Genomic DNA, 57,671 nt, shown 5'->3' on the forward strand with positions numbered 1-57,671 from the left:
ATTATGACAGCGAGTTCCGCTATCCCGGCGAGCCTATTCCTGCAATGCTCGGCATGGTGGCTCATCCGCCGGTGGTCTATATCGGGACATTCAGCAAGACGCTGTTTCCCTCGCTGCGTATTGGCTTTATGGTCATGCCGCCTGCCCTGGCGCAGGCGGCCGCGCCGGTTATTGGTAGTTTATTGCGCGGCGGCCACCGGGCGGAGCAACTGACGCTGGCGCGTTTTATTGAAGAGGGACATTACACGCGCCATCTGGCGGCGATGCGGCGTCTCTATCGCAAGCGGCAGGCACATTTGCTGGAGGCGTTACACAGTGAAATGCGGGTTGAGCATCATATTTATGGCGGCGGAGGGGGGCTGCATTTGGCGTTGTCGATACCGGGAATTGACGATCAGGCTCTTGTGCGCGAAGCGCATAAACTCCAGCTTGCGCCGCATGCGTTAAGCCGTTTCTGGCTTAAGCAAAACGCGGCATCAAGTGGGCTGGTTCTGGGTTATGGTAATACCTCCGCCGCGCGGTTTCCGGCGGCGGTGAGTGCGCTTAACCGGCTGATTGTGCGCCAGCAGGGCGGGTAAGGGTGAAGACATCGTAAAAAGAGAGTTCGCCTTTACGCTCAACCATTTTCTGTAGCTGCACTTTGTGTTCGTCATCCACTCTCGGCGAGTGAAGAATGGCTTCAATCAAACCATCAGGCACAAAACGGGTGTTGTACCACTCGCCGTTATAACAGACGCGAAAATCGAGAACATCGATATCGTCGTAGTTGTAGCGCGGGTAAACATCGAAAAAGAAAAAGCCGTTTAGCACGATGAACAGCACAACCAGCAACCATACAGAACCGGAGAGGGTTTCGGATTGCAGCATCACGGCGAGCGTAGCCAGCCAGGCCAGATACATACCGATAAACAAGCCGGGGTGATTGCGAATAAAACTGATGCTGAAGCGCGGCCGGTTATCTCGTTTCTCGCGCTGATTTATCTCTTCAATCGTTTCGGTGAGCAGCCGCTGTATCTCTGTCATCTTACGCCTTTGTTGATACTGTTTTGCAGGTGGACAGTCTATTTTAAGTTGCCACCATGTATGAAAAAAGTAACAGTTTCACCACAAAAAACGATAACAGTTACAGCGCACTGGGGGGCAATGTCTTGATGATTTGCGCCGGGTTACCGCCGACGACCACATTAGGTGGTACATCTTTGACCACAACCGCACCGGAAGCAATGACGGCGTTATCCCCGATAGTGACGCCAGGATTAATCACCGCTCGCCCGCCAATCCAGACATTATGACCAATGGTGACGGGTTTACCATATTCAATGCCGCTTATGCGTTCCGCGGCATCAACCGGATGCGTTGCCGTGTAGATATGTACGCCAGGCGCCAGCATGCAATTGTCGCCGATATGAATAGGGCAGACATCGAGCATCACGCAATCAAAATTAGCGTAAAACGACTTACCGAGGAAAATATTGTACCCATAGTCACAGCGAAAACTGGGTTCGATATAAGCCTCTTCATTTTGACCAAGAAGATCTTTGAGGATGGCTTTGCGTTCAGCTTTTTCCTCCGGGCCTGAATGGTTATAGCGATGAAGCAACTGCCGGGCGCGCAGGCGATCGGCACGCAAGGTTTCATCCGACGGACGGTAGGGCAGGCCGGCTGTCATTTTTTGTTTTTCATCATTCATTGGGAGCGGATACACCTGTCACCAAGGTTGAACGCCATGTTGCGGTAGAAAAATCTTCGATAAACATTCAGGAGAATTAGCGCACAAACTTCCACACGGAGGAGGGGATTTTGTCATAAAGCTTATTCATGGTCAGTTCTGCCAGACGATGATCCGCTGCTGAATAAAACACCGCGAGTTCCTCGTCGGGAAGTTCGTATTTATTTTTTTCAATTACACGTTCAAGGGTATCAATTGTCTGACAGCGTCTTAAACGCATCAAATAATCAATTTTTGTTAATGGTTTTTCGGACATACCTTCACCTTAGTGTTGAAAAATTAACAAGAGTGGCTAACAGGATTAGCCTTGCTTACATTGACGAAACTGCGGAACAATTTGTTACCTGTTTTACGCCATTTCTGTAAGTCGTGTGTATTTATGCCATAGCTACTGAACAACATAAACGTATCGTCGAGGTATTCGTCTATCAGTTCAATCAGCTTATTATCTTCATTGTACTTAATTTTATAATTAAGTGCGAAAGTGGCTATGTGTTCTATCAGCTCGTTTAACTGCAAATTGATTGCTGATGTAGGATCGTTAACCCACCCATGATGGCTCTCTTCAAGATTAACGAGGCAATCATGGTACAACGTTTCGCAGAGAAATTTGAGCTGCGCGATATCATGCCTTTTCGGCGAGTATTCGTCCATAACGCATCCCCTTCTGAGTGGTAATTTTTTTACTAACCAAACGCTGTTTCTGGATGGGAAACTTCTGCTCTGACCAGAGACACAGGCTGCTTTATGATGTTGATATAACTATAAGCTAGTCTGAATAGGATTTCATGGTGCCATCATGAAAAATTACAAATAATATGTTTTCCTGTCCAAAATGGACGAAATAGCAATCAATTCAATGGAGATAAAATGTCGCGTTTATGCGATTTAATGTTCGCGCATCCTTACGATTCATTAAGTTAGCGCAGTTGAGATTATTCCTCAAATAGGAATATTTTTATACCAGGATTTTTCTGACTTAATCTGATTGTACCAGCTAATTAAGAGTATTACCTGGCGACCAAATTTTTATCACAAATACACAGTAATTATATGCCTTATATTTGCAGCATAAAATAAACAAATAGACAATAAATGCTTTTAATGGCCGTTTATGGACGGATAAGTTGATGTGAAAAAGGCCGCTACGTGCGGCCTTTTCTAATATAGAGACTGAGAAACTTAGTGGTGCTCAACCTTGTGGCTGTGTTCGATATCTTCGCTGCGGCGGCTAAAGCGGCGGCGGACCACCACAAAGAACACCGGAACGAAGAAGATAGCCAGTACGGTTGCGGTGATCATCCCACCCATTACGCCGGTACCTACAGCGTTCTGTGCGCCGGAACCTGCACCGGAGCTGATAACCAACGGCAGTACCCCGAGGATAAACGCCAGAGACGTCATCAGAATCGGGCGCAAACGCATACGTACTGCTTCGAGCGTCGCTTCTATCAGCCCTTTGCCCTCTTTATCCATCAGATCCTTGGCGAATTCGACGATAAGTATCGCGTTCTTCGCCGACAAGCCAATGGTTGTCAGCAGGCCTACCTGGAAGTACACGTCATTGGTCAGGCCACGGAAAGTCGCCGCCAGCAATGCACCAACAACCCCCAGCGGAACCACCAGCATGACCGAGAACGGAATCGACCAGCTCTCATATAGTGCCGCCAGACAGAGGAAGACCACAATCAGCGAAATGGCGTACAGCGCTGGCGCCTGGTTACCGGAGAGACGTTCCTGATAGGACATCCCCGTCCAGTCATAGCCGATACCGGTAGGCAACTTGCTGGCCAGCTCTTCCATCATGGCCATTGCTTCACCGGTACTTTTACCCGGAGCCGCCTGACCAAGAAGTTCCATTGACGGCAAACCGTTGTAACGTTCCAGACGCGGTGAACCATATTCCCAGTGCGTTGTTGAGAAGGCTGAGAACGGCACCATCTGACCATCGGTCGCACGGACGTACCAGTTACCGATGTCGCTTGGCAGCATGCGGTATTTCGCCTGCGACATCACGTACACTTTCTTCACGCGACCACGGTCGATGAAGTCGTTAACGTAGCTACCACCCCATGCTGCTCCCAGCGTGGTGTTGATATCGCTAATCGATACGCCCAGCGCCTGCGCTTTTTCCTGATCGATATCGATCTTGAATTGCGGTGTATCTTCAAGCCCGTTAGGACGCACGCCGACCAGCAGATCCGGATGCTGCGCGATTTCACCAAACAGCTGGTTACGCGCCTGCGTTAACTTCTCATGGCCGAGGTTAGCCTGGTCGATTAACTGGAAGTCAAAGCCGGTAGCCGTACCCAGCTCGACAATCGCTGGCAGGTTAAAGGCGAAGACCATCGCATCTTTAATCGACGCAAAGTGTCCGCTGGCACGGCCCGCAATCGCAGGAACCTTGTTCGCTTCACCTGGACGTTCATCCCAGTTTTTCAGCGAAACGAATGCCAGACCGGTGTTCTGACCGCGACCGGAGAAGCCGAAACCGTTAACGGTAAAGACGGAGTTAACGTTGTCTTTCTCGTTTTCCAGATAATACTTCGTCACTTCATCCAGCACTTTCTGCGTACGTTCTTGGGTTGCACCCGCAGGCAGCTGAGCCATGGTCAGAAATACACCCTGGTCTTCATCCGGCAGGAACGAACTTGGCAGACGTACAAACAGCACCGCCATGCCCGCAACGATGATGATGTAGAGCAGCAAATAACGACCGGTGCTGCGCAGGATATTGCCCACGCTGTCGGTGTAATGGTGCGTGCTCTTCTCGAACATGCGGTTGAACCAGCCGAAGAAGCCTTTTTTACCTTCGCCGTGATCGCCTTTTGCGACCGGTTTCAGCATCGTGGCGCACAGCGCTGGCGTCAGGATCAACGCCACCAGTACAGAGAGCACCATCGCAGAAACGATAGTGATCGAGAACTGGCGATAGATAGCGCCGGTAGAACCACCAAAGAAGGCCATTGGGATAAATACGGCTGACAGAACCAGTGCAATACCGACCAGCGCGCCCTGAATCTGCTCCATCGAGCGGCGTGTCGCCTCTTTCGGCGGCAAGCCTTCTTCCATCATCACACGCTCGACGTTTTCCACCACCACGATGGCGTCGTCTACGAGTAGACCTATCGCCAGCACCATACCAAACATGGTGAGGGTGTTTATCGAGTAGCCAAACGCGGCGAGTATGGCGAAAGTACCGAGCAGCACCACCGGCACCGCTATGGTTGGGATAAGCGTTGCGCGGAAGTTCTGCAGGAACAGATACATCACCAGGAACACCAGCACGATCGCTTCAACCAGCGTTTTCACCACTTCGTTAATAGAAATCTTAACGAACGGGGTGGTGTCGTACGGGTAAACCACTTTCAGACCGTGAGGGAAGAACGGTTCCAGTTTGGCGATCGTGCCGCGTACTGCCTCGGCGGTATCCAGTGCGTTCGCACCGGTCGCCAGTTTAATCCCCAGACCGGCTGCCGGTTGACCGTTGTAGCGGGCGATAACGTCATAGCTTTCGCCGCCCAGTTCGATCTTCGCGACATCGCGCAGACGAACCTGCGAGCCATCGCTGTTCACTTTCAGCAGGATTTTGCCAAACTCTTCGGTCGAGGTCAGACGGGTCTGCGCGATGATAGAGGCGTTCAACTGCTGCCCTTTCACCGGCGGTGTACCGCCTAACTGACCAGCCGCTACCTGGGCGTTCTGCGCTTTAATAGCCGTAATCACGTCAACCGGCGTCAGCTGGAAGTTATTGAGTTTGTTCGGATCCATCCAGATACGCATCGCGTACTGCGCACCGAACAGCTGAACATCACCCACGCCCGCAGTACGGCTGACCGGATCTTTAATGGTCGCGCCTACATAGTCGGCGATATCTTCCTGCGTCATTGAGCCATCAGTACTGATCATACCGAGAACCATCAGGAAGCTACTGGATGATTTCTCAACGCTAACGCCTTGCTGCTGCACTTCTTGCGGTAACAACGGCATCGCCAGTTGCAGCTTGTTCTGCACCTGAACCTGCGCGATATCCGCATCAGTACCGGAATCGAAGGTGATAGTGATCTGAACCGTACCAGAGGAATCACTGGCAGAGGACATATACAGCAGGTTATCGATACCGTTCATGTTCTGTTCGATAACCTGCGTTACGGTATCCTGCACCGTTTTCGCATCAGCACCTGGGTAGGAAGCCGTGATCTGAATTGCCGGTGGCGCAATCGTCGGATACTGCGCTACCGGCAACTTGAGGATCGAAAGCGCCCCCGCCAGCATGATGATAATCGCGATAACCCACGCAAATATGGGGCGATCGATAAAAAACTTAGCCATGTCTTAACGGCTCCTGTTTAAGTTAAGACTTCGGTTTTTCTGACTGGCCGCCGGCCTGGGCTTGCTCTTTATTGTCAGAAGTCACTTCCTGCGCTTTCACCTGCGCGCCCGGTTTGACTTTTTGTAAACCAGTAATGATCACGCGATCGCCGGTTTTCAGGCCATCCGTTACGAGCCATTTGTCGCCAATGGCCTGAGTCGCAGTGATATTACGGATTTCAACTTTGTCGCCTTCGCCCACAACCATCACTGTTGCATCGCCGCGCGGCGTACGGGCAACGCCTTGTTGCGGAACCAGCATCGCGTTCGGATTTACACCTTCTTCAAGCTTGGCGCGCACAAACATGCCCGGCAGCAGAGTGTGGTCAGGGTTCGGGAACACCGCACGCAGCGTGATAGAACCGGTGGTCTGGTCAACAGTCACGCCAGAGAACTCCAGCGTACCGGCTTGCGAATACTGAATGCCGTCATTGGTGACCAACTGCACTTTCGCTTTGCCGTTTTCCTGTTTCAGAGAACCATTTGCCATCTCTTGTTTCAGGCGCAAGAAGTCGTTGCTCGACTGGGTTACATCAACGTAGATCGGATCAAGCTGCTGCACGGTAGTCAGCGCAGTCGTTTGCCCGCTCTGCACTAACGCGCCTTCCGTCACGGTTGACGTACCGGTGCGGCCGCTAATGGGCGAGGTCACTTTGGTGTAAGCCAGATTGATGCGCGCGCTTTCAACCGCTGCTTTTGCGGCGATAACCGACGCATTAGCCTGCTGTGCATCCGCCTGGGCGGTATCGTAATCCTGTTGGCTGATGTACTTGGTGCCGATCAGTTTTTTATAACGATTCACGGTCATCTGCGCGATATTCGCGGCAGCTTGCGCTTTAGCAAGATCGCCTTTCGCGCTGTCGTAAGCTGCTTGATAAGTTGCCGGATCAATCTGATAGAGCGAGACACCTGCTTCAACGTCACTGCCTTCGGTGAAGTTGCGTTTTAAAATAATGCCGCTAACCTGCGGGCGGACTTCCGCAATGCGGTACGCACTGGTTCGGCCCGGCAGTTCTGTGGTGATTTGCAGAGGTTCAGTTTTGACCGTTACGACGCCAACTTCTGGCATCTGGCCTGCTCCCTGCTGCGCAGGTTTTTCGTCACATCCTGTAAGCGCTAAGCTGCCCGAAAGCATCAGAACGACCGCCAGAGGCGTTAACCCTCTGTTTTTGTTCATAAGTAAACCTCGAGTGTCCGATTTCAAATTGATCAATGGATCAATGGCCCAAAAACCCATTGCTGCGTTTATATTATGGTCGTGCTATGGTACAAACATTCACAAATGTATGTAAATCTGACTCCTGTAAATTCACCAACATATGGCACGAAAAACCAAACAACAGGCGCTGGAGACTCGTCAGCACATTCTTGATGTCGCCATGCGTCTGTTTTCGCAGAATGGCGTTTCTGCAACGTCGCTGGCTGAAATTGCGCAGGCGGCAGGCGTGACTCGCGGCGCGATTTACTGGCACTTCAAAAACAAGTCGGATTTGTTTAGTGAAATATGGGAGCTATCAGAGTCCAGTATTAGCGATCTTGAGACTGAGTATCGGGCAAAATTCCCCGGCGATCCACTCTCTGTATTAAGAGAAATATTGGTTTATATCCTTGAAGCAACAGTTGTTGAAGAACGGCGTCGCTTAATGATGGAGATCATTTTTCACAAATGTGAGTTTGTCGGCGAAATGGCGATTGTGCAAGAAGCGCAGCGGAATTTGTGCCTGGAAAGTTATGATCGAATCGAGCTTACACTTCGCGAATGTATGCAAGCAAAATTGCTGCCGGACAATTTACTGACCCGCCGCGTCGCAGTGCTTATACGCGCCTATGTTTCAGGCATTATGGAAAACTGGCTCTTTGCTCCGCAATCTTTTGATCTCAAAAAAGAAGCGCGTGATTACGTTTCTGTTTTGCTTGAGATGTGTCAGCTCTGCCCGACGCTACGCGCTGAGCAGCACGCGCTTAACGCATAACATTACAAGCCGCCAGGATTTCTCCTGGAGGTTTCTCACTTCGCTAGGTTGTTGCATAACAGCGTGATATTCTTGCGCGCGTGGCTATTCCGGCCGCCTTCCCGAACAGAAAACGATCGCTCAAATTATGTTGCACAACTATCGCACGCGAAACACGTTCGCCGCTTTTGCCGCCGCATTGTTTCTTGTCATTATTTGCCTTGCGAGTAACGTCGCCCGGGCGCAGACAACCAACGATTTGCCTTCCCGCACCGATGTGCAAAGCCAGCTTGACGCGTTGAATAAGCAAAAAGAGCACTCCGCGCAGGACAAATTAGTTATCCAGGATTTAACGGAGACGTTGGACACGCTCGATAAAATTGACCGGGTCAAGCAAGAAACCGCGCTGCTCAAGCAGAAAGTTGCCCAGGCGCCAGACAAACTGCGCCAGGCAACAGATGCGCTCAACGCGCTTAACGATAAAGACAACGACGACGAGACGCGTAAAACGCTGGCCTCGCTCTCCCTGCGCCAACTGGAATCCCGCGTTTCACAACTGCTGGAAGATCTGCAAACCGCGCAAAACGACTTATCCAATTACAACAGCCAACTGGTGTCCTTACAGACTCAGCCGGAGCGTGTGCAGAATTCTATGTACTCCGCTTCGCAGCAGCTGCAGCAAATTCGCAACCGTCTGAACGGCACTGCGGCGGGTGAAGGCGCTCTGCGTCCTTCGCAGCAAAATCTGTTGCAGGCACAGCAGGCATTACTCAATGCGCAGATCGAACAGCTGCGCAAAAGCCTCGAAGGCAATACGGTATTGCAAGATACGTTGCAAAAGCAGCGTGATTACGTTACTGCGAACAGTAACCGCCTTGAACACCAGCTCCAGTTATTGCAGGAAGCGGTAAACAGCAAGCGCCTGACGCTAACCGAAAAAACCGCGCAAGAAGCGGTCACGCCGGACGAAACGGCGCGCATCCAGGCGAACCCGCTGGTAAAACAAGAGCTGGATATTAACCATCAACTGAGCCAGAAATTGATTGCCGCGACAGAGAGCGGTAACGCGCTGGTGCAGCAGAACATCAAGGTGAAAAACTGGCTCGATCGTGCGTTGCAGTCTGAGCGCAATATAAAAGAACAGATTTCCGTATTGAAAGGCAGCTTGCTGTTGTCGCGTATTCTCTACCAGCAACAGCAGACCTTACCGTCGGCGGATGAACTGGAAGATATGACCAACCGCATTGCGGATCTGCGTCTTGAGCAGTTCGACATCAACCAGCAGCGTGATGCCCTGTTCCAGAGCGATAACTTTGTCGCCAAACTGGAAGAGGGGCACCAGGCCGACGTTAACGACGAGGTTCATGACGCGCTGTTGCAAGTAGTAGATATGCGCCGCGAACTGCTCGATCAACTGAACAAGCAGCTTGGTAATCAGCTGATGATGGCCATCAACTTGCAGGTGAATCAGCAGCAATTGATGAGCGTGTCGAAAAGCTTGCAAGAGATCCTGACCCAGCAAATCTTTTGGGTAAACAGTAATAAGCCGATGGACTGGGAGTGGTTCAAATCTTTCCCGAAAGCGTTACGCGACCAGGTTAAAAGCACCAAAATCACCGTTAACTGGGAAAAAGCCTGGCCAGCGGTGGCCATTGCTTTTCTGGCCGGTTTGCCATTATTGCTGATTGCCGGGGTGATTCGCTGGCGTTTGCGCTGGCTGAAAAGCTACCAGGCGAAACTCGCCGCCCAGGTCGGGCAACTGCGTAGCGACAGCCAGTTGCATACGCCGAAAGCGATTTTTATCGATCTGATTCGTGCCTTGCCGGTCTGTTTGCTAATCCTGGCGGTCGGCCTGATCCTGCTAACCATGCAGCTAAACATTAGCGAGCTGCTGTGGGCATTCAGTAAAAAACTGGCGCTGTTCTGGCTGGTATTTGGCCTGTGCTGGAAAGTGCTGGAAAAAGACGGCGTTGCGGTCAGCCACTTTAATATGCCTGCACAGCTCACCAGCCACTGGCGTCGGCAGATTGTTCGTATCAGCCTGGCATTATTGCCGTTGCATTTCTGGTCGGTGGTATCGGAACTCTCTCCGTTGCATCTGATGGACGATGTGATCGGGCAGTTTGTCATTCTGATCAACTTGTTGGTGATCACCGCGCTGGTGTGGCCGATGTTCCGCGAAAGCTGGCGTGATAAAGAGTCGCACAGCATGCGTCTGGTGACAGTTACCGTGCTGGCGATTGTACCCATTGCCTTAATGGTGCTGACGGCGACGGGTTATTTCTACACCACGCTGCGCCTCTCCGGGCGCTGGATTGAAACGGTTTACCTGGTCATTATCTGGAACCTGCTTTACCAGACGGTGCTGCGTGGCTTAAGCGTAGCGGCACGCCGTATTGCGTATCGTCGTGCGCTGGCGCGTCGGCAGAATATGGTGAAAGAGGGCGCGGAAGGGGCTGAACCGCAAGAAGAGCCGACCATTGCGCTGGAGCAGGTCAACCAGCAAACGTTGCGTATCACGATGTTGGTGATGGTGGCGCTGTTTGGCGTGGTGTTCTGGGCGATTTGGTCTGATTTGATCACCGTTTTCGCTTACCTCGACAGTATCACCTTGTGGCATTACAACGGTACTGAAGCCGGCGCGGCGGTGACGAAAAGCGTGACGCTCGGCAGCTTGTTGTTTGCGGTGATTGTCTTTGTGGTGGCATGGGCGCTGATCCGCAACTTACCGGGCTTGCTGGAAGTGCTGATCCTCTCGCGGCTGAATATGCGCCAGGGTTCGTCCTATGCCGTCACCACTATCCTTAACTACATCATCATTGCCGTTGGCGCGTTAACCGTGTTCGGCTCGCTTGGCGTCTCGTGGGATAAACTGCAATGGCTGGCAGCCGCGTTGTCGGTTGGTCTGGGGTTCGGCTTACAGGAAATTTTCGGTAACTTTGTTTCCGGCCTGATTATTCTGTTTGAACGCCCGGTGCGCATAGGTGATACGGTAACCATTGGCACCTTCTCCGGTACGGTCAGTAAAATCCGTATCCGTGCCACCACCATTACCGATTTTGACCGCAAAGAGGTCATTATCCCGAACAAAGCGTTCGTCACTGAACGTCTGATTAACTGGTCATTGTCAGATACCATTACCCGCGTGGTGATCCGCATTGGCGTGGCGTATGGTTCGGATCTCGACAAGGTGAAAAAAGTTCTGCTGAAAGCGGCGATGGAGCATCCAAAAGTGATGCACGATCCCGAACCAGCTGTCTTCTTCACTACTTTTGGCGCCAGCACGCTGGATCATGAGCTGCGTCTGTATGTGCGTGAACTGCGCGATCGCAGCTATACGGTGGATGAGCTCAACCGCACCATCGATAAACTGTGTCGCGACAATGATATTGATATCGCCTTCAATCAGCTGGAAGTGCACCTGCGTAATGATAAAGGTGATGAGCTGACCGAAGTGAAGCGTGAGCTAAAAGGTGACGATCCGACACCGTCGGTCGCGCAATAAACGCGTTCCCCTCTCTTACGGGAGAGGGGCATCCAGTTGTTTGTTTTCAAAATCTTTTTTTACAATTTCCAGCGCCTTCAGCACCAGCTCAGGCGCAATATCATGCTGCTCCAGCAACATAATCAAATCCACCGCCAGCTTGACCTCATCCGGGGCATTTTCCAGTGACATTTTCTCTCCTGGGTTAACGGGTTAAGCGCGTCAGCACGCCTTCGATCTTCTCCAGCGCATGGCGGCAGCGAGCGAGCCTGCCGGCAAACACTTCAACTTCTTTATGCAACTGTTGCTGTTCAACAAGCGTAGTGACCGAGCGCAAACGCTGTTCGCGTTCTTGTTTCATCGCCAGCAGTCGACGCTCATACTCCTGATGTTTCAGACGTCTGCGCTGCCAGCGTGCAATGCCCGGCGAAGCGTGATCCCACTCGCGTAGCGACCAGACGGCGCTTTCGCGCGTCAACGCCGCGATTTGCGCGGTCAAATGCTCCGCCAGCCAGACTACTTGTTCCAGCCGCCCATGCTCAACCGCGTGGCGCAACGCCGCCATATTCGCTGTGCTTTCATCAAGATAAGATTGCATCCGCGTACTGCGGGTTTGAAAAAGATGCCTGTCAAAACGGGCGCTTACCGTGGCGTGTTGCGCCAGCGGTGCGACCTGCTGGCGTAGCGTCGCGAGTTGTTGTTCCAGCCTCTGTAAAAGCACGGCGCTTTTCACGCGTCTTCCCCCTGTAAATCACCCTGACTGTGCTACATTAGCCGCTCATTCTGATAACGATTCGCATTATGCAACGCACTATTTTAATCATCATAGGCTGGTTGGCGGTAGCCCTTGGTACGCTCGGCGTGGTATTGCCGCTGCTCCCGACCACCCCATTTATATTGCTGGTGGCGTGGTGCTTCGCCCGCTCTTCGCCGCGTTTTCATCAGTGGTTGCTCTACCGTTCCTGGTTTGGTGGTTATCTGCGCCACTGGCAGCAGTACCGTGCAATGCCACCGGGCGCGAAGCCGCGCGCGATTGCGGTCATCCTGGTTACGTTCGCCATTTCATTATATTTCGTGAACATGCTATGGGTACGTATTCTGTTGCTGGTCGTTCTGGCCTGTCTGCTTTTCTTTATGTGGCGCATCCCGGTGATTGACGCAAAGCAACAAAAACCATAAAGCGCAGCGAAGGCAGTTGCAATTGTGGCGGACTGCCAGTAAATTCGAGCGTTTTCGAGCACGGGTGCGGCTGATTAAATGTTAATCAGTGGTTACATCAAACCTTCAACGCGCGTCACCGTGAGTAATACCGTTTCTATCAGGCAAAAATCCATGACAGCGACTGCGCAGCAGCTTGAATTTCTTAAAAACAGCATCAAAAGCATTCAGGATTACCCGAAACCGGGCATCCTGTTCCGTGATGTCACCAGTTTGCTGGAAGACCCGAAAGCGTACGCTCTCAGCATTGAACTGCTGGTTGAGCGTTATAAAAACGCCGGGATCACCAAAGTTGTCGGTACCGAAGCGCGCGGCTTCCTGTTTGGCGCGCCGGTCGCACTTGGTCTGGGCGTCGGTTTTGTACCGGTGCGTAAACCGCGTAAACTGCCGCGCGAAACCATCGCCGAAAGCTATGAGCTGGAGTACGGTACCGATCAGTTAGAGATCCACGTTGATGCGATCCAGCCCGGCGATAAAGTGCTGGTGGTGGACGATCTGCTGGCGACTGGCGGCACCATTGAGGCGACGGTAAAACTGATTCGCCGTCTGGGTGGTGAAGTGACCGACGCCGCATTTATCATTAATCTGTTCGACCTTGGCGGCGAACAGCGCCTGCAAAAACAGGGCATTACCAGCTATAGCCTGGTGCCGTTCCCGGGGCATTAATCGCGCTGTGTACGCCAATTACCTCCATTCCTCACGCCTGAGGGATGGAGTGTATTCACAGCATGGCTGTGTTAGCATTATCCCTTCGTAAATCCACCTTCCAGCGTTTCAGAGCCTGCCAATGAGTTATCAGGTCTTAGCCCGAAAATGGCGACCACAAACTTTTGCTGACGTCGTCGGCCAGGAGCATGTGCTGACCGCACTGGCGAACGGCTTATCTTCAGGACGCATCCATCATGCGTATCTGTTTTCTGGCACCCGTGGTGTCGGAAAAACCTCTATTGCCCGCTTGCTGGCGAAGGGGCTTAACTGCGAAACCGGCATTACCGCCACGCCGTGCGGCGTCTGTGATAACTGCCGCGAAATCGAGCAGGGCCGCTTTGTTGATTTAATAGAAATTGACGCCGCGTCGCGCACCAAAGTGGAAGACACGCGCGATCTGCTGGACAACGTACAGTACGCACCGGCGCGCGGGCGTTTCAAAGTTTATCTTATTGATGAAGTGCATATGCTCTCGCGTCACAGCTTTAACGCGCTGTTAAAGACGCTGGAAGAGCCGCCCGAGCATGTCAAATTCCTGCTGGCGACCACCGACCCGCAAAAACTGCCGGTGACCATTCTCTCCCGCTGCCTGCAGTTCCATCTTAAGGCGCTGGATGTCGACCAGATCCGTAACCAGCTCGAACATATTCTCGATGACGAGAAGATTGAGCACGAGCCCCGCGCGCTGCAACTTCTGGCGCGCGCCGCCGACGGCAGCCTGCGTGATGCGTTGAGTCTGACCGATCAGGCGATTGCCAGCGGCAACGGCCAGCTTTCCGCTGAAGTGGTCAGTTCAATGCTCGGCACGCTGAATGACGACCAGGCGCTTTCGCTGGTTGAAGCGGTCGTCGCCGCCAATGGCGAACGTGCAATGTCGCTGGTGAACGATGCGGCCTCGCGCGGCGTCGAGTGGGATGCGTTGCTGCTGGAAATGCAAACGTTACTGCATCGCATCGCGATGGTTCAGCTCACGCCTGCGGCGCTTGGCAGCGATATGGCGCCGGTTGAACACCGTCTGCGCGAACTGGCTCGCACTGTGCCGCCCGCCGATGTGCAGCTCTATTACCAAACGCTGCTGATTGGCCGCAAAGAGCTGCCGTTTGCGCCGGACAGGCGTATGGGCGTCGAGATGACGCTGCTGCGCGCGCTGGCTTTCCACCCGCGTATGCCGCTGGCCGCGCCGGAAGCTCCACAACAATCTTTTGCTCCCGTGGCACCCACGGCGGTAGTCTCGCCGCAGCAGGTTGCTGCCGCACCGCAAATGCCTTCGCAGATGCCACCGCCGCAAGATGCGCCGATGCCCGATGCAACCAGCCAGGTGCTGGCAGCGCGCAGACAACTGCAACGTGCGCAGGGAGCAGACAAAGCAAAAAAGAGTGAACCGGCAGCCGCAACTCGCGCGCGGCCGGTGAGTAACGCCGCGCTGGAACGACTGGCTTCGGTGACCGAGCGTGTGCAATCGCGCCCGGCTCCGTCTGCGCTCGAACAGGCTCCGGCCAAAAAAGAAGCCTACCGCTGGAAAGCGACAACGGTCGTGGAAACGGTAAAAGAAGTTGTCGCTACGCCAAAAGCGTTGAAAAAAGCGCTCGAGCATGAAAAAACGCCAGAGCTGGCGAAAAAACTGGCGGAAGAAGCGATAGAACGCGACGCCTGGGCGAAAGAAGTCAGCCAGCTCAAACTGCCGAAACTGGTCGAGCAGGTTGCGCTGAACGCCTGGAAAGAGCAGGACGGTGAGCGAATATGCCTGCATTTGCGTAGCTCTCAGCGCCATCTAAACTCGCAGGGCGCGTTGAAAACGCTGGGCGAGGCGCTGAGTGAATTACACGGCGCGGCAGTTGAACTGACTATCATTGAAGATGATAATCCGGCAGTGCGTACGCCGCTGGAGTGGCGACAGGCAATCTATGAGGAAAAACTTGCGCAGGCGCGCGAGTCGATCATTGCGGATAACAACATTCAGACGCTGCAACGATTTTTCGATGCGGATCTGGACGAAGAGAGTATTCGCCCCCTTTGACGGGCAGCCGCGGCTACCCGTTTTCAACCCTGAATGTGACTTATCACTCTGGTCAGTCACCACAGCTAAAGAGAGAAGCCTATGTTTGGAAAAGGCGGTCTGGGTAACCTGATGAAGCAGGCCCAGCAGATGCAAGAAAAAATGCAGAAAGTGCAGGAAGAGATCGCGCAGCTGGAAGTGACCGGCGAATCGGGCGCGGGTCTGGTGAAAGTGACCATCAACGGCGCGCATAACTGCCGTCGCGTGGAGATCGATCCGAGCCTGCTGGAAGACGACAAAGAAATGCTGGAAGATCTGGTTGCCGCTGCTTTTAACGATGCCGCTCGCCGCATTGACGAAACGCAGAAAGAGAAAATGGCCTCCGTCTCTTCCGGTATGTCGCTGCCGCCAGGCTTTAAGATGCCGTTCTGATGCAGACCAGCCCGCTGTTAACGCAGCTTATGGAAGCACTGCGCTGCCTGCCGGGCGTTGGCCCGAAGTCGGCGCAGCGTATGGCGTTTACGCTGTTGCAGCGCGATCGCAGCGGCGGCATGCGGCTGGCACAGGCGCTCACTCGGGCGATGTCGGAAATCGGCCACTGCGCCGATTGCCGCACGTTCACCGAGCAGGAAGTCTGCAATATTTGCAGCAACCCGCGACGCCAGGAAAACGGTCAAATCTGTGTGGTGGAAAGCCCGGCAGATATCTACGCCATTGAGCAGACCGGGCAGTTTTCCGGTCGTTACTTTGTGCTGATGGGGCATCTGTCACCGCTCGACGGCATCGGCCCGGACGACATTGGCCTTGACCGGCTGGAACAGCGTCTGGCGTCCGAGAAAATCCAGGAACTGATCCTCGCCACCAACCCGACGGTGGAAGGCGAAGCGACCGCTAACTATATTGCTGAGCTTTGCGCGCAATATGGTGTGGAAGCCAGCCGTATCGCCCACGGCGTGCCGGTGGGCGGCGAACTGGAAATGGTTGACGGGACGACGCTGTCGCACTCGCTGGCCGGCCGCCACAAGATTCGTTTTTAACCAAACGGAGGCAGAAATTTTTGCCTCCGCTTGAAATTTCCCGCCAATATCCCCACTTCTCCCTCAACGCATTTTTACCTTGTAAATGGCATTGTTGAGGTTTTCCCAATGAAAGGACAAGAAACTCGCGGTTTTCAGTCTGAAGTGAAACAGCTTCTGCACTTGATGATCCATTCTCTTTATTCGAACAAAGAAATCTTCCTGCGTGAGCTTATCTCCAACGCCTCGGATGCGGCGGACAAACTGCGTTTTCGCGCGCTGTCCAAACCGGAACTGTACGAAGGCGATGGCGATCTGCACGTGCGCGTCTCCTTTGATAAAGAGAACCGTACGCTGACCATTGCCGATAACGGCATTGGTATGACGCGTGATGAAGTGATCGACCACCTGGGGACGATTGCAAAATCGGGCACCAAGGCATTTCTGGAATCAATGGGTTCCGATCAGGCGAAAGACAGCCAGCTGATTGGTCAGTTCGGCGTCGGTTTCTATTCGGCATTTATCGTCGCCGATAAAGTGACCGTGCGCACCCGCGCGGCGGGTGAAAGCGCTGAAAACGGCGTGTTCTGGGAATCCGAAGGCGCGGGTGAATACACCGTTGCCGATATCACCAAAGCCGATCGCGGCACCGAGATCACTCTGCACCTGCGTGAAGGGGAGGATGATTTCCTCAACGACTGGCGTGTTCGCTCAATCATCAGCAAATATTCCGACCATATCGCCCTGCCGGTAGAGATCGAAAAACAGGAAGAGAAAGACGGCGAAACCGTGGTTTCCTGGGAGAAAATCAACAAAGCGCAGGCGCTGTGGACGCGTAATAAAGCAGAAATCAAAGACGACGAATACAACGAGTTCTACAAACATATCTCCCACGACTTTACCGATCCGCTGATCTGGAGCCACAACCGTGTGGAAGGTAAACAGGAGTACACCAGCCTGCTTTACATTCCGTCGCAGGCCCCGTGGGATATGTGGAACCGCGATCATAAACACGGCCTGAAACTCTACGTTCAACGCGTGTTTATCATGGATGAAGCCGAACAGTTCATGCCGAACTATCTGCGCTTTGTGCGCGGGCTGGTGGATTCTAACGACCTGCCGCTCAATGTTTCGCGTGAAATCCTGCAGGACAGCAGCGTCACACGTAGCCTGCGCACCGCGCTGACCAAACGCGTGCTGCAAATGCTGGAAAAACTGGCGAAAGATGACGCGGAGAAATACCAGACCTTCTGGCAACAGTTTGGCCTGGTGCTGAAAGAGGGCGCGGGCGAAGATCACGCGAACCTGGAAACCATCGCCAAACTGCTGCGCTTTGCCTCCACGCACAACGACTCTTCCGCACAAACTGTGTCGCTGGAAGAGTATGTGTCGCGCATGAAAGAAGGGCAGGAAAAAATCTATTTCATCACCGCCGACAGCTACGCCGCGGCGAAGAGCAGCCCGCATCTGGAGCTGCTGCGTAAGAAAGGCATCGAAGTGCTGCTGCTTTCCGATCGCATTGACGAGTGGATGATGAGCTACCTGACCGAGTTCGACGGCAAGCCGTTTCAGTCAGTTGCCAAAGCCGACGCTTCGCTGGATAAACTGGCAGACGAAGTGGATGAAAGCACAAAAGAAGCTGAAAAAGCGCTGGAGCCGTTCGTTGAGCGCGTGAAATCCCTGCTCGGTGAGCGCGTGAAAGAAGTACGTCTGACTCATCGTCTGACCGATACGCCAGCCGTTGTCGTGACCGATGCCGACGAAATGAGCACCCAGATGGCGAAACTGTTCGCCGCGGCGGGTCAGAATGCGCCGGAAGTGAAATACATTTTCGAGCTCAACCCGGATCACGCTCTGGTGAAACGCGCGGCTGATACACAAGACGAAACCCAGTTTAACGAATGGGTTGAGTTGTTACTGGATCAGGCGCTGTTCGCCGAACGCGGTACGCTGGAAGATCCGAACCAGTTTATTCGCCGGATGAACCAGTTGCTGGTTTCATAAGCAGAAACTTGTCGATCAGGGAGGCCTCAGGCCTCCCTTTTTTATCTCCACACCTCCGCATCCTGGCTCCCCCGATGTTACCGGGCACTTTCCTTTCTGAGTCTCACGCACCTTAAGAAAACGTATCATTAACCGTTTCAGCCGATCCCGCTTCCTTGAGCGCCGGTCGTTCTGGTGTTATCTTTTAGCGCTTTTTGAAAAATTGAACCAACATTTGAGGGGATTTTCGCAATGCGTATTATTCTGCTTGGCGCTCCGGGCGCGGGTAAAGGAACTCAGGCTCAGTTCATCATGGAGAAATACGGTATTCCGCAAATCTCTACCGGTGACATGCTGCGTGCCGCTGTTAAATCTGGCAGCGAACTGGGCAAACAGGCAAAAGACATCATGGACGCGGGCAAGCTGGTCACTGACGAGCTGGTAATCGCGCTGGTGAAAGAGCGTATTGCCCAGGAAGATTGCCGCAACGGTTTCCTGCTGGACGGTTTTCCGCGCACCATTCCGCAAGCGGACGCGATGAAAGAAGCCGGTATCAAGGTTGATTTCGTGCTTGAGTTCGACGTGCCGGACGAGCTGATCGTCGATCGCATTATCGGTCGCCGCGTTCACGCTGCTTCCGGTCGCGTTTACCACATCAAATTCAACCCGCCGAAAGTCGAAGGCAAAGACGACGTGACCGGCGAAGAGCTGACTACGCGTAAAGACGATCAGGAAGAGACCGTGCGTAAACGCCTGGTGGAATACCATCAGATGACCGCGCCGCTGATTGGCTACTACCAGAAAGAAGCGCAGGCGGGTAACACCCAATACGCTAAAGTTGACGGTACCAAAGCCGTTGCTGATGTACGCGCAGAGCTGGAAAAAATCCTCGGCTAATCGCGCCCGCTCACCCGGACTCTCCGGGTGAGAATCTTTCTCATCTTACCTATCACAGCAATGGGTTCCGTTTAACCGCTTTTACGCTACAATTACCAACCATTCAAAAGGTTAAGAGGCGTGAATGAGTCAGGCGAAAACCGGCATCCTGCTTGCCAATCTGGGCACTCCCGATGCCCCGACCCCCGAAGCGGTGAAACGCTATCTGCGGCAATTCTTGAGTGACAGACGCGTGGTCGATACGCCGCGTTTGTTGTGGTGGCCGCTACTTCGCGGTGTGATCCTGCCCATTCGTTCTCCCCGCGTCGCCAAACTCTATCAATCTGTGTGGATGGAAGAGGGCTCGCCGTTAATGGTTTACAGCCGCAGGCAGCAGCGGGCTCTGGCAGCACGCTTGCCGGACGTGCCGGTGGTGCTTGGCATGAGTTACGGTTCGCCATCGCTGGAAAGCGCGGTCGATGAACTGCTGGCACAAGAGGTCGAGCATATTGTGGTGCTGTCGCTCTATCCGCAATACTCCTGTTCTACCGTTGCCGCCGTGTGGGACGAGCTGGCGCGCATTCTGGCGAAAAAGCGCCATATTCCGGGCATCTCCTTTATTCGCGACTACGCCGATAATGCGGATTACATCGCTGCGCTTGCCAACAGCGTGCGTGCCTCGTTTGCGCAGCATGGCGAGCCGGATTTGCTGCTGCTCTCTTATCACGGTATTCCGCAGCGTTATGCGGCAGAAGGGGATGATTACCCGCAGCGCTGCCGCGATACGACGCGCGAGCTGGTGTCCGCGCTCGACTTACCGCCGGAAAAAGTGATGATGACGTTCCAGTCACGCTTTGGCCGCGAGCCGTGGTTGACGCCATACACCGATGAAACGCTGAAGATGCTAGGCGAGAAAGGTGTGAAGCATATTCAGGTGATGTCACCGGGCTTTGCAGCCGACTGCCTGGAAACGCTGGAAGAGATAGCCGTGCAAAACCGCGAATTCTTCCTTGAGGCCGGTGGCGAAAAATATGAGTACATTCCGGCGCTTAATGATTGTCCTGAACATATCGAGATGATGGTCAATCTGACCGCCAAATATCGCTGATCGCAGGGCGGGCTGAGAGTGTGTTAACATTCCCAGCCCGAATGTATAGCGCTTATTACAATCATGAAATTTCCCGGTAAACGTAAATCCAAACACTATTTCCCCGTTAATGCCCGCGACCCGCTGTTACAGCAAATTCAGCCCGAGAGCGAATCCGGTACATGTTGGGTTGTCGGTATCGACCAGACGCTGGTGGATATCGAGGCGAAAGTGGACGATGCGTTTATTACCCGTTACGGCCTCAGTGCAGGTCATTCGCTGGTGATCGCCGACGATGTCGCGGAAGCGCTCTACCAGGAACTGGTCAGTAACGATCTGATCACTCACCAGTTTGCGGGTGGCACCATTGGCAACACCATGCATAACTACTCGGTGCTGGCGGATGACCGCTCGGTGCTGCTTGGCGTCATGTGCGACAACGTGCAAATCGGCAGTTATGCCTACCGCTATCTGTGTAACACCTCCAGCCGTACCGACCTCAACTACCTGCAAGGGGTGGATGGGGCGATTGGGCGCTGTTTCACGCTGATTAGCGACAGCGGTGAGCGTACCTTCGCTATCAGTCCTGGCCATATGAACCAGTTGCGCCCGGAGAGCATCCCGGAAGCGGTGATCGCCGGGGCATCCGCGCTGGTACTCTCCTCTTACCTGGTGCGCTGTAATCCCGGCGAGCCGATGCCGGAAGCCACCATGCAGGCGGTGGCCTACGCTAAAAAGCATAACGTGCCGGTGGTGCTGACGCTGGGCACCAAATATGTGATTGCTGATAACCCGCAGTGGTGGCGCGATTTCCTTAAAGAGAACGTCTCGATTCTGGCGATGAATGAAGAGGAAGGCCACGCGCTTACGGGCGAAAGCGATCCGCTGCTGGCGGCTGATAAAGCGCTGGATTGGGTTGATCTCGTCCTGTGTACCGCAGGCCCAATTGGTCTGTATATGGCCGGTTTCACCGAAGATGAAGCGAAGCGCAAAACGCAGCATCCATTGTTGCCGGGGGCGATTGCCGAATTCAACCAGTACGAGTTCAGCCGTGCGCTGCGCCACAAAGATTGTGAACATCCGCTGCGCATTTACTCGCACATTGCGCCGTACATGGGCGGACCGGAAAAAATTATGAATACCAACGGCGCGGGCGATGGCGCGCTGGCGGCATTGCTGCATGACATTACCGCCAATAACTATCACCGCACCAACGTGCCGAACTCCAGCAAGCACAAATTCAACTGGTTGACGTATTCTTCGCTGGCGCAGGTGTGCAAATATGCCAACCGCGTCAGTTATCAGGTGCTGAACCAGCATTCGCCGCGTTTAACGCGCGGTCTGCCGGAGCGTGAAGACAGCCTCGAAGAGGCGTACTGGGAACGTTAAGATGATTGCCCGACGACGCCGGGCAGACAAGAAGATGAAACAAGGCCGGAGCCGCTTAAGCACCCCGGTCTTTTTTATTAACCCGTTACGGCTTCTTCGACCGGCGGTTTTTCCAGCAATGTCAGCATAGTGTTGGCGATTTCGCGCTCGCCCATGACCACCTGATTCGCGCCACGTTCGGTGATGTAATCCACTTCATCGTCGTAGTGCGCGCGGGCAATAATTTCAATATGCGGGCACTTCTCTCGCGCGGTGGCGACAATCTCCCCGGCTTCATAACCGTTTGGAATGGTCAGCAGCAGCCAGCGGGCGCAATCAAGATGCGCCAGGTTCATGATCTCTTCGTTGGCCGCATTGCCCAGCACTGCGCGAATACCGCGCTCACGCAGTTCATCCACGCGAGTACGTGAAGTTTCAATCACCACCAGCGGAATGCCCTGCGCCATCAGTTTTTCACCCAGCAGGCTGCCGACGCGGCCAAAACCTACCAGCAACGCGTGGTTGCAGATATCCACCGGGATCTGCTTCTCTTCTTCGATGGCCTCTTCCAGCGTTTGCTCTTCCAGCGTCTCGGTTTTATCGAGGTATTTTTCCAGCAGGGTAAACAGCACCGGGTTGAGCATAATCGACAGAATCGCGCCCGCCAGCACCAGATTTTGCCCGGCCTGCGGCAGCAGGTTCAGCGACATGCCGAGGCCCGCCAGAATAAAGGCGAACTCGCCGATCTGCGCAAGGCTTGCGGCAATGGTCAGCGCGGTGCGCGTCGAGTGACCAAACATGCGCACCAGCAGGAATGCGGCGACGGATTTACCAAAGATGATGATCGCCAGCGTAGCGAGCACCGCCAGCGGCTGCTCAATGAGCACCAGCGGATCAAACAGCATACCGACGGAGACAAAGAACAGCACCGCAAACGCGTCGCGCAGCGGCAGCGTATCGTGCGCCGCACGGTGGCTCAACTCGGATTCGTTCAGCACCATCCCGGCGAAGAACGCGCCCAGCGCGAACGAAACATCAAACAGCTCGACTGCGCCGAAGGCGATACCGAGCGCCAGCGCCAGCACGGAGAGCGTAAACAGCTCGCGTGAGCCGGTCGCCGCGCTGCGCGCCATGATCCACGGCACCAGACGGCGGCCAACCAGCATCATGATGGCGATAAAGGCCACCACTTTACCGATGGTGATACCCATATCCACCGCCAGCGATGCCAGCCCGACATTGCCTTTTTCCACCATTCCGGCGACAGCAGGCAGCAACACCAGCGTTAACACCATCACCAGATCTTCCACAATCAGCCAGCCGATGGCGATTTGCCCACGCTGGCTGTCGATAAGCTGCCGCTCCTCAAGCGCACGCAGCAGCACCACGGTACTGGCGGTGGAGAGACAGAGCCCAAAAACGATGCCGGTCATCAGTGACCAATCCAGCATTGCGGAAAGCGCCATACCCAGTAACGTCGCAACAGCAATCTGCGCGATCGCACCGGGAATGGCGATGGACTTTACCGCCATCAGATCCTTCAGTGAGAAATGCAGCCCGACGCCGAACATCAGCAAAATCACGCCCAGCTCCGCAAGCTCCGGTGCGAGTTGGGTATCGGCGACAAAACCCGGTGTAAACGGCCCGGACAACACACCCGCTATCAGGTAGCCCACCAGTGGCGAAATACGCAGTTTATTGGCAAGCATGCCGAGGATAAAAGCGAGCACAAGGCCGCCGACAATGGTGGTGATAAGCGGTGTGGCGTGATGCATTCCGTCTCCTTTCGTTGGTGCGTGGATCCCGCGGTTAAAAACCGACAACTGCGTTACAGTTTATGACAATTTTCGCCACTACGTTTATGAATAATTGTTGAATTATAAAGAAAATGGCGATTTAGCTGAAAAAAGATGGCCAGCGGGGTATCCGTTAAAGAAATCACGCGCCAGGCGCAGGCAGACAAGAGAAAGCAGCGGCCAAAGCACCACTTTGGCCGTGAGGAAATCAGCGTTGCGGGCGGTTATCGGGCAGGAATATGGTTAAAATACCGAGTAATGGCAGGAAAGCACATATTTTATAGACCAACTCAATACTGGTATGATCGGCAACCAGCCCCAACACAGCAGCGCCAAGGCCGCCCATCCCGAAGGCAAAACCAAAAAACAGCCCGGAAACCATGCCAATACGGCCTGGTAACAGCTCCTGCGCATAGACCAGAATGGCTGAAAAGGCGGAGGCGAGTACGAAACCAATAATCACCGTTAAAATCCCGGTCCAGAAGAGCGTTGCGTAGGGTAAAAGCAGGGTAAACGGCGCGACGCCGAGGATAGAGCCCCAAATCACATATTTTCTGCCAATCTTATCGCCCAGTGGCCCGCCAATGACCGTGCCTGCCGCAACCGCAAACAGGAAGATAAACAGATGCATCTGGGCATTTTGCACCGACAAATCAAACTTTTGCATTAAATAAAAGGTGAAATAGCTGCTAATGCTCGCCATATAGAAGTATTTCGAGAAAATCAGGATCAGCAGTACACAAACCGCTAGCACCACTTTATTACGCGGCAGCGGATTGATCACAGAAACGGGTTTTTTACCTTTATTCACCCGGTGCTGTGCAGCGTACCAGCGGCTTACCTGCATCAGCACAATAATCGCCAGCAGGGCAGCCAGCACAAACCAGGCAACATTGCCTTTGCCGTAAGGCGCAATGATCACTGCCGCCAGCAATGGCCCAAGCGAGGCACCAAAGTTGCCGCCGACCTGAAAGATGGATTGCGCCAGTCCGTGACGTCCGCCAGACGCCATGCGCGCCACGCGCGACGATTCCGGGTGGAAAACCGATGACCCCGTTCCTACCAGCGCGGCAGCAATCAGCACGGTGGTAAAACTCCCCGCCAGTGCCAGCAGCACCAGACCGCTTAGGGTGAAACACATACCGATGGGCAGCGACCACGGCATCGGGTGTTTATCGGTCAAATAACCAACCACTGGCTGGAGCAGCGAGGAGGCGACCTGAAAGGTCAGCGTGATAAAGCCAATCTGCACAAACGACAGGGAAAAATCGGCCTGCAACAGCGGATAAATCGCCAGCAGCAGCGACTGAATCATATCGTTGAGCAGATGCGAGAGGCTGATAGCGCCAAGAATACCGAACGAGGTGCGCGCAGCAGGCGATGTCTGCGACGTTTCACTGATTGCCATAAATACCACGTATGTTGTCAGAAGAGGTTAAGGATAAAGCACGGTAATGATTCTCTGATTACCATACCTTTGCTGAAAGTTTGAAGGAAGTTGCGATTCTGAATACATATTTGTCTATTATTTGCAGGCGCTGTAATTTCTCAGTTTATCAATGGGTCAGGGAGGGAAGCATGAGATTGTTAAAGAAGAGCATTACGCTGGGGCTGCTGGCGGCGATGGGCGTTGCCAGCTGGCAGGTACAGGCTTACGAGCAGAATAAGACCTATAACATCACCATTCTGCATACCAACGATCATCACGGTCATTTCTGGCGTAGTGATTACGGCGAATATGGTTTGTCTGCGCAGAAAACGCTGGTTGATGGCATTCGCAAAGAGGTGGCGGCCGAAGGCGGTAGTGTGCTGCTGCTTTCCGGCGGTGATATCAACACCGGGGTGCCGGAATCGGACTTGCAGGATGCTGAACCCGATTTTCGCGGCATGAACCTGATTGGCTACGATGCGATGGCCGTGGGTAACCATGAGTTCGACAACCCGCTTAGCGTACTGCGCCAGCAGGAGAAATGGGCCAAGTTCCCGTTCCTTTCCGCCAACATTTACCAGAAAAGCACCGGCGAGCGCCTGTTTAAGCCGTGGATGATGTTTAATCGCCAGGGGCTGAAAATTGCCGTTATCGGCTTAACTACCGACGACACGGCGAAAATCGGCAACCCGGAGTTTTTCACCGATATCGAATTCCGCAAACCGGCCGACGAAGCGAAGCTGGTGATTTCTGAGCTGAATCAAAACGAAAAACCGGATGTGATTCTGGCGACAACGCATATGGGCCATTACGACAACGGCGAGCACGGCTCGAATGCGCCGGGCGATGTCGAGATGGCACGCAGCCTGCCAAAAGGCGCGCTGGCAATGATTGTGGGTGGTCACTCACAGGATCCGGTCTGCATGGCGTCTGAAAATAAAAAACAGGTCGATTACGTGCCTGGAACCCCGTGTGCGCCGGATCAGCAAAACGGCATCTGGATTGTGCAGGCGCATGAGTGGGGCAAATATGTCGGCCGCGCGGATTTCCAGTTCCGTAACGGCGAGATGAAACTGGTACGTTACCAGTTGATTCCGGTCAACCTGAAGAAGAAAGTCACCTACGACAACGGCAAAAGTGAGCGCGTACTCTACACGCCGGAAATTGCCGAAAACCCGCAGATGCTCTCCCTGTTAACGCCGTTCCAGAACAAAGGTAAAGCGCAGTTAGAGGTGAAAATCGGTAATGCGAATGGTCATCTGGAAGGCGATCGCAGCAAAGTGCGCTTTGTGCAGACCAACCTCGCACATGTGATCCTTGCCGCGCAAATGGCGCGTACCGGCGCGGATCTGGCGGTGATGAGCGGCGGCGGCGTGCGTGACTCTATCGAAGCGGGCGACATCACTTACAAAGACGTGCTGAAAGTGCAGCCGTTCGGTAATACGCTGGTGTACGTCAACCTGACCGGTAAAGAGCTCACAGATTACCTCACCGCAGTGGCGCAGATGAAGCCGGACTCAGGTGCGTATCCACAGTTCGCCAACGTCAGTTTTGTGGCGAAAGGTGGCAAGCTGAATGATCTCAAAATCAAAGGCGAACCGGTCGATCCGGCTAAGAGTTACCGACTGGCGACGCTCAGTTTCAACGCAACCGGCGGTGATGGCTACCCACGCCTGGATGATAAAGCAGGCTATGTGAATACCGGCTTTATTGATGCTGAAGTGCTGAAAGAGTACATCCAGAAAAACTCACCACTGGATGTGAATGCTTACGAACCTAAAGGGGAGGTGAGCTGGCAGTAACCAGCTCCTCATCCGTCAATCGCGGCGGGCGATATCGGCAAATTTCGCGTCCAGCATTTTTGCCAGATCGCTCGCTGCCAGTTCAATATCCAGCCCGCGTTTGCCGCCGGAAACATAAATGGAAGCGAAGTCTTGCGCGGGGGCATCAATCAGCGTCGGCAGATGTTTTTTCTGCCCCAACGGGCTGATACCGCCCACCAGATAGCCAGTGGTGCGCTGGGCGACCAGCGGATCGGCCATATCGACTTTTTTCGCGCCAAGCGCTTTGGCGACTTTTTTCAGATCTAACTGCCCGGCAACCGGCGTGACCGCAACGGCAAGGTGTTTCATATCGCCATTGATCGCCACCAGCAGCGTTTTATAGACCTGATCGGCGTTCAGCCCCAGTTTGCGCACCACTTCATCACCAAAGTTGGTTTCATTGGGATCGTGATCGTAAGTGTGCACCTGAAAGGGAACCTTGTTTTTTTCGAGTAACTTCACGGCGGGTGTCATAATAATCCTTCTTACCACGGTCATCTCACGGCGCTTAGCATACGCCTGCTCGCGTGCGCGAAAATAGTACCATCTTGCGCTATTGCGCCGCTCTTTCGCGCAGCAGCGCCGGTAAATTCCCTTCGCCATACAGATGCAGGGCGCCCGCTGCCACTACATAGCGCCCTGGCGGCAGCGCAAATAAACGCTCGCACCACGCCTGGTTGCGCTGGTGCATCAACACATCATGCAGCGGCTGGCTGAACGTTGATGGCAGCGTCAGTTCATCTTCCGCAGGCGGATTTTCCAGCCACCAGCTCATCATCACCTGTAATAAACGCGCATTTTCATGCCAGTGAGTCAGGGTATCCTGCAACAGTTCATTTCCTTCGTCCGGCAACTTGCGCAGGATATCCAGCTGGCTGCTGGTGCCTTCCAGTTCCATGACTTTCACCTGATATTGCTGCGCCGCCTGCAACAACTGGTAGTCGATGCCGTACTCCGGGCGTAACCCCAGCCGCTGCGCCTGCGTGGCTTGCAACACCAGCGCGATATGCCAGGCTGGACGCTGGTCGAATTCATCTCTGTGAAGCGACAGGGTTTGCAGCATGTTGTCGAGTTGGGCAAGAAGTTCTGCGGGAAGGCGCTGTTCGAGCGGTTCGGCGGGTGGCAGATTGTCGAACGGTGAATCCGACCCGGCGATATCCGCTTCCACGATGAGCGCGTCGGCATCGCGCAGTTTTTGCAGCAGTTGCGTCGGGAGCGGCGACATGCCGTAGGTGCCCATGTGAATACTGCCCACCAGATGCAGATGGCGACCGCCGGGTAAATCCACATCCAGTGCAGGCCAGCGGTAATGAGGCACACGAAGCGCAAGAAAAAAGGTTTTCAATCGTTGAAACAGGCTCATACGCGCTTCCAGAGTGAAAAATCTCATGCTAGCGCGCGCGGCCAGAAGGTGCAAACCCCGCCGGATAAACGGCGGGGTTGTGGCATTTACTGATGGGGTTTAAAGCGCAATAACCGGTTGGCGTTGCTGACCACGGTAATGGACGAGAGCGCCATTGCCGCGCCTGCGACCACCGGGTTGAGCAATGTGCCGGTCAGCGGCCAGAGAATGCCTGCCGCAATCGGAATACCCAGCGAGTTATAAACAAACGCGCCGAGCAGGTTCTGTTTCATGTTGCGCAGCGTCGCTTTGGAGATTGCCAGCGCATCGGCAACGCCCAGCAGGCTGTGGCGCATCAGCGTGATGGCGGCGGTTTCAATTGCCACATCGCTGCCACCGCCCATGGCGATACCCACATCCGCCTGCGCCAGCGCGGGGGCGTCGTTAATCCCGTCCCCGACCATCGCCACCTGGCGGCCCTGCTGTTGCAGATTTTTGATCGCCTCGGCTTTGCCGTCCGGCAGCACGCCGGCGATCACCTCATCAATACCGGCCTCTCTGGCGATGGCATTGGCGGTGGTGGGGTTGTCACCGGTCAGCATCACCAGGCGGTAGCCTTCACGGTGCAGACGTTGCAGCGCATCAATGCTGTCTTCGCGTAGCGGATCGCGGATCGCCAGCAGCGCCACGGCTTTCCCGTCAATCGCCAGCAGTACCGGCGTGGCGCCCAGGCTTGCCTGAGCATTAAGCTCATCGTCAAGCGCGCTCGTATCCACGTTTTGTTCAGCCAGCAGCGCCTGGTTGCCAAGCAGCACACTGTGCCCGTCAACCTCACCGCTCACGCCCAGCCCGCGCAGTGTACGGAACTGACTGACCACCGGCAGCGTTTCCGCGCCTGCTTTTTCAATAATCGCTCGCGCCAGCGGATGGCTGGAACCTTGCTCCAGTGCCGCCGCCAGGCGCAGTGCCGTCGCCTCGTCGAAATCCAGCGTTTTCACGCTCACCACTTCCGGTTTGCCGCGCGTCAGGGTGCCGGTTTTATCAAATACGATGGTATCGAGCGTGCTGGCGCGTTGCAGCGCATCGGCATCGCGAACCAGCACGCCAAACTCCGCCGCGCGACCGACGCCGGAGATAATCGACATCGGCGTTGCCAGCCCCAGAGCACAAGGGCAGGCGATGATCAGCACCGTGGTGGCGATGACCAGCGTATAGACAATTTGCGGCGCGGGACCGAAAAAGTACCAGATAGCGCCGCTGAACAAGGCGATAGCGACCACCGCTGGCACAAACACGGCGGAAATGCGATCGGCAAGCTGGCCGATCTCCGGCTTACTGCTTTGTGCCTGGCGCACCATACGAATAATGCGCGACAGCGTGGTGTGGCTGCCGACGGCGCTGGCGGTAAACAGCACGCTGCCGTCCTGCACCACCGTCCCGGCATGAATGCTCTCGCCGGTGCTTTTTTCCTGTGGCACCGGTTCGCCGGTAAGCATGGCTTCGTCGAACCAGGCTTCACCCTGGCTGATTTCACCGTCTACCGGCACACGATCGCTGGTCGTCAGGCGCAGCGTCATGCCAGGCTGCACTTCCGCCAGCGGTATGTTTTTCTCGCCGTCGGCGGTGATCACGCGTGCGGTTGGCGGGGTTAAATCTAATAACCGCTCAAGCGCTTTAGACGAACGCTGGCGCGCGCGGGCTTCCAGCATATGGCCGAGGTTAATCAGACCGATGATCATTGCGCTGGCTTCGTAATAGAGGTGCCGGGCTTCCATCGGGAACCACTGCGGCCAGATATTGACGCTCATGGAGTAGAGCCAGGCCGCGCCAGTGCCGAGTGCCACCAGCGTATCCATGGTCGCCGTGCCGTTACGCAGGCTTTTCCAGGCGCTGGTGTAAAAATGGCCGCCCGCCACGATCATGACCGCTAACGTGACAACACCGAGCACCAGCCACAGCGAGCGGTTGGTGTCGGTGACCATCATGTTATCGCCGATCATGCCCCACACCATGATCGGCACGCCAACCAGCAGCGCGACAATCGCCTGCCAGCGGAAGCGTTTCATGGTGGCGAGCGCGGTTTCCTGCTGGCGCTCGCGGCGTTTGATGTCGTCTTCAATGGCTTCCGCGCCGTAGCCTGCGTTCTCTACGGCGCTGACTAATTCAGCGGCGGGGGCACTGCCCATTACCAGCGCGGTGCGCTCCGCCAGATTGACCCGTGCCTGCGTAACGCCCGGTACGGCCTGTAAGGCCTTTTGCACCCGGGAGACACAGCTGGCGCAGCTCATGCCGTTGATCAACAGCTGTTGGCTGTCATCAAGTTCGCTGGCTGCCGGAAGCTCAGGTGTGGCCGCTGTCAGTGCTTCCGACGGGAGTGATGACTCTGCCAGCGGTTTAGCCTTTGGGTGGCTTAAGCTCGCACCGTATCCGGCTTCTTTGATGGTTTCGATCAACGCGTCAGCGCTGGCGCTGCCGGTGACTTCCGCACGTTCAATGGTGACGTCTGCCTGTTCAACATCCGGGCGTTTTTCCAGGCTCTCTTTGACGCGTTTTACGCAGTGGCCGCAGGAGAGGCCATCCAGGTCTAGCGCTATGGTATGAGACATACTCAATCTCCTTGGTTGTGGTGCTTCAATAGTGACTGTGTAGAAGCTTAAACCTTCCATCAAGGGGAAGGTCAAGGTTTTATCATGACAAAGAAGCGATGGGGTTGCCATAAACGACAAACCCCGCACAAGGCGGGGTTTGCTTATTACCGGCGGGGTAAAACTCAACCATATTTACGGGCAAATTCCTGATCGGAGTTGCACAGGTAAATAATAAATTCGATGAAAGAGATGATCGCCGGAATAAAGGTCCAGCAAAACAGAAGATAAAGGATCCCCTGCCATGGTTTCCCTAAATAAAATTTATGCGCGCCAAATCCACCTAAAAAGAAGGCAAACAGCGCAGCAGAAATTCGGCTTTTCTTCCCGGCGGTGTTCTGTGGCGCGCCGCACTGCGGGCAAGCCACCGCTTCTTTATGTATTTGCTTTCCGCAACCACGGCAAAACGCCATATCACTCATAACCACTCCTGTGTGTAAATCATTTATCATTCTTAGAAATATCCGGCCACATGTTATAGCGAAGCGGCAAGGTGGGTAAATAAAAAACCATTAACAATATGGATATATTTGTTTTATTACATGGCGCCCATTTATAGTGATTAACTCAGGTTCTGGCAGTAAGGGGGAAACGTGAATATCAGCGATGTGGCAAAAAGAACCGGTTTAACCAGTAAAGCGATTCGTTTCTATGAAGAGAAAGGGCTGGTGACACCGCCGCTGCGCAGCGAAAACGGCTATCGCAGCTACAACCAGCAACACCTGAATGAGCTGACGCTGCTGCGCCAGGCGCGGCAGGTGGGGTTTAATCTCGAAGAGTGCGGCGAGCTGGTGAATCTGTTTAATAACCCGGCCCGGCATAGCGCAGATGTTAAAGCGCGCACGTTACAGAAAGTGGCTGAAATCGAGCGGCATATTGGCGAACTGCAACAGATGCGTGTGCAACTGCTGGCTCTGGCGGATTCCTGCCCCGGCGACGACAGCGCCGATTGCCCGATTATTGATAACCTTTCTGGCTGCTGTCACCACGCGAAGGGTTGAGCATAAATGTCACCGTGCCGCGATACCACGGGGAGGCGGCGAGTTGCTGCTCTTCGCTGATATCACGCACGCCGTTCTGCACCAGCCCCAGTTTAAACGGGATGCGTAACGTTAAAAGTGCGGGCAGATAGGCGGTGTAATTCGCCACGGTGCTGCGTCCCTGATAGCTCTGCACTACCAGTTCATCCACCGGCAATGCGTTAAGGGTTTGCACGCTGCCGGTTTTCGCCCAGTCCAGCAATCCGGTGACGCCCAGCGCGTAGTCTGCTGGCAGCGTCTGGCGTAGACGATGCAAAAACAGCGCGTAATCGCCAAGGCGATGGGTGGCGGCATCGAAATCCACCTGCAACCCGACGACATGGTTTCCCGCCGCTTGCCAGCGAGCTAACAGCCGGGTAAGACGTAACAACAGCGCATCCGGCACGTCCAGCGTGGTAAAACGCACCGTGAGCCAGATGCGCGGAAACGTAAGCTGGTTGACCGGTAGCCCTTTACGCTCAAACACAGTTTGACCGGCAACGGTGACGACATCGCCCTGATGCAGGTAGACAATGTCGGCATCACGCAGCGTTTGCGTGGGTCGCACGCCAGACCATAACCAGTACGCTGCTTTCCCCTGAGCGAATAACGCCGAAGGAAAAAGCAGCGCGCCTGCCAATGCCATTACCAGTAATATTTGAGCTCTTTGGCCCATACGCTTCCCGGATAACGGCTTTTCAGTTGCTGGAACCATGCTTTACGCACGGATTTATCCACGTCTTCGCCGCCGCAATCGTTATAACCGGAGGGGGCATAACACATCACGGCGCGATACAGTGCGTAGCTCTTATCCTCCGGCTCGGCTTTGGCGTCGTTGATAACCTGCTGATACCAGGCCAGACGATGCGCGACGCCGGGGGCAGTTTTAAGTTTTGTTGCGTCGTCCAGCGCGTCGTTACCCCACTGGTCGGTTTCCCGGTTAACGCGGGTTTGCGTGATGCGGAAAAACTCACCCAGGCAGTTCATCGCATGGCCATCCTGCGCTTTCTGGCTCAGAGTGGTGACCGTTTTTTCCAGCGCTGCGCAGACATAAATGCTCTCTTTGTCGGTGCCTTTCCAGCCAAATGCACTCAGGTTGACGTCATCAAACGCCTCGCCAGTGACCGGCGGTGCGATTGCGTCGATCCGTTTTTTGTCTTGTAACCAGTCGGCGTAATGCCCTTCGGTTAAATCGCGCGTCAGCAGCGTGTGCAGCGCAATGGTGCGCTCTTCGTTATTCGGACCGTTGCTGGCTTGCTGGCGCAGCAACTCGCGTGGTGCTTTGGTTTTCAGCACTAAGGAACGGTAACGCAGATTCGTGACCTTGCTGTCTGGAGCAAAAATCTGCGCCAGCGCGTCGCTTTCCACCAGCGTTGCCGCCAGTTTGGCCTGCAGCAACTGCTGCTGTTCGACATCTTTGCTCAGATCCAAAAGATGTAGCCAGTGCGCTTTGGCGTCCGGCCACTGTTTTTGCGCCATCAGCGCTTCGCCGTACAGCACTTGTTCGCTAAACGCGAGGATATTGTGCGGTGCCAGCGTTTGCGCCGGGGTGATGGCGCTGCGCACGGTGGCGTAATCCTGTTTGCTGAAAGCCAGCTTCAGACGCAGGTAATTCCACAGATCGCCACGTTTATTTTTGTCGAAAACGGCTTTGATGCTGTCGAGCCAGGCTTGATCGATACAGGGATGCTTTTCATCACATTTGTTATCGCGCAGGCGGCGCAGCGTCAGGATAAACGTCATCAGCGAGGCATCCGGCGTGCTTATAAAATCATCACCGCCCCATTCGAGGAGTTTGTTGTCGCTTTCATTCACCAGCGCGATTAACGCATCACTGCTGGCCGTCTGTGCCAGCGCCTGTTCGTAGAGCGCCGCCAGCGCATTCCAGTCCTGCAAATACCAGTTGATGCGGCGCAACATCCCCTGCGCCGATTCTGCGTAGCGACCCTGCGGCCAGCTTTTCAGATAATAAAGCGCCGCATCCCGCGCTTTCTGCGCCTGGGCTTTATCTACTTTTGTAACGTCAAAATCGCCATATTCACCGTTGGCATTAGCGCTACTGGCGTTGAGCGCGGTGCGCATCAACATATAGCTGGCCGTTTCGGCAAGCCACGGCTGCGGGTTGCTGGCGAGCGAAGTAAAATCCTGCGCTGCGGCCTCATAATCACCGGCATAGAAAGCGTTAGCGCCGTGTAAATAGGTACGGAAACCAAGAGCAACTGAACCTTCCGGGAAGCTCAGCGAATCAATGATGACTTCACCGCGACCGTCCGCCGCCGTCCGCGCTTGCGCCAGCGCCAGGCGCTGTTCCGGCGTCAACGCCGTTTCGTCCAGCAGGGCGGCGAAAAAGCCAGAAAGTGTCTCGTTATTGCGCGATACAAAACGGTTTTCCATCTCATCGGATTCAAACCCTTCGCCAGTTGCTGTCTGCTCCGCGTCACCTTCGGCGATCAGGCGCAACAGTGCCGGAGGAATTTGATCATCAGGTTTGATGCCCAGCGCTTTCATTTGCTGGCGCAGGGTGTCGTCACTGGAAACGGGTTCCGCCGTTGCTGCCGGGGCGGTAGTGTCATCGTGATGAATACCGAAATAGAAGCTTCGGCTGCGCGTGAAATCTTGCGGTACGGGCTGGCGCAGTGGCAAAAATCCTTTTTGCTCATCCACCAGGCGCAGCAGGTTATCACGGGTATCGGTATCAATGCCCAACACCGGCGGGCTGGTGATGAAACATCCCGTGCTCCCCCATGTGCAGCTATCGATATCAGACGACGCCAGCACGGGTGCGCTGGCGGTAAAGGAGAGACACAAGCCCAGCGCGAGGCGACGGCGTTTTATCATTCCCTGAATCCTTGCGTTATTGTTATTCGTTTACGGCTTTGATGCGTAAGGTGATGCCTTCAACGGCCGTTACCTCAACGCGCGTTCCGGCAGCGAGATCGTCGTCGGCGCTGACCGGCCACGAACTGTCGCCCACACGCATATGGCCTCGACCGTTCACCAGTGCGTTATCAAGCTGGAAGCGGCGGCCGATGAGCTGTTGCCCACGCAGATTCAGCGACGCGTCGGCGGGTTTTTGCTGTTTTACCCGCCGCGAAAGCCATTGCCACCACAGCCAGGCGGCCAGCATGGTCAGCACGGCGAACAGTACACCCTGCCACTCCCAGCCGAAGGGAATAACCCACGCCAGCAACCCGGTGACCACCGCCGCGACGCCGCTCCACAACAGATAGCCGTTACCGCCCAGCATTTCCGCAGCCAGCAACAGGCCGCCGAGCACCAGCCAGGCGAGGTGTGTATGTTCGAGCAGCAGTGCGGCAATCATTTTTTACGCTCGCCGGCGCTGTCTTTCACCAGTTCGGCGATCCCGGCGATCGAGCCCATCAGGCTGCTGGCATCCAGCGGCATCATGACCACTTTGCTGTTGTTCGCCGAACCAATTTGTTGCAGCGCGTCGGTATATTTCTGCGCGACGAAGTAATTCACCGCCTGAATATCCCCGGCGGCAATCGCTTCAGACACCATTTGTGTGGCGCGGGCTTCTGCTTCTGCTGAACGTTCACGTGCTTCCGCCTGCAGGAATGCCGACTGGCGATCGCCCTCCGCTTTCAGGATCTGCGACTGTTTTTCCCCTTCGGCTTTGAGGATCTCCGCCTGGCGGATCCCCTCGGCTTCAAGAATGTAAGCGCGTTTGGTACGTTCCGCTTTCATCTGCGCATTCATTGAGGCGATCAATTCCGCCGGTGGGCGCACATCGCGGATTTCAATACGCGTGACTTTCACGCCCCACGGATTGGTGGCTTCATCCACAATATGCAGCAGACGCGTATTGATGCTGTCACGTTGTGAGAGCATTTCGTCCAGCTCCATTGAGCCGAGTACGGTACGGATGTTAGTCATGGTCAGGTTGATGATCGCCAGTTCCAGGTTGCTCACCTCATAAGCGGCGCGCGGGGCGTCGATCACCTGAATAAAGCACACCGCGTCAATGGTGACGTTGGCGTTGTCTTTGGAAATAATTTCCTGCGAGGGGATATCGAGAACCTGTTCCATCATATTGATCTTACGACCAATACGATCCATAAACGGCACCACCAGGCTTAAACCCGGCTGCAGCGTGCGGGTGAAACGGCCAAAGCGTTCCACGGTCCACTGGAAGCCTTGCGGGACGATTTTTACACCGGAGATAACCACCACCAGCGCGACGAAGATAAGAACCAGAATGACGATTGGCATCAAAAAAACCTCCTGTTTAATTTGATGCCATCTTAGCCCGAATTAGCGATTAAAACAGCGCGATCGCCAAATTTAGCAGGGGAATTAGTAGAGCAGGGAGTAGAGCTGGCGGCGGTATTTCGATGCCAGCGCGTCGCCGGTGCCGAGCGCGGCCAGGATCTCTTGCAGCATTTTGCGCGCTTCACCATTAGCCGCCGCCAGATCTTTGCGCAGATGGCTAAACAGCAGTTCCAGCGCTTCTTCATTGCGGCCCACCTGGTGCAGTTGCAGCGCCAGTTGTGTAGCCAGCAGCGCGTCCTGCGGGTTATCTGCAACTTGCTGTTGCAACTGCTGGATCTCCGGCGTATCCGCGGCCTTCTTCAGCAGCTCGATCTGCGCGATAAGCCCCTGATAACGGGTATCCTGATCCTGTAACGGAACCGCTTTCAGTGCCGCTTCGGCTTCATCCGCGCGGTTCAACACAATCAGTGTTTCCGCCAGCAGCAGCGTGATTTCGCTGTTTTGCGGCGCCAACTGGCTGGCCTCTTTCAGTAGCGGCAGCGCGTCGATATGCTTGCCTTCCTGCACCAATTGCATGGCCTGCTGCGCTTTCAACTCCTCTTCGCGCGGCAGCACTTTATCCAGCAGCGCGCGAATCGCTTCTTCAGGCTGTGGTCCCTGAAAACCGTCAACCGGCTGGCCATTCTGGAACAGGTAAACAGTTGGAATGGCGCGTAAGCCAAATTGCGATGCCACCATCTGCTCTGCGTCGCAATCGACTTTCGCCAGGATAAATTGCCCGTTGTACTGGGCGGCGAGGTTCTCCAGCACTGGCGTCAGTTGCTGACAGTGCTGGCTGCGTTCGGACCAGAAATAGAACAGCACCGGCGTGGCAACGGATTGCTCAAGCACCTGTTGCAGGTTCATTTCGGTAATATTGACAATATTCTTTGCAGACATACTAAGTTCTCTTTATTTCACTGTTTCGTCATACATGGGGGACAGGCTTCGCGCCTTCAACTCACCCGTGCAAAATTTTATCCATCATGCGCGTCGGCAGCAGGCGTTTTAAAAAGGTCACCGCCCATGTCACCAGCGTTACCGGGTAGCGCACTTTCGGGTTGCTGCTCTCAAAAGCATGGCGCACTTTGGCGACGACCGCTTCCGGCCCCAGCGTAAAACGTGCGGCGATGCCTGGGTTTTCCACCGGTTTATCGCTTTGTGTCTGATTCACGTTGTCGGTAAAGCGCGTACGGATCGGGCCGGGTTCAATCAGGCTCACTTTGATGCCCGTATGGCGTAGCTCCATTCGCAAAGCGTCCGACCAGGCTTCCAGCGCATACTTGCTGGCGGCATAAGCGCCGCGCCCAGGCGTTGAGATTAGCCCCATCACCGAGGAGGTCATTACTATGCGCCCCTCGTCGTGCGGCAACATCGCAGGCAGCAACAGCATGGTGAGCTGGTGAGTGCCAAAAAAGTTACTGGAAAACTGTTGTTCCAGCTGTTCGCGGCTGATGGTATCGAGCGGGCCATAAACACCGTATCCGGCGTTATTGAAGATCCCATACAGGCGATTGTCGGTCAGCGCTATCACTTCGGCGGCGGCGCGTATCACGCTTTGCGCGTCGTCAAGATCGAGCAAAATGCCGGTAAAGCCTTCGCTTACCATCCGGGCGACATCGTCCGGTTTACGGCAGGCCGCCAGCACGCGAAAACCCTGACGCTTCAGTTCGCGTGCGCTTTCCAGCCCGATACCGCTGGAACATCCTGTTATTAAGACTGCTTTTTGCATAACTTTACCTGGGGGCGTGCCTGAACAATCAGGAGTCGTGGTTAACTAAAGGCGCCAGTCGCGTTGCCATCCAGTCTGCAATAAACGGCTGCGCATCGCGGTTGGGATGGATGCCATCATCCTGCATCCATTGCGGTTTTAGATAGACCTCTTCCATAAAAAATGGCAGCAGAGGAACATCCAACTCCTTGGCAAGCTTAGGATAAATGGCGCTAAAGGCTTCATTATAGCGGCGACCGTAGTTGGCAGGGAGCCGAATTTGCATTAACAACGGTTGCGCGTTGGCGGCTTTCACCGCCTGCACCACCTGGCGCAGCGTTTGCTCTGTTTGCTGCGGCGCGAAACCGCGCAGACCATCGTTACCGCCCAGCTCCACCAGAACCCAGCGCGGTTGATGCTCTTTTAGCAGTGCAGGCAGGCGCGCCAGCCCTTGCTGCGAGGTGTCGCCGCTGATGCTGGCATTGATGACCGTCGGTTTTTGCTGCCATTTGTCATTGAGCAGCGCAGGCCACGCGGCATTCGCTGCCATGCGATACCCGGCGCTCAGACTGTCGCCAAGAATCAGTAACGTGTCCGCCGCCACGGCGCGAAAGGTTAACAAAAACAAAAACAGGAAGGGCAAATGCCAGCGGAAAACATTGTTGAAGTTCATCATCTTAAGAAGTCCGTCGGTCAGGGGGAGCATGAGCTTTCCATCCTTACCGGAGTTGAGCTGGTTGTCAAACCAGCCGAGACCATCGCCCTGATTGGCGAATCCGGCTCCGGCAAGTCTACTTTATTAGCGATCCTCGCCGGGCTGGATGACGGTAGCAGCGGCGAAGTGAACCTGCTTGGCAAGCCTCTGCATACGATGGATGAAGAGGCGCGCGCGCAGCTGCGTGCGCAAAATGTCGGCTTTGTTTTTCAATCTTTTATGCTCATTCCCACGCTAAATGCGCTGGAAAATGTCGAACTCCCGGCCTTGCTGCGCGGCGAAAACAGCAGTGAAAGCCGCAGTAGCGCGAAAGCGTTACTGGAAGAGTTGGGGCTGGATAAACGGCTGGATCATCTGCCAGCACAACTCTCCGGCGGCGAACAGCAGCGGGTGGCGCTGGCTCGCGCGTTTAATGGCCGTCCGGCAGTGCTGTTCGCCGATGAACCCACCGGTAATCTCGACAGGCAAACCGGCGACAAGATCGCTGATTTGCTCTTTTCCATGAATCAACAATATGGCACCACGCTGCTGTTAGTGACGCACGATCCGCAGCTTGCTGCGCGTTGCGACCGGCGGCTGCGGCTGGTCAATGGTGAACTGCGGGAGGATGCATGATAGCCCGTTGGTTCTGGCGCGAATGGCGCTCGCCGTCGCTGCTGATTGTCTGGATGGCGCTAAGTCTGGCGGTGGCTTGCGTGCTGGCGCTCGGCAACATCAGCGATCGCATGGAAAAAGGGCTTAGCCAGCAGAGCCGGGAATTTATGGCGGGCGACAGAGCGTTGCGCAGCTCTCGTGAAGTCCCCCAGGCGTGGCTGGATGAAGCGCGAAAAACAGGGCTGCGAGTCAGCGAACAGATCAGTTTTGCCACCATGACGTTTGCCGGCGACACGCCGCAATTAGCCGATGTGAAAGCCGTTGATAACATTTACCCCCTTTATGGTGAGCTGCAAACCAGCCCGGCGGGGTTAAAACCGCAAGCGGGAACAGTGTTACTGGCACCACGTTTAATGGCGCTGCTCAATTTGAAAATCGGCGATTCTATTGATGTGGGCGATGCCACATTGCGTATCGCCGGGGAAGTGGTGCAGGAGCCGGATTCAGGCTTTAACCCTTTTCAGATGGCACCACGTCTGTTGATGAATATCGCCGATGTGGCGAAAACCGGCGCGGTGCAGCCAGGTAGCCGCGTCAGCTGGCGGGTGAAATTTGGCGGTACGCCCGCGCAGTTAGATGCATACGAAAAATGGCTGTTGCCACAGTTAAAACCGGAGCACCGCTGGTACGGGCTGGAGCAGGATGAGGGTGCGCTGGGCAAATCCTTGCAGCGTTCGCAGCAGTTCCTGTTGTTATCCGCGCTTTTAACGCTGCTGCTGGCGATAGCCGCCGTCGCGGTAGCGATGGGGCACTATTGCCGCAGCCGCTATGATTTGGTTGCGGTACTGAAAACCCTGGGCGCGGGCCGTGCGCAATTACGCAAACTGATTGTCGGTCAGTGGTTAATGGTACTGGCGCTGTCCGTGGTGACCGGTGGCGCTATCGGGCTGGTATTCGAAAGCGTATTAATGGTGCTGCTCAAGCCAGTGCTGCCTGCCGCGCTGCCACCCGCCAGTTTGTGGCCGTGGCTGTGGGCCGTCGGGGCGATGGTGGTGATTTCACTGCTGGTGGGGCTGCGACCCTATCGCTTGCTGCTGGCGACGCAGCCGCTGCGCGTATTGCGACGTGATGCGGTGGCCAACGTCTGGCCGCTAAAGTTCTACGTACCGGTGATCTGCGCGGTAGCCGTGCTGCTACTCGCCTGGCTGATGGGCGGCAGTATGCTGTTATGGGCCGTGCTGGCGGGCGCTGTGGTGCTGGCATTGCTGTGCGGCGTGGTGGGCTGGCTGCTGCTTAATGTGCTCAAACGCCTGACATTCAAAGCGCTACCGCTGCGTCTTGCGGTGAACCGGCTGCTGCGCCAGCCGTGGTCAACGCTGAGCCAGCTTTCGGCGTTTTCGCTCTCCTTTATGTTGCTGGCGATGTTGCTGGTGCTGCGCGGCGATCTGCTGGACAGGTGGCAACAGCAGTTACCGCCGGAAAGCCCGAACTACTTTTTAATCAATATCGCACCGGAGCAAGTGACACCGCTGAAAGCGTTTCTTTCGCAGCATCGTGTTGCTCCAGAGGCGTTCTACCCGATCGTGCGGGCAAGGATGACGCAAATTAACGGCCAGTCAACGGAGGGTAACCAGGATGAGGCGCTGAACCGCGAACTCAATCTCACCTGGCTTCAGCAGCGACCGGATCATAACCCGGTCACCGCCGGAAGCTGGCCGCCAAAAAACGGGGAAGTCTCTGTTGAGGAGGGGCTGGCGCAGCGGTTAGGCCTGAAGCTGGGCGATTCCGTGACGTTTATGGGCGATACGCAGGAATTCAGCGCCACAATCAGCAGCCTGCGCAAAGTTGACTGGGAAAGCCTGCGGCCAAACTTCTTCTTCATCTTCCCCTCGGGTGCGCTGGATGGCCAGCCGCAGAGTTGGCTCACCAGTTTCCGCTGGCAGAACGGCAATGGCATGTTAACGCAACTGAACCGGGAGTTCCCGACCATCAGCCTGCTGGATATTGGCGCGATTTTAAAACAGGTCGGTCAGGTGCTTGAGCAGGTAAGCCGGGCGCTGGAAGTGATGGTGGTGCTGGTCACGGCCTGCGGTGTGTTGCTGCTGCTCGCGCAGGTACAAGTCGGTATGCGTCAGCGTCACCAGGAGCTGGTAGTTTACCGCACGCTCGGCGCGGGCAAGTGGCTGCTGCGAACCACGTTGTGGTGTGAATTCGCGCTGCTGGGGCTGGTCTCCGGGCTGGTCGCGGCGATGGGCGCGGAAACCGCGCTGGCGGTGCTGCAAACGAGGGTGTTTGATTTCCCATGGGAGCCGGACTGGCGTTTGTGGACCACGTTACCGTTGTGCGGCGCGCTGTTGCTTTCGCTGTGCGGCGGCTGGCTTGGCGCGCGTTTCCTTAAAGGAAAAGCGCTGTTTCGTCAATTCAGTAATTAATCCCTTCATCAATATTTGCTCAACGAAACGCATGCCGATAATTCTATCGGTGTGCGTCTGTTTCAAAGTGTAAAAGTTCCCCTGGCAATTGTTTACCAGCACAAAACAACAAAAAAACCCCACCAAATAGAAGCTTTTAGACGTTAATATTTCGCCGCTAGTAACTTACTAGTGGTGTCTATCCATCAAGGAAAAACCATGAAAATAAAAACAACCGCTCTGGCGACAGCCATCGGCGCAGCAGTGGCATTGACGTCTTTCGCAACTCAGGCGGAAATTACTGTACTTAAGCAAGATCCGCAGGCTGGCAATCCGTTAAGCCGCCTGAACTTCACCGTTGGTGGTTCTATTCGTCCGCAATTCGATAACATGATGGGCGACGGTGATAAACACTCATACAAACGTAATGGTTACGACGGTGGTACCCGTTTCCGTTTCGCGACTGATTACTACCTGTTCGATGATATTAGCTGGGTTAACTACTACGAACTGGGCGTGAACATTCCGGCGCTGTTCGACTGGGACAGCCACTATGCAGACGGCGCGCATAACACCACTCGCCGTATGCTCTACACTGGTCTGAAAAGTAAGACCTGGGGTACCATGACCTTCGGCCAGCAGAACAGCGTGTACTACGATGTGGTTGGTGCGAAAACCGATATCTGGGATTACGACATGAAAGCCCAGGCTTCCGGTAACGGTATCAATGGCGATTACGACGGTTCTTACCGTTCACGTAAGATGCTGAAATACAAAAACACCTTTGGTGATGCTGACATTTATGCTTCCTACCTGTTCTCTGATAACGATCTGCTGCGTGGCAATGGCCTGCGTTACAAACGTAAAGGCGGCGGTTCTCTGGGCGTGGATTACCACATTGCCAAAGACCTGACATGGGGTACGGCGTGGAACTACACCCAGGCTGATATGCGCAACGTCAACACCGGCGGCAGCGATACCTATAGCCAGAATATCTATGGCACAGCGCTGAGCTGGACGCCGGATAACTGGACCTTTTCCTTCGGTGGCGGCTGGTACGAAAACTATCTGACCACCGGTAAAAAAGATGTTCATAACTACTTCGCGGGCGACGCGTGGGGTATTGAATACTTTGCCGGTTACAAAATCCCGGTCGGCCAGTACGCGCTTAAATATGTACAGCCGTACGTCATGGGTGACCGTCTGCAATACACCACGGGTCGTGATTACCAGCGTATCGATAACGGCGTGGGTGTAACCTTCCAGCTGGATTACGGTTTCCGTGTCGATTACGAACACGTATTCACCTCCAGCACCGACGACCTGGGCGACATGAACATCGTTCGTCTGCGTTACGACTTCTAAGAAGTCTGCATCCGCCGGGTTTAACGCTTCGTTTAAATCCGGCATTGCTTAGCAATAAAAAGCATAACGAGAGGCTGGAAAACCCATTAAGGGCAGGGCTTTTCGTTATGCTTCATCGCCTTACCCTGCAAAGATCTCTCCGCCATTCAGTGACATAGTTCACAGCATGTTGAATTTATTTCAATTACCGCTGCGCTGTGTTTATGCCATCTTATTCAGCAGCCTTATCAATCAAGTGAAAATGGAACGCGCCGCACTGTACGTCGCGTCACACAACATCTCAACTCGTTAGGGAGAATTTATGGGACGTCGTCTCAGCTTGCGCGCGACCTTCGGCGCATTACTTCTGGCCTGCGGCTTACCGTTTGCTCATGCCAGCAGCGATCCGCACACCATTGTTTTCGGCGTCGCGCCTGGACCCTATGGCGATATGGTGAAACAGGCGATTGCGCCGTCGCTAAAAGAGAAAGGTTATAAAGTAGTGGTGCGTGAATTTAGCGATTACGTACAGCCAAATATGGCGCTGGCGAACGGCAGCATTGATGCCAACCTGTTCCAGCACAGCCTCTATTTTGACAAATTCACCGCCGATAAAGGCCTGAAATTAACTAAGCTGATTACGGTGCCGACGGCGGGCATGGGCTTTTATTCACGCAAAATCAAAAGCCTGGATGAATTGAAAAAGGGTGATATTGTCACGCTCTCCAATGACCCGACTAACCTGGCGCGCGGGCTGCGTTTCCTGCAATCGCTCGACCTCATCACTATCAAAGATAACATCGACCCGACTAAAGCCTCCGAGCGCGATATTGCCAGCAACCCGAAAGGGCTGGTGTTTAAACCGCTGGAAGCGGCGCAACTACCGCGCACATTGGATAGCGTGACTGCGTCGCTGGTGAATGGCAACTTTGCCATTGCCGCCGGGCTGAAACTCTCCTCTGCGCTCAAACAAGAGCACCTTGATGAGAACCTGAAAAACATCATTGCGGTGCGTACGGAAGATGCCGACAAACCGTTCGCGAAGGATATTGTCGAGGTGGTGAAATCGCCGGCTTATCGCGCGGTGATTGACGATCCGAACAATGTTTACGGTGCGTTCCAGAAACCAGACTGGATGCAGAGCGCGGATAAAAAGTAACACTCCGGCTGATTTGACGGGCAGGCTGCGGCCTGCCTTTTGTCGTTTGAGGTTTGCATGATTGAAATAGAAAAAGTGTGCGTGGATTTTCCCGCAGCGCGCGGCAGTACGAGCGCGACCCGGGCGGTAGAGGATGTCACGCTGCGTATTGCGCCGGGGGAGATCTTCGGCATTGTCGGTACCAGCGGCGCGGGCAAAAGTACGCTGCTTCGCACGCTGAATGCGCTGCAACGCCCAAGCCAGGGCAGCGTCAAAATCAATGGTGTGGCGATTTCGGCGCTGGAAGGCATTACGTTACGCAAAGCACGTCAGCGCATCGGCATGATATTCCAGCACTTCAACCTGATGCATACCCGCACCGTGGCGCAAAATGTGGCCTTCAGCCTGAAAGCGGCGGGGTGGGAACGCAGCAAAATCGCGCCGCGCGTGGCTGAGATCCTGCAACTGGTGGGGTTAAGCGATAAAGCCAGCCGTTACCCGGTGCAACTCAGTGGCGGGCAGAAGCAGCGGGTCGGTATTGCGCGCGCCATCGCTAATCACCCGGATGTATTGCTGTGTGATGAACCGACCTCGGCGCTGGATCTGGAAACCTCCTCCACCATTCTTGCCCTGCTCAAGCAGATCAATGAACAAATGGGGATCACTATTGTGCTGATCACTCATGAGATGAACGTAATCAAATCGATCTGCGATCGTGTGGCGGTGATGTCCGGCGGTAAAGTGGTGGAAGAGGGCGATGTGTTCGATATTTTTGCCCATCCGCAGCATCCCTTCACCCGCCAGCTAGTGTCGCACACGCTGAATTTGACCTTACCGGAGCGTTTGCAACAGCATCTACCGGGGCAATTATTGAAGATCCTGTTTATTGGTGATTCCGCAGAACAGCCGGTGCTTTCTGACGCGGCGGTGAAATTTGGCGTCGCGGTCAATATCCTGCACGGCAAAATTGAGTATATCGGCGAGCGGGCGCTGGGCATCCTGGTGGTGCAACTGACGTCGGCGAAAAACCCGGCGGCAGTGAGTGACGCCGTGGACTATATTCGCAACCGTACCGCGCAGGTGGAGGTGATCCGTGGATGATTTAATGGCCGATCTGAGCCTCGCCTTTGGCGAAACCTTCCAGATGTTAAGCATCTCAACGGTGCTGGCGATTGTCGGCGGTTTGCCGCTCGGTTTCCTGATTTTTGTTACCGACAGGCACCTGTTCTGGCAAAACCGCGCGGTCTATCTGGTGAGCACGGTGCTGGTGAATATTATCCGCTCAGTGCCGTTCGTGATCCTGCTGGTGTTGCTGTTGCCAGTAACGCAGTTTTTGCTCGGCAACACCATTGGGCCGATTGCCGCGTCGGTGCCGCTGTCTGTGGCAGCGATTGCCTTTTATGCGCGGCTGGTCGATAGCGCCCTGCGCGAGGTGGATAAAGGCATTATTGAAGCGGCAGAAGCCTTTGGTGCCAGCCCGCTGCGCATTATCTGTACCGTGCTGCTACCTGAAGCCAGCGCGGGTCTGCTGCGCGGCCTGACCATTACGCTCGTCAGCCTGATTGGGTATTCCGCGATGGCCGGGATTGTCGGCGGTGGTGGGGTGGGCGATCTGGCGATCCGCTACGGCTATTACCGTTATGAAACCCAGGTGATGATCGTAACGGTGATCGCGCTGATCATCCTGGTACAGATAGTCCAGGTACTGGGAGACTGGCTGGCGAAACGCGCCGATAAGCGCGATCGTCATTAAGGATTGTGTGCTGCCAGCCAGTCCGTTACTTCTGCAAAAGTGCCGCGAAAGCGAATGGCTTTCGCGCGCTTTTCAAGCTGGTAGCGGTACATCGGATCGTAGTACTCCTCCAGCAGCGGCACGAGCCACGCGAAGTGCCCCTCGGTATTGCCGCTGCGTTGCTGCTGGTCCAGCGCGTTCTCCAGATGACGCGTCAATTCCGCATAACGCTGTAACCCCAGACGGCGGCGAATGGCAAAAAGCCCGTGGCGCAGATATTCCGCATACTGACGCCAGCCTTCCTCCTCACCGTCGCGGGTGATAAACGCCGCGTGCATTTGTACGAAATAGTCGACGCGCAAACGCTCGAGCCGTTGTGCAAAGGGATCGTCCACTACCACCAGCGGCGATTGCGCCATTCTCACGCGGACAACTTCCGGCAGGTGGTTCGCCCCAATCGCGGCGCTTTCGTCTTCCAGCAGCCAGAATGCGGGTGTCACTTTAAGTAGCGCCGCTGCCAGATGGTTTTCGAAACTGGCCTGCGAGCGCTGCGGTTGCAGCGTCCGGCCAAACGAGGAACCGCGATGCCGGGCGAGCCCTTCAAGGTCTATACCGTTACGCTGTGAACGCACCAGCAACGTTTTGCCACTCCCTGTGCAGCCACCCACCAGCAGCGCCGGGCGTTGCATGCACTGTTGCGTTGCCTCGATAGCGGCCTGGCGCAGCGCTTTATAACCACCGATCACCAGCGGATAGTCCACCTGGCATTCTCGCAGCCATTGCTGAACGATATGCGAACGCTGACCGCCACGGGCGCAACAAAGGTAACCCTGCGGATATTGCGCGCAGGCTTGCCGCCATGCTTCGATGCGCTGTTCGCGGGTTTCGCCATTAACCAGTTGGTGGCCGAGACGAAGTGCGGCTTCTGCGCCTTCGCGTTTATAGCAGGTGCCGACAGCCGCGCGCTCGTGGTCGTTCATTAAGGGCAGATTGATGGCGGCGGGCATGGCGCCTTTGGCAAACTCAACCGGTGCGCGAACATCAATAAGAGGCGTTTCATCCCGCAGGAGGGCGAGATAATCCGTGGTGTCGTTCATTGGGCTTCCTTCTGCAAAACGCTGGTGGTAACCACCAGCGTGCAGATTTTACGCCCCGAACAAGGGAGATCAATTCCCCGGCGGGAGATTACTGCAGTTTTGACTGTGCCCAGGCAATGCCGCTCGCGTACTCGGGCGGCAGCAACGGCACCAGCGCTTCCAGCGTGGCGCTCAGACGCGCGGTGTCATCATCGTTCAGGTTCAGATGGCCCACTTTGCGCCCCGAACGCACCTCTTTGTCGTACCAGTGCAAATGCACCAGCGGCAGCTTCAACCAGTCGTAGTTCAGATCGCTGCCAATCAGGTTGATCATCACCGATGGGCTGTTGACCACCGGCGGCGGCAACGGCAGATCCACCACCGCGCGCAGATGCAGTTCAAACTGGCTGATAGATGCACCGTTCTGCGTCCAGTGACCGCTGTTGTGCACGCGTGGCGCCAGTTCGTTAATCAGCAGCCCGCCCGGTGTGACGAAGCACTCCATCGCCATCACGCCGACATAGTTCAGCTCATGCATGATGGCGGAAAGCATGTCTTCCGCCTGCTGTTGCTGCGTGGCGTTAGCCTGCGGGAAAACCACGCTGGTACGCAAAATGCCATCCTGATGCAGGTTGTGCGTCAACGGATAGAAAACGGTGCTGCCATCGCGCGCGCGCGCGCCGACCAGCGATACTTCACCGGAAAAATTGATGCCCTGTTCGACAATGCACTCGCCGTAGCAGTCGTCCGGCAACTGATCCGTTTCGTCCGCGCGTAAACGCCACTGCCCACGACCGTCATAGCCACCCACGCGGCGCTTAACAATCGCCAGCTCGCCCAGGCGGGAAAACACGGCGGGCCATTCGCTTTTATCCGCCAGCAACTGCCACGGTGCGGTAGCCAGTTCGAGTTTGTCGAATAACTGTTTTTGCGTCAGGCGATCGGCGATTATCGGAAACACATCGCGGTTAACAAATGCCTGGTGGCGCGCCAGCTCACGTGTTAACGCCGTTTCCGGCCAGCGCTCAATTTCAGCGGTGATAACACTCTGCTGAAACGGCACCGCTTCCGGCGCATCATCCAGCCCAACCGGCCAGACCGCGATGCTGAGCGGTTCACCGGCCTGGCGCAACATCCGGCCAAGCTGACCGTTGCCTAATACGCAAACCTGTTTCATGCCGCGCCTCTCGGATCCGGATTATCCAGCACCTCATCGGTCTGGGATTTGCGCCAGTCTGTCAGACGCTGGTGCAGTTGCGCATCATGCTGCGCCAGGATCTGCGCGGCCAGCAGCGCGGCGTTGGCCGCACCCGCTTTGCCAATTGCCAGCGTCCCCACCGGAATACCGCGCGGCATCTGCACGATAGAATAAAGGCTGTCCACACCGCTTAACGCAGCGCTTTGTACCGGCACACCCAGCACCGGCACCAGTGTTTTCGCCGCGATCATGCCCGGCAGATGCGCCGCGCCACCGGCACCGGCAATGATCACCTGGTAACCGTTTTGTTCCGCGTTTTCGGCGAAGCTAAACAGTTTATCCGGAGTGCGGTGTGCGGAGACGATTTCAACATGGTGCGGAACGTTCAGGGTATCGAGGATTTCAGCGGCGAACTGCATGGTGGCCCAGTCGCTTTTCGAGCCCATAACAATGGCGATGCGCGCCGGTTGGTTGCTTGAAGACATACGTCTCAAAACTCCTGTGGGTGTGCTTCAGACTACATAAGAGGGCACAGAGAATAGCATGTAAAACGGGCAAGGAAAACGGTTGCGTAGCGATGTTTCACGCGTTTGACGCGTAATCACAAGCGTATTCAGAAAGGGAAATAAATCAGTTCAACATCGTTTTCGCTGACGCGCACCATTGAGCCTTCGCTGTGCCATGCGCCTAAAACGGCACGGTATGCGGGCGCGTTATTCGCCGTGAGTTCATGCACTGCCGGGCGATGGGTATGACCGTGGATCAACCACTGCACCTGGTGTTTTTCCATGGCTTCCACCACGGCGTGCTGGTTCACATCCATAATCGAAAGCGACTTGCTGCTGTTGGCGGCTTTACTGCTGGCGCGCATTTTAACGGCAATGCATCGGCGGAAAAACAGCGGCAGGGCGAGGAACAGCTTTTGCAGCCAGGGTTGGTGCACTTTGGCGCGAAAGGCCTGGTAACCGGCATCGTCGGTGCAGAGCGTATCGCCATGCATAATCAGCACGTTACGGCCATACAAATCGAGTACCTGTTCCTGAGGTAACAACTGCATACCGCAGGCTTGCGCGAAACGTTGGCCGAGCAGGAAATCGCGATTGCCGTGGATGAAGTAGCAAGGAACGCCGCTGTCGACAACGGCTTTGATCGCCTGAGCAATTTGCTGATGCAGCGGGTTTGGATCGTCGTCGCCAATCCACGCTTCAAACAGATCGCCCAAAATGTAGAGCGCATCGGCTTCACGCGCCGTACCGGCTAAAAAACGCAGAAAACCGGCGGTGATCGCCGGTTCTTCTGTTTGCAGATGCAAATCTGCGATAAAGAGTGTCGCCACCAATTACTCGCTGACGTCTACGCTTTCAATCACCACGTCTTCTTTCGGCACGTCCTGATGCATGCCGCTGCGGCCGGTAGAAACGCCTTTGATCTTGTCAACAACGTCCATGCCTTCAACCACTTCGGCAAATACGCAGTAGCCCCAGCCTTGCATGCTTTCGCCGCTGAAGTTCAGGAAATCGTTATCAGCCACGTTAATGAAGAACTGTGCGGTAGCGGAGTGCGGAGCCTGAGTACGCGCCATGGCCAGCGTACCACGGGTGTTTTTCAGCCCGTTGTTGGCTTCGTTTTTGATGGGGTCTTTAGTGACTTTCTGGTTCATGCCCGGTTCGAAACCGCCGCCCTGAATCATAAAGCCATTGATAACACGGTGGAAAATCGTGTTGTTGTAGAAACCTTCACGGCAGTAGTCCAGGAAGTTTTTAACTGTTTCAGGCGCTTTGTCATCAAAGGTTTTGATTACGATGTCGCCGTGATTAGTGTGGAAAGTAACCATTATTGCATCCTGTTCTGATAGTGTAGTGCGTAGACCCGCCAGTGGGTCAGAGATAGTCGCTTGTTATAGCATAACCGCGAGGCTGGATCACCTTGCAAAGTGTGCTGCTTCGGGTTTGAATTACGGGTAATATATGCGGTTTTCGTTCCACACACGTCCACATGGAATCTTCGATGTTAAAAATCTTTAATACACTGACGCGCCAAAAAGAGGAATTCAAACCTATTCATGCCGGGGAAGTCGGCATGTACGTGTGTGGTATTACCGTTTACGATCTCTGTCATATCGGTCACGGCCGTACGTTTGTCGCCTTTGACGTGGTATCCCGCTATTTGCGCTTTCTCGGCTATAAGCTGAAATATGTCCGCAATATCACCGATATTGACGACAAAATCATTAAGCGCGCTAATGAAAATGGCGAAAGTTTTGTCGCGCTGGTCGACCGGATGATCGTTGAGATGCATAAGGATTTTGACGCGCTCAATATCCTGCGCCCGGACAGCGAACCCCGCGCGACGCACCATATTCATGAAATTATTGAAATCACTCAGCGCCTGCTGGAACGCGAACATGCTTATGTTGCAGAAAACGGTGATGTGATGTTCTCGGTGCCAACCGATCCGACTTACGGCCAGCTTTCGCGCCAGGATCTGGATCAGCTGCAGGCGGGGGCACGCGTCGAAGTCGCGGAAGTAAAACGCAATCCGATGGACTTCGTGCTGTGGAAAATGTCCAAGCCCGGCGAGCCGAGCTGGCAGTCGCCGTGGGGCGATGGGCGTCCGGGTTGGCACATTGAGTGTTCGGCGATGAACTGCAAACAACTGGGTTCGCATTTCGATATCCACGGTGGCGGTTCCGATCTGATGTTTCCGCACCACGAAAACGAAATCGCCCAGTCAACCTGTGCGCATGATGGCGAATACGTGAATTACTGGATGCACTCCGGCATGGTGATGGTTGATCGCGAGAAGATGTCAAAATCGCTCGGCAACTTCTTTACCGTGCGCGACGTGCTGAAGTATTACGACGCGGAAACCGTGCGCTACTTCCTGATGTCCGGTCACTATCGCAGCCAATTGAACTACAGCGAAGAGAACCTGAAACAGGCGCGCTCTGCGCTGGAGCGTCTTTACAATGCGCTGCGTGGTACGGATAGCAATAACGCGGAACACCGTTATTTTGAGAACGGTGAGCTGTTCCAGAAACGCTTCTGCGACGCGATGGATGACGACTTCAACACGCCGGAAGCCTATTCCGTGCTTTTTGACCTCGCGCGCGAAGTGAATACGCTGAAGCATGACGGGGATTCGCTGGGCGCGAATGCGGCGGCGAAAAAGCTGCGTGAACTGGCGGGCGTTTTGGGCCTGCTGGAGCAGGATCCGGATCTCTTCCTGCAAAGCGGTGCGCAGGCGGATGATAGCGAAGTGGCTGAGATCGAAAAGCTTATCCAGCAGCGCCTCGATGCGCGTAAAGCAAAAGACTGGGCGGCAGCCGACGCCGCGCGTGACCGTCTGAACGAGATGGGTATCGTGCTGGAAGATGGCCCGCAGGGCACGACCTGGCGTCGTAAGTAAGAAAAAAAGCGGCTTCGGCCGCTTTTTTGTTGTCCCTGCAAAACTACTTGCGGGGGCGATTTATCCCCGCCGCATTTTCCACAACAGCAGCATCAGAATCATACCCGGCAGCCACACCCACAGCAGCTCCGAAATAATTACCTGGTGACCATACGGTGTGGTGTAGCGCGACAGCGCAAACGGCGCGACTTTGATCACCTGCCACGGCGCAAAGAAGCGTTCATCTGACCACGGCCACAGCCAGCCGACGCCTTTTCCACCGGTGGTAATAGAATCCAGCAAACTGTGCGACAGCAGCGACACGGTGAGAAACGCCCAGCAGCGCGCCAGACTCGCTTTGAAGTGTTTTCGTCCAAGCCAGGTCACCAATAGCGGCACCACAAAAGCGAACAGCAACGAGTGGGTAAATCCGCGATGACCGAAAACGTTGCCATAAGCGATACCGAATTTAAACGCCAGCACGTCGGCATCGGGCAACATAGCAAGCCCTATCCCCGCCAGCAGTAAGCCGCGTGGGATCACTTTACTGCCGAGCCCCAATCCCAGACAAAGCGGGACCGCAGCATGTGTAACAATCGTTGGCATAACGCAGGTCTCTGAAGAAAAAAGAAATTATAGCCGAAGCGCCAGGCGGGTAAACTGCGGGGTTTTCTGAAACTTTTGTCGTCAGCAGAGGATCTGGCGGGTTTTAAGTCGATGTCAGTTTACAGCCCGTGAGTACGTCGCTGTTTCTGCGACGTGTGCATATTACGCAGACTCGCGGGCAATAAGCTGGCCGGAAAGGGTGACGCGCTGCGTTTGCAACTCGGGCTCTTTCAGTTTACGAATGATCAACCCCGCGGCCTGTCGACCGGTCTCTTCGCTGGCGGATGAAACATAGGTAAAGGAAGGCGAGGTGAGATTGACGTGCAGCATATCTTCAAAGCCAACAAGCGCCACTTGTTGAGAGAGGAACACATCTTTGCCCACCGTATGCCCGGTTTGGTGGATCCCGGCGATGGAGCCAATCATGGCATCCGGCGAGTGGCAGAGCAGGGCGGTGATGGTGCTGTTTTTTTCCAGTAACTGGCGCACTGCGTAACTCGCCGCGCGGGTGTCATCACTGCATGCCGGAGTGGCTTCTTCGCGCACTACCAGTCCGTTCTGCGTCATTGTGGTGCGAAACCCCAGCAGACGCTGCTGGCGGATTAAATCGCCTTCAATACCGCCAATATAGGCAATGTTGCGGTGTCCGCGCTCGATGAGATACCGCGTCGCCAGGCTGGCGGCCTGACGATTATCGCGCATGACCAGGTTGCATTCTTCATTGAGCAACGACTGCGACACCACCACCAGCGGCAACGGGCAGTCGCGGATTTGTACGGGAAGCGTTGAGCTGCGCGTGTCAGAGGCGAGATAAATCACCCCGGCCACGCCTTGTTGTTTGAATGACAGCAGACAGCGTTCCAGGTGATCGCCGTCGTTGAGCGGCTGACCCAGAAAAACCATGTAACCCTGTTTTTCCAACTCCTGCACGATGCTGGCCATCACTTTTATTGAGAAGCTGTTGCTGAAATCGCGCAGGATAAGGCCAATCAGGTTAGAGGTATTAGCGCGAAGGTTGGCGGCAGCAATGTTGTGAACATAGCCAAGCGCATCGATAGCGGCATGGACTTTAGCGATCGTCGCCTGTGAAATTTTCCCTTTCTGGCGCAGCACCAGCGAGACGGTGGAAACAGAAACGCCCGCCTGTTTAGCGACATCAATGATGCTGACTTTCTTCAAACTCGCTCCCTGATTTTCCCGGTTTTCCACCTGATATGGCGCGTGCGGGACGCGCCAACCCGGTATCTTATTATTTGCCGATCATTGTGGACATGGTCTGGGCGATAAATTGCGCCCTCGCGCCGAAAATAACCTGAATACCGCTATCGCCGACAAATACCACGCCGCGCGCACCCAGGCCGTTAAGGCCATCTTTATCCACCATTTCGCTTTTCGCCACTTCCAGGCGCAAGCGAGTGATACAGGAACCGACGGAGTCGATGTTCTGCGCGCCGCCCAGCATGGCGATGATCTCGGTGGCCAGTTCGCTGTCGGTTTTATCATCTGCCACGGCGGTAACTTCCGTACGTCCCGGCGTTTTCACGTCGAAGCGGCGGATCACAAAACGGAAGGTGAAGTAATAAATCAGCGCCATCGGGATGCCAACGATCACCGCGTTAAGGAAATTGGTTTGATAACCGTTAAACGACGGCAGGATGCCGAACGATAAGTAGTCGATAAACCCGGCAGAGAAGGATTTCGCGATGTGCGCGTGCAGCAGGTACATCGTCATATACGCCAGACCGGCCATGATGGCGTTAAAGACGTAGAGGATCGGCGCGACGAAGATAAAGGTGAATTCAACCGGCTCGGTAATGCCCGTCAGGAAGCAGGTCAGTGCCGCAGAGAAGAGGATACCAAACGCGATCTTCTTATTGCGGGTGTGCGCTTCGTGGTACATCGCAAGGCAGGCCGCAGGCAGCGCAAACAGCATCAGCGGGAACTCACCCTGCATAAACTTACCGGCGTTCTGGTAGGTATCGCTGCTAAAGGATTTCACGCCTTCTTCGAGCATTTTGAACCAGATAGTCTGATCGCCATGGATCACCTGGCCGGCCTGCGTGGTGTAATCGCCAAACGAATACCAGAACGAGGGATACCAGATATGGTGCAGACCAAGCGGGATCAGCGCGCGTTCCACTAAACCGAAAATAAATGTCGACGCGGCCTGATTATCGCCGTTGACGATAACGGAAAGCGCATCGATGCCCGCCTGAATATGTTGCCAGACATAGGGCAGCAGCAGGCCGAGCACAAAGGATAAGAACGCGGTAGCGATAGCAACAAAACGCTTACCAGAGAAGAAACCGAGGAACTCCGGTAACTGCATGGTGTGAAAGCGGTTATAGCACCAGGCGGCGAGAATACCGCAGATCAGACCACCAAAAACGCCCATTTGCAGCGTGGGAATACCGACCACCATGGCGTATTTCCCGCCCTGCGAGGCCATCTCAGGCGTGATACCTAACATGGTGCCAATGGTGATATTGGTAATGAACACCGATACAGCCGCGGAAAGCGCCGCAATCCCGGATTCTGAAGCGAGCCCAACCGCAGAACCGATGGCGAACAACATCGGCAGGTTATCGAAGATAACGCCACCTGCGTTCATCATCAGCGGCAAGTGAAATTTATCGCCGAAAGCAAGTAACAAGCCTGCGGCTGGCAGCAACGAGATTGGCAACATTAATGCGCGGCCAATCATCGACAATTTAGACAATGATTTAACAAACCCTGATATCAGACCCATGCTGATTTCCCCCGAAGTAGCGCTCTTTTGGCGCCGTTATTGTTAGTAGAACGTTTTACTAGAACGTTCTACTTATCGTGAGATAAGTCGTAACGGGCTGCAACTAAATTTTCACATTTAGCCAGATGAATTAATGATTCTTTGAGGTTGATCGGTAATTAACCGTGATGATGGCAGGGGAATGAGAAAGAAGATGCCGGGCTGCGGTGACACGAAACCCGGCTTGCTACGCGTGATTACGCGGTTACGGTAACGCTCTGGCCTTCAAAACTCACCGTTTGACCGGCGACGATTTTGCAGCGTTTGCGCGTTTCAACCGCGCCATCCACTTTGACAAAGCCATCGGCAATGGCGATTTTCGCCTGCGCGCCGCTTTCGCTCCAGCCTTCCAGTTTCAGCAGATCGCACAGCTCAACGTGCGGGTGTTTACCGAGAGAAAATGTTGCCATCTTATACGCCTTTTACATCATGGTATTCTTCACACGCTTGCAGCGTGTTCTGGATCAGGGTGGCGACTGTCATCGGGCCAACGCCACCCGGTACCGGCGTAATATACGCTGCTCGCGCGGCGGCTTCTTCATAAATCACATCACCGACGACTTTGCCGTTCTCCAGACGGTTAATACCAACATCAATCACAATCGCGCCTTCTTTGATCCACTCGCCGGGAATAAAGCCCGGTTTACCTACGGCAACGATCAGCAGATCTGCGTTTTCCACGTGCTGGCGCAGGTTTTTAGTGAAGCGGTGCGTTACGGTGGTGGTGCACCCCGCCAGCAGCAGCTCCATGCTCATCGGGCGACCGACAATATTGGACGCGCCAATCACCACGGCGTTGAGGCCAAAGGTATCAATGTTGTAACGCTCCAGCAGCGTGACAATGCCGCGCGGCGTACAGGGGCGCAGACGCGGCGCGCGCTGGCACAGGCGGCCTACGTTATACGGATGGAAACCATCTACATCTTTATCCGGCGCGATACGTTCCAGCACTTTCACATTGTCGATGCCCGCAGGCAGCGGCAGCTGTACCAGAATGCCGTCAATCGCGGTATCGGCGTTCAGCTTGTCGATAAGCGCCAGCAGTTCCGCTTCGCTGGTGGTTTCCGGGAGATCGTAAGAGCGGGAGATGAAACCCACTTCCTCACAGGCTTTGCGCTTGCTGCCGACATAAATTTGTGATGCCGGGTTGCTGCCAACCAGTACGACCGCCAGGCCCGGAGCGCGAAATCCTGCCGCAATGCGCGCCCGAACTTTTTCAGCAACCTCAGAGCGCACCTGCTGCGCAATCGTTTTACCATCAATAATCTTTGCTGCCATCAGAGAGAGGATTCCATCTGTCATATCAACTAAGGGGATGGCGGCTATTTTGTCAGAAGCGCGGCGCGCTGTCAGTTACCGTTTGCGGATTTCGCCACCGCTGCGCCTGAAATCGCGGCAGATCAAGGGCTTCGCCGTCGCAGGTTGTTAACCAAATTTCAACAATTCATCACCCTTAAGAAAGGCCGGTATTAAGCCACGGTTACAGGCATTTACGGCTATTTCTTATCCGTTTGATAAATAAAAGCCAGGCCTTTTCCTAAGCGCTAATAAGAACAGACCTGGCGTAATGACAGTATTGGCGAATATTTTAATTTTTACGCAACCCCTATTGTTATGTTGTGGCTAGTTGTTCTGTCCACAGAGAAAAATATCGGGTGTTTTCCCAGGGGAGAAATGGGAGGCGAATAAGTTGTTCCCGATGCGTTATATCTTCACAGGAAAAGGTTCTTTCATCTGGTATTTAGCGTAAGCAAGTCTCAAATGGTTTTCGGCAGGATGTCGGAATCGCAACTCTTTATTTCAAGGAAAATAGTATGAATATGAAATTAATGGCTAGTTCTGTTGCTGCAGGATTGATGCTGATGGCGGGAGCCGTTCAAGCAGACACCGTAAGCGGCGGTAATGTGCATTTTGAAGGGGAACTGGTGAATGCAGCCTGCGCTGTCAGCACCGCTTCCGCCGACCAGACCGTGACGCTGGGGCAATATCGCACCGCCTCCTTCACGGGCGTAGGGGCTACCAGCGGATCGGTGCCGTTCAACATTGTGCTTAATGATTGCGATCCAAGTATCTTCCCGACGGCTTCTGTCGCGTTTTCAGGTCAGGCCGATGCCACCGAACCTACGCTGCTGGCGCTAACCTCCGGTGACAACAGCACAACGGCAAGCGGTGTGGGCATTGAAATCCTTGATAATGCCTCCAAAACGCTGAGCCCGGACGGCGCGAGCTTCTCCACCGCACAGGATCTGCTTGCAGGCACAAACACCTTGCATTTCTCCGCACGTTACAAAGCCACCAGCGCGACCGCGACACCAGGGCAGGCAAATGCGGACGCGACATTCATCATGAAATACGAATAACCCATTACTTCAGGGAAGACGCAGCCTCAGGGATGAGGCGTTTGATAGTGTAATGCGAGAAATTACCCATGATGAGGACAGGTCTCACGCAGGCATTCATGCTGTGCATGATGCCTTTACTGGCAAGAGCGGCAGTCGTTGATGGTGGACGCGTTCACCTGCGCGGATCGCTGGTCAATGGCGCATGCGCGGTTGCGCCGGAGAGTGAAGATTTACATGTGCCGATGGGGCAACACCGTACGGATGCATTTTCCGGCACCGGCAGTTTCTCCCCCATAAGCACCGGGTTTGCGCTGCGTTTAACGGCATGTGATGCAGATGTCTCCCGCTATGTCGGCGTGGTGTTTTCCGGGCAAACGCCAGCGGAAGATCCGCAAGTTTTTGTCGCACACAGCACGGGAGGAGGGGGGGCTGAGGGCATTGGGCTGGCGCTGTTTGATCAACAGCAGCGGCAAATTATACCCAACAGCATGCCGCACGCTTATTCCCCGCTGGTA

At 54.9% G+C, this 57,671-nt stretch carries 54 protein-coding genes and 1 other annotated feature (2 of these 55 only partly in view); of the genes, 23 read left to right on the top strand and 31 right to left on the bottom strand.

The features are described from left to right. Positions 1-578 carry the final stretch of a PLP-dependent aminotransferase family protein gene (locus ACFX4U_RS11660; RefSeq protein WP_313506453.1) on the top strand. Its footprint begins 871 nt before the window's first position, so only the last 578 of its 1,449 coding nucleotides appear in the window; the start codon falls outside the window, past its left edge; its stop codon occupies positions 576-578. Here the strand turns inward: ACFX4U_RS11660 and ACFX4U_RS11665 are convergent. The 6 genes from ACFX4U_RS11665 to acrA all read right to left on the bottom strand — a co-directional run bounded on the left by ACFX4U_RS11665 (position 544) and on the right by acrA (position 7,277). Further along, a complete protein-coding gene (locus ACFX4U_RS11665) occupies positions 544-1,023 on the bottom strand; it encodes a YlaC family protein (protein ID WP_313506454.1) in 480 nt (159 codons plus the stop codon). The genes ACFX4U_RS11660 and ACFX4U_RS11665 overlap by 35 nt on opposite strands. Before the next feature lie 100 nt (positions 1,024-1,123). Further along, entirely contained in the window at positions 1,124-1,690 is a 567-nt protein-coding gene (maa, locus tag ACFX4U_RS11670) for a maltose O-acetyltransferase (RefSeq protein WP_313506455.1), read from the bottom strand. A 76-nt stretch (positions 1,691-1,766) separates the two neighbouring features. Then, on the bottom strand, positions 1,767-1,985 hold the full coding sequence (locus ACFX4U_RS11675) for an HHA domain-containing protein (protein ID WP_017459990.1): 219 nt from the start codon (positions 1,983-1,985) through the stop codon (positions 1,767-1,769). A gap of 23 nt (positions 1,986-2,008) precedes the next feature. Next, positions 2,009-2,383, bottom strand: a complete 375-nt coding sequence (gene tomB / locus ACFX4U_RS11680) for an Hha toxicity modulator TomB (protein WP_017459991.1) — start codon at positions 2,381-2,383, stop codon at positions 2,009-2,011. A 528-nt stretch (positions 2,384-2,911) separates the two neighbouring features. Further along, a complete protein-coding gene (gene acrB, locus ACFX4U_RS11685) occupies positions 2,912-6,061 on the bottom strand; it encodes a multidrug efflux RND transporter permease subunit AcrB (protein WP_305736915.1) in 3,150 nt (1,049 codons plus the stop codon). Positions 6,062-6,083: 22 nt separating this feature from the next. Beyond that, on the bottom strand, positions 6,084-7,277 hold the full coding sequence (gene acrA / locus ACFX4U_RS11690; protein ID WP_289889788.1) for a multidrug efflux RND transporter periplasmic adaptor subunit AcrA: 1,194 nt from the start codon (positions 7,275-7,277) through the stop codon (positions 6,084-6,086). Between the two features lie 142 nt (positions 7,278-7,419). On the opposite strand from acrA, the gene acrR reads away from it, so the two are divergent. Together acrR and mscK are read left to right on the top strand one after the other, a co-directional pair. Continuing rightward, complete coding sequence (acrR, locus tag ACFX4U_RS11695; RefSeq protein WP_200552945.1) at positions 7,420-8,073, top strand: multidrug efflux transporter transcriptional repressor AcrR; 654 nt, start codon at positions 7,420-7,422, stop codon at positions 8,071-8,073. 127 nt (positions 8,074-8,200) lie between these two features. Next, the gene (gene mscK / locus ACFX4U_RS11700) at positions 8,201-11,557 is read left to right on the top strand and encodes a mechanosensitive channel MscK (protein WP_313506456.1); all 3,357 of its coding nucleotides are present in this window, start codon (positions 8,201-8,203) and stop codon (positions 11,555-11,557) included. A 15-nt stretch (positions 11,558-11,572) separates the two neighbouring features. On the opposite strand, the gene rsmS is transcribed toward mscK, so the two are convergent. Continuing rightward, a complete protein-coding gene (gene rsmS / locus ACFX4U_RS11705; RefSeq protein ID WP_200552943.1) occupies positions 11,573-11,728 on the bottom strand; it encodes a pleiotropic regulatory protein RsmS in 156 nt (51 codons plus the stop codon). A gap of 13 nt (positions 11,729-11,741) precedes the next feature. Then, entirely contained in the window at positions 11,742-12,269 is a 528-nt protein-coding gene (priC, locus tag ACFX4U_RS11710) for a primosomal replication protein N'' (protein ID WP_313506457.1), read from the bottom strand. Between the two features lie 68 nt (positions 12,270-12,337). On the opposite strand from priC, the gene ACFX4U_RS11715 reads away from it, so the two are divergent. The 9 genes from ACFX4U_RS11715 (at position 12,338) to ACFX4U_RS11755 (ending at position 21,809) form a co-directional block, all read left to right on the top strand. Further along, a complete protein-coding gene (locus ACFX4U_RS11715; protein WP_313506458.1) occupies positions 12,338-12,715 on the top strand; it encodes a DUF454 family protein in 378 nt (125 codons plus the stop codon). A gap of 153 nt (positions 12,716-12,868) precedes the next feature. Beyond that, entirely contained in the window at positions 12,869-13,420 is a 552-nt protein-coding gene (apt, locus tag ACFX4U_RS11720; protein ID WP_017459999.1) for an adenine phosphoribosyltransferase, read from the top strand. A 121-nt stretch (positions 13,421-13,541) separates the two neighbouring features. Next, positions 13,542-15,479, top strand: coding sequence for a DNA polymerase III subunit gamma/tau (gene dnaX / locus ACFX4U_RS11725; protein ID WP_313506459.1), 1,938 nt, complete (start codon positions 13,542-13,544; stop codon positions 15,477-15,479). Next, positions 14,812-14,876 (top strand) — a sequence feature (DnaX frameshifting element). (Overlaps the previous gene by 65 nt.) 81 nt (positions 15,480-15,560) lie before the next feature. Continuing rightward, positions 15,561-15,890 carry a YbaB/EbfC family nucleoid-associated protein gene (locus ACFX4U_RS11730; protein ID WP_017460001.1) on the top strand — a complete coding sequence of 110 codons (330 nt, stop codon included), beginning with the start codon at positions 15,561-15,563 and terminating at the stop codon, positions 15,888-15,890. Next, positions 15,890-16,495, top strand: coding sequence for a recombination mediator RecR (recR, locus tag ACFX4U_RS11735; RefSeq protein ID WP_017460002.1), 606 nt, complete (start codon positions 15,890-15,892; stop codon positions 16,493-16,495). The genes ACFX4U_RS11730 and recR overlap by 1 nt, the downstream gene beginning before the upstream one ends. 108 nt (positions 16,496-16,603) lie before the next feature. Continuing rightward, positions 16,604-18,478 carry a molecular chaperone HtpG gene (gene htpG, locus ACFX4U_RS11740; protein ID WP_305736910.1) on the top strand — a complete coding sequence of 625 codons (1,875 nt, stop codon included), beginning with the start codon at positions 16,604-16,606 and terminating at the stop codon, positions 18,476-18,478. Between the two features lie 231 nt (positions 18,479-18,709). Then, positions 18,710-19,354, top strand: coding sequence for an adenylate kinase (gene adk / locus ACFX4U_RS11745; RefSeq protein ID WP_200552939.1), 645 nt, complete (start codon positions 18,710-18,712; stop codon positions 19,352-19,354). 124 nt (positions 19,355-19,478) lie between these two features. Further along, positions 19,479-20,441 carry a ferrochelatase gene (gene hemH / locus ACFX4U_RS11750; RefSeq protein ID WP_305736908.1) on the top strand — a complete coding sequence of 321 codons (963 nt, stop codon included), beginning with the start codon at positions 19,479-19,481 and terminating at the stop codon, positions 20,439-20,441. Between the two features lie 63 nt (positions 20,442-20,504). Beyond that, positions 20,505-21,809: an inosine/guanosine kinase gene (locus ACFX4U_RS11755; protein WP_313506460.1), complete on the top strand. Its 1,305-nt coding sequence runs from the start codon at positions 20,505-20,507 to the stop codon at positions 21,807-21,809. A gap of 77 nt (positions 21,810-21,886) precedes the next feature. On the opposite strand, the gene ybaL is transcribed toward ACFX4U_RS11755, so the two are convergent. Further along, complete coding sequence (gene ybaL, locus ACFX4U_RS11760) at positions 21,887-23,563, bottom strand: YbaL family putative K(+) efflux transporter (protein ID WP_313506461.1); 1,677 nt, start codon at positions 23,561-23,563, stop codon at positions 21,887-21,889. A 229-nt stretch (positions 23,564-23,792) separates the two neighbouring features. Next, complete coding sequence (locus ACFX4U_RS11765; RefSeq protein ID WP_305736905.1) at positions 23,793-24,992, bottom strand: MFS transporter; 1,200 nt, start codon at positions 24,990-24,992, stop codon at positions 23,793-23,795. A gap of 215 nt (positions 24,993-25,207) precedes the next feature. Between ACFX4U_RS11765 and ushA the strand changes: the two genes are divergently transcribed. Continuing rightward, a complete protein-coding gene (gene ushA / locus ACFX4U_RS11770; RefSeq protein ID WP_380218082.1) occupies positions 25,208-26,815 on the top strand; it encodes a bifunctional UDP-sugar hydrolase/5'-nucleotidase UshA in 1,608 nt (535 codons plus the stop codon). 15 nt (positions 26,816-26,830) lie between these two features. On the opposite strand, the gene ybaK is transcribed toward ushA, so the two are convergent. The 4 genes from ybaK to ACFX4U_RS11790 all read right to left on the bottom strand — a co-directional run bounded on the left by ybaK (position 26,831) and on the right by ACFX4U_RS11790 (position 31,245). Further along, a complete protein-coding gene (gene ybaK / locus ACFX4U_RS11775; protein ID WP_313506463.1) occupies positions 26,831-27,310 on the bottom strand; it encodes a Cys-tRNA(Pro)/Cys-tRNA(Cys) deacylase YbaK in 480 nt (159 codons plus the stop codon). Positions 27,311-27,389: 79 nt separating this feature from the next. Then, positions 27,390-28,199 carry a TraB/GumN family protein gene (locus ACFX4U_RS11780; protein ID WP_313506464.1) on the bottom strand — a complete coding sequence of 270 codons (810 nt, stop codon included), beginning with the start codon at positions 28,197-28,199 and terminating at the stop codon, positions 27,390-27,392. A gap of 86 nt (positions 28,200-28,285) precedes the next feature. After that, positions 28,286-30,784, bottom strand: a complete 2,499-nt coding sequence (gene copA / locus ACFX4U_RS11785; RefSeq protein ID WP_313506465.1) for a copper-exporting P-type ATPase CopA — start codon at positions 30,782-30,784, stop codon at positions 28,286-28,288. 164 nt (positions 30,785-30,948) lie between these two features. Next, the gene (locus ACFX4U_RS11790) at positions 30,949-31,245 is read right to left on the bottom strand and encodes a TM2 domain-containing protein (protein ID WP_017455691.1); all 297 of its coding nucleotides are present in this window, start codon (positions 31,243-31,245) and stop codon (positions 30,949-30,951) included. A gap of 171 nt (positions 31,246-31,416) precedes the next feature. Between ACFX4U_RS11790 and cueR the strand changes: the two genes are divergently transcribed. Further along, complete coding sequence (gene cueR / locus ACFX4U_RS11795; RefSeq protein WP_017455692.1) at positions 31,417-31,824, top strand: Cu(I)-responsive transcriptional regulator; 408 nt, start codon at positions 31,417-31,419, stop codon at positions 31,822-31,824. Here the strand turns inward: cueR and ACFX4U_RS11800 are convergent. The 7 genes from ACFX4U_RS11800 to tesA form a co-directional block, all read right to left on the bottom strand. Continuing rightward, positions 31,781-32,518 carry a DUF3142 domain-containing protein gene (locus ACFX4U_RS11800; RefSeq protein ID WP_313506466.1) on the bottom strand — a complete coding sequence of 246 codons (738 nt, stop codon included), beginning with the start codon at positions 32,516-32,518 and terminating at the stop codon, positions 31,781-31,783. The two genes, cueR and ACFX4U_RS11800, sit on opposite strands and share 44 nt — an antisense overlap. Then, positions 32,488-34,680, bottom strand: a complete 2,193-nt coding sequence (locus tag ACFX4U_RS11805; protein WP_313506467.1) for a hypothetical protein — start codon at positions 34,678-34,680, stop codon at positions 32,488-32,490. Before ACFX4U_RS11805 ends, ACFX4U_RS11800 begins: the two co-directional genes overlap by 31 nt. Positions 34,681-34,702: 22 nt before the next feature. Continuing rightward, positions 34,703-35,164, bottom strand: coding sequence for an NfeD family protein (locus ACFX4U_RS11810; RefSeq protein ID WP_065369131.1), 462 nt, complete (start codon positions 35,162-35,164; stop codon positions 34,703-34,705). Then, on the bottom strand, positions 35,161-36,075 hold the full coding sequence (locus tag ACFX4U_RS11815; RefSeq protein WP_200552929.1) for an SPFH domain-containing protein: 915 nt from the start codon (positions 36,073-36,075) through the stop codon (positions 35,161-35,163). Before ACFX4U_RS11815 ends, ACFX4U_RS11810 begins: the two co-directional genes overlap by 4 nt. Positions 36,076-36,159: 84 nt before the next feature. After that, entirely contained in the window at positions 36,160-37,014 is an 855-nt protein-coding gene (locus ACFX4U_RS11820; protein ID WP_313506468.1) for a co-chaperone YbbN, read from the bottom strand. Between the two features lie 61 nt (positions 37,015-37,075). After that, entirely contained in the window at positions 37,076-37,846 is a 771-nt protein-coding gene (locus tag ACFX4U_RS11825) for an SDR family oxidoreductase (protein WP_313506469.1), read from the bottom strand. Between the two features lie 28 nt (positions 37,847-37,874). Further along, a complete protein-coding gene (tesA, locus tag ACFX4U_RS11830) occupies positions 37,875-38,498 on the bottom strand; it encodes a multifunctional acyl-CoA thioesterase I/protease I/lysophospholipase L1 (RefSeq protein ID WP_313506606.1) in 624 nt (207 codons plus the stop codon). Between tesA and ybbA the strand changes: the two genes are divergently transcribed. The 6 genes from ybbA (at position 38,469) to ACFX4U_RS11860 (ending at position 45,780) form a co-directional block, all read left to right on the top strand. Continuing rightward, complete coding sequence (ybbA, locus tag ACFX4U_RS11835; protein ID WP_313506470.1) at positions 38,469-39,155, top strand: putative ABC transporter ATP-binding protein YbbA; 687 nt, start codon at positions 38,469-38,471, stop codon at positions 39,153-39,155. The genes tesA and ybbA overlap by 30 nt on opposite strands. Continuing rightward, positions 39,152-41,566 carry a putative ABC transporter permease subunit YbbP gene (ybbP, locus tag ACFX4U_RS11840; RefSeq protein ID WP_313506471.1) on the top strand — a complete coding sequence of 805 codons (2,415 nt, stop codon included), beginning with the start codon at positions 39,152-39,154 and terminating at the stop codon, positions 41,564-41,566. Before ybbA ends, ybbP begins: the two co-directional genes overlap by 4 nt. A 198-nt stretch (positions 41,567-41,764) precedes the next feature. Then, on the top strand, positions 41,765-42,910 hold the full coding sequence (locus ACFX4U_RS11845; protein ID WP_313506472.1) for a porin: 1,146 nt from the start codon (positions 41,765-41,767) through the stop codon (positions 42,908-42,910). A 301-nt stretch (positions 42,911-43,211) separates the two neighbouring features. Next, positions 43,212-44,048 (top strand): MetQ/NlpA family ABC transporter substrate-binding protein, encoded by an 837-nt coding sequence (locus ACFX4U_RS11850; RefSeq protein ID WP_313506473.1) that lies wholly within the window; start codon positions 43,212-43,214, stop codon positions 44,046-44,048. Between the two features lie 57 nt (positions 44,049-44,105). Then, positions 44,106-45,128 (top strand): virulence-associated ABC transporter ATP-binding protein SfbB, encoded by a 1,023-nt coding sequence (gene sfbB, locus ACFX4U_RS11855; protein WP_313506474.1) that lies wholly within the window; start codon positions 44,106-44,108, stop codon positions 45,126-45,128. Beyond that, positions 45,121-45,780 (top strand): methionine ABC transporter permease, encoded by a 660-nt coding sequence (locus ACFX4U_RS11860; RefSeq protein WP_020456837.1) that lies wholly within the window; start codon positions 45,121-45,123, stop codon positions 45,778-45,780. Before sfbB ends, ACFX4U_RS11860 begins: the two co-directional genes overlap by 8 nt. On the opposite strand, the gene mnmH is transcribed toward ACFX4U_RS11860, so the two are convergent. The 5 genes from mnmH to ppiB all read right to left on the bottom strand — a co-directional run bounded on the left by mnmH (position 45,777) and on the right by ppiB (position 49,867). Beyond that, entirely contained in the window at positions 45,777-46,856 is a 1,080-nt protein-coding gene (gene mnmH, locus ACFX4U_RS11865; RefSeq protein ID WP_313506475.1) for a tRNA 2-selenouridine(34) synthase MnmH, read from the bottom strand. The genes ACFX4U_RS11860 and mnmH overlap by 4 nt on opposite strands. Positions 46,857-46,944: 88 nt before the next feature. Further along, positions 46,945-48,012, bottom strand: a complete 1,068-nt coding sequence (purK, locus tag ACFX4U_RS11870; RefSeq protein ID WP_313506477.1) for a 5-(carboxyamino)imidazole ribonucleotide synthase — start codon at positions 48,010-48,012, stop codon at positions 46,945-46,947. After that, entirely contained in the window at positions 48,009-48,518 is a 510-nt protein-coding gene (gene purE / locus ACFX4U_RS11875; protein WP_200552918.1) for a 5-(carboxyamino)imidazole ribonucleotide mutase, read from the bottom strand. Before purE ends, purK begins: the two co-directional genes overlap by 4 nt. A 128-nt stretch (positions 48,519-48,646) precedes the next feature. Further along, the gene (gene lpxH, locus ACFX4U_RS11880) at positions 48,647-49,369 is read right to left on the bottom strand and encodes a UDP-2,3-diacylglucosamine diphosphatase (protein ID WP_313506478.1); all 723 of its coding nucleotides are present in this window, start codon (positions 49,367-49,369) and stop codon (positions 48,647-48,649) included. A gap of 3 nt (positions 49,370-49,372) precedes the next feature. After that, positions 49,373-49,867, bottom strand: coding sequence for a peptidylprolyl isomerase B (ppiB, locus tag ACFX4U_RS11885; protein WP_020456843.1), 495 nt, complete (start codon positions 49,865-49,867; stop codon positions 49,373-49,375). A gap of 173 nt (positions 49,868-50,040) precedes the next feature. On the opposite strand from ppiB, the gene cysS reads away from it, so the two are divergent. After that, a complete protein-coding gene (gene cysS / locus ACFX4U_RS11890; RefSeq protein ID WP_313506479.1) occupies positions 50,041-51,441 on the top strand; it encodes a cysteine--tRNA ligase in 1,401 nt (466 codons plus the stop codon). Between the two features lie 60 nt (positions 51,442-51,501). Here cysS and ACFX4U_RS11895 read toward each other — a convergent pair whose 3' ends face one another. The 5 genes from ACFX4U_RS11895 to folD form a co-directional block, all read right to left on the bottom strand. Next, positions 51,502-52,026 carry a metal-dependent hydrolase gene (locus ACFX4U_RS11895; RefSeq protein WP_313506480.1) on the bottom strand — a complete coding sequence of 175 codons (525 nt, stop codon included), beginning with the start codon at positions 52,024-52,026 and terminating at the stop codon, positions 51,502-51,504. A gap of 162 nt (positions 52,027-52,188) precedes the next feature. Continuing rightward, positions 52,189-53,205: a Mal regulon transcriptional regulator MalI gene (malI, locus tag ACFX4U_RS11900; RefSeq protein ID WP_313506481.1), complete on the bottom strand. Its 1,017-nt coding sequence runs from the start codon at positions 53,203-53,205 to the stop codon at positions 52,189-52,191. 70 nt (positions 53,206-53,275) lie between these two features. Beyond that, positions 53,276-54,775, bottom strand: a complete 1,500-nt coding sequence (locus ACFX4U_RS11905; RefSeq protein WP_305736889.1) for a PTS transporter subunit EIIC — start codon at positions 54,773-54,775, stop codon at positions 53,276-53,278. Positions 54,776-55,011: 236 nt separating this feature from the next. Next, the gene (gene ybcJ, locus ACFX4U_RS11910) at positions 55,012-55,224 is read right to left on the bottom strand and encodes a ribosome-associated protein YbcJ (protein WP_017455715.1); all 213 of its coding nucleotides are present in this window, start codon (positions 55,222-55,224) and stop codon (positions 55,012-55,014) included. A 1-nt stretch (position 55,225) separates the two neighbouring features. After that, positions 55,226-56,092, bottom strand: coding sequence for a bifunctional methylenetetrahydrofolate dehydrogenase/methenyltetrahydrofolate cyclohydrolase FolD (gene folD, locus ACFX4U_RS11915; RefSeq protein WP_305736888.1), 867 nt, complete (start codon positions 56,090-56,092; stop codon positions 55,226-55,228). Between the two features lie 536 nt (positions 56,093-56,628). Between folD and fimA the strand changes: the two genes are divergently transcribed. Beyond that, positions 56,629-57,174 (top strand): type 1 fimbrial major subunit FimA, encoded by a 546-nt coding sequence (gene fimA, locus ACFX4U_RS11920; protein ID WP_305736887.1) that lies wholly within the window; start codon positions 56,629-56,631, stop codon positions 57,172-57,174. 68 nt (positions 57,175-57,242) lie between these two features. Next, a protein-coding gene (gene fimI, locus ACFX4U_RS11925) for a type 1 fimbrial protein subunit FimI (protein WP_313506482.1) crosses the window boundary here: on the top strand, positions 57,243-57,671 show its 5' portion. It continues 108 nt past the right edge of the window; only the first 429 of its 537 coding nucleotides appear in the window; it begins with the start codon at positions 57,243-57,245; the stop codon falls past the right edge of the window.

The organism is Kosakonia sp. YIM B13588 (genome assembly GCF_042788165.1).
In the GTDB taxonomy this organism is placed as follows: Bacteria; Pseudomonadota; Gammaproteobacteria; order Enterobacterales; family Enterobacteriaceae; genus Kosakonia; species Kosakonia sacchari.

Excerpts from the sequence above, each read along its gene's own strand:
- dnaX (WP_313506459.1), top strand. The coding sequence starts at position 13,542 with ATGAGTTATCAGGTCTTAGCCCGAAAATGGCGACCACAAACTTTTGCT.
- ACFX4U_RS11825 (WP_313506469.1), bottom strand. The coding sequence starts at position 37,846 with ATGCAAAAAGCAGTCTTAATAACAGGATGTTCCAGCGGTATCGGGCTG.
- mscK (WP_313506456.1), top strand. The coding sequence starts at position 8,201 with ATGTTGCACAACTATCGCACGCGAAACACGTTCGCCGCTTTTGCCGCC.
- rsmS (WP_200552943.1), bottom strand. The coding sequence starts at position 11,728 with ATGTCACTGGAAAATGCCCCGGATGAGGTCAAGCTGGCGGTGGATTTG.
- purE (WP_200552918.1), bottom strand. The coding sequence starts at position 48,518 with ATGTCTTCAAGCAACCAACCGGCGCGCATCGCCATTGTTATGGGCTCG.
- acrR (WP_200552945.1), top strand. The coding sequence starts at position 7,420 with ATGGCACGAAAAACCAAACAACAGGCGCTGGAGACTCGTCAGCACATT.
- ACFX4U_RS11765 (WP_305736905.1), bottom strand. The coding sequence starts at position 24,992 with ATGGCAATCAGTGAAACGTCGCAGACATCGCCTGCTGCGCGCACCTCG.
- ACFX4U_RS11805 (WP_313506467.1), bottom strand. The coding sequence starts at position 34,680 with ATGATAAAACGCCGTCGCCTCGCGCTGGGCTTGTGTCTCTCCTTTACC.
- ACFX4U_RS11905 (WP_305736889.1), bottom strand. The coding sequence starts at position 54,775 with ATGGGTCTGATATCAGGGTTTGTTAAATCATTGTCTAAATTGTCGATG.
- ACFX4U_RS11790 (WP_017455691.1), bottom strand. The coding sequence starts at position 31,245 with ATGAGTGATATGGCGTTTTGCCGTGGTTGCGGAAAGCAAATACATAAA.
- ACFX4U_RS11800 (WP_313506466.1), bottom strand. The coding sequence starts at position 32,518 with ATGGGCCAAAGAGCTCAAATATTACTGGTAATGGCATTGGCAGGCGCG.
- hemH (WP_305736908.1), top strand. The coding sequence starts at position 19,479 with ATGAGTCAGGCGAAAACCGGCATCCTGCTTGCCAATCTGGGCACTCCC.
- maa (WP_313506455.1), bottom strand. The coding sequence starts at position 1,690 with ATGAATGATGAAAAACAAAAAATGACAGCCGGCCTGCCCTACCGTCCG.
- ybbA (WP_313506470.1), top strand. The coding sequence starts at position 38,469 with ATGCCAGCGGAAAACATTGTTGAAGTTCATCATCTTAAGAAGTCCGTC.
- ACFX4U_RS11845 (WP_313506472.1), top strand. The coding sequence starts at position 41,765 with ATGAAAATAAAAACAACCGCTCTGGCGACAGCCATCGGCGCAGCAGTG.
- ACFX4U_RS11815 (WP_200552929.1), bottom strand. The coding sequence starts at position 36,075 with ATGCCAATCGTCATTCTGGTTCTTATCTTCGTCGCGCTGGTGGTGGTT.
- ACFX4U_RS11715 (WP_313506458.1), top strand. The coding sequence starts at position 12,338 with ATGCAACGCACTATTTTAATCATCATAGGCTGGTTGGCGGTAGCCCTT.
- sfbB (WP_313506474.1), top strand. The coding sequence starts at position 44,106 with ATGATTGAAATAGAAAAAGTGTGCGTGGATTTTCCCGCAGCGCGCGGC.
- apt (WP_017459999.1), top strand. The coding sequence starts at position 12,869 with ATGACAGCGACTGCGCAGCAGCTTGAATTTCTTAAAAACAGCATCAAA.
- ACFX4U_RS11820 (WP_313506468.1), bottom strand. The coding sequence starts at position 37,014 with ATGTCTGCAAAGAATATTGTCAATATTACCGAAATGAACCTGCAACAG.
- copA (WP_313506465.1), bottom strand. The coding sequence starts at position 30,784 with ATGTCTCATACCATAGCGCTAGACCTGGATGGCCTCTCCTGCGGCCAC.
- ACFX4U_RS11895 (WP_313506480.1), bottom strand. The coding sequence starts at position 52,026 with ATGCCAACGATTGTTACACATGCTGCGGTCCCGCTTTGTCTGGGATTG.
- acrA (WP_289889788.1), bottom strand. The coding sequence starts at position 7,277 with ATGAACAAAAACAGAGGGTTAACGCCTCTGGCGGTCGTTCTGATGCTT.
- tesA (WP_313506606.1), bottom strand. The coding sequence starts at position 38,498 with ATGAACTTCAACAATGTTTTCCGCTGGCATTTGCCCTTCCTGTTTTTG.
- folD (WP_305736888.1), bottom strand. The coding sequence starts at position 56,092 with ATGGCAGCAAAGATTATTGATGGTAAAACGATTGCGCAGCAGGTGCGC.
- ACFX4U_RS11810 (WP_065369131.1), bottom strand. The coding sequence starts at position 35,164 with ATGATTGCCGCACTGCTGCTCGAACATACACACCTCGCCTGGCTGGTG.
- ybaL (WP_313506461.1), bottom strand. The coding sequence starts at position 23,563 with ATGCATCACGCCACACCGCTTATCACCACCATTGTCGGCGGCCTTGTG.
- acrB (WP_305736915.1), bottom strand. The coding sequence starts at position 6,061 with ATGGCTAAGTTTTTTATCGATCGCCCCATATTTGCGTGGGTTATCGCG.
- ACFX4U_RS11780 (WP_313506464.1), bottom strand. The coding sequence starts at position 28,199 with ATGAGCCTGTTTCAACGATTGAAAACCTTTTTTCTTGCGCTTCGTGTG.
- ppiB (WP_020456843.1), bottom strand. The coding sequence starts at position 49,867 with ATGGTTACTTTCCACACTAATCACGGCGACATCGTAATCAAAACCTTT.
- ACFX4U_RS11730 (WP_017460001.1), top strand. The coding sequence starts at position 15,561 with ATGTTTGGAAAAGGCGGTCTGGGTAACCTGATGAAGCAGGCCCAGCAG.
- mnmH (WP_313506475.1), bottom strand. The coding sequence starts at position 46,856 with ATGAACGACACCACGGATTATCTCGCCCTCCTGCGGGATGAAACGCCT.
- ybcJ (WP_017455715.1), bottom strand. The coding sequence starts at position 55,224 with ATGGCAACATTTTCTCTCGGTAAACACCCGCACGTTGAGCTGTGCGAT.
- purK (WP_313506477.1), bottom strand. The coding sequence starts at position 48,012 with ATGAAACAGGTTTGCGTATTAGGCAACGGTCAGCTTGGCCGGATGTTG.
- adk (WP_200552939.1), top strand. The coding sequence starts at position 18,710 with ATGCGTATTATTCTGCTTGGCGCTCCGGGCGCGGGTAAAGGAACTCAG.
- ACFX4U_RS11665 (WP_313506454.1), bottom strand. The coding sequence starts at position 1,023 with ATGACAGAGATACAGCGGCTGCTCACCGAAACGATTGAAGAGATAAAT.
- ACFX4U_RS11675 (WP_017459990.1), bottom strand. The coding sequence starts at position 1,985 with ATGTCCGAAAAACCATTAACAAAAATTGATTATTTGATGCGTTTAAGA.
- ybaK (WP_313506463.1), bottom strand. The coding sequence starts at position 27,310 with ATGACACCCGCCGTGAAGTTACTCGAAAAAAACAAGGTTCCCTTTCAG.
- fimA (WP_305736887.1), top strand. The coding sequence starts at position 56,629 with ATGAATATGAAATTAATGGCTAGTTCTGTTGCTGCAGGATTGATGCTG.
- ushA (WP_380218082.1), top strand. The coding sequence starts at position 25,208 with ATGGGCGTTGCCAGCTGGCAGGTACAGGCTTACGAGCAGAATAAGACC.
- ACFX4U_RS11755 (WP_313506460.1), top strand. The coding sequence starts at position 20,505 with ATGAAATTTCCCGGTAAACGTAAATCCAAACACTATTTCCCCGTTAAT.
- cysS (WP_313506479.1), top strand. The coding sequence starts at position 50,041 with ATGTTAAAAATCTTTAATACACTGACGCGCCAAAAAGAGGAATTCAAA.
- tomB (WP_017459991.1), bottom strand. The coding sequence starts at position 2,383 with ATGGACGAATACTCGCCGAAAAGGCATGATATCGCGCAGCTCAAATTT.
- recR (WP_017460002.1), top strand. The coding sequence starts at position 15,890 with ATGCAGACCAGCCCGCTGTTAACGCAGCTTATGGAAGCACTGCGCTGC.
- ybbP (WP_313506471.1), top strand. The coding sequence starts at position 39,152 with ATGATAGCCCGTTGGTTCTGGCGCGAATGGCGCTCGCCGTCGCTGCTG.
- htpG (WP_305736910.1), top strand. The coding sequence starts at position 16,604 with ATGAAAGGACAAGAAACTCGCGGTTTTCAGTCTGAAGTGAAACAGCTT.
- ACFX4U_RS11850 (WP_313506473.1), top strand. The coding sequence starts at position 43,212 with ATGGGACGTCGTCTCAGCTTGCGCGCGACCTTCGGCGCATTACTTCTG.